41 protein-coding genes (2 of these 41 cut by a window edge) are annotated in these 57671 nt (G+C 70.8%); 24 read left to right on the top strand and 17 right to left on the bottom strand.

The features are described 5' to 3' along the window. The 3 genes in view from O7621_RS22620 to O7621_RS22610 are tightly spaced (at most 4 nt apart) and all read right to left on the bottom strand, a layout consistent with a single transcriptional unit that may run on beyond the window. Window positions 1–534: the 5' end (the start) of an FAD-dependent monooxygenase gene (locus O7621_RS22620; RefSeq protein ID WP_282231124.1), read on the bottom strand. Its footprint begins 834 nt before the window's first position; the window shows 534 of its 1368 coding nt (coding positions 1–534); it begins with the start codon at window positions 532–534; the stop codon falls past the left edge of the window. A 4-nt stretch (window positions 535–538) separates the two neighbouring features. Further along, window positions 539–2155 (bottom strand): FGGY-family carbohydrate kinase, encoded by a 1617-nt coding sequence (locus tag O7621_RS22615; protein WP_282231123.1) that lies wholly within the window; start codon window positions 2153–2155, stop codon window positions 539–541. A 4-nt stretch (window positions 2156–2159) separates the two neighbouring features. Beyond that, entirely contained in the window at window positions 2160–4424 is a 2265-nt protein-coding gene (locus tag O7621_RS22610) for an aminotransferase class III-fold pyridoxal phosphate-dependent enzyme (RefSeq protein WP_282231122.1), read from the bottom strand. 202 nt (window positions 4425–4626) lie between these two features. Between O7621_RS22610 and O7621_RS22605 the strand changes: the two genes are divergently transcribed. Next, the gene (locus O7621_RS22605; RefSeq protein ID WP_282231121.1) at window positions 4627–5826 is read left to right on the top strand and encodes a PucR family transcriptional regulator; all 1200 of its coding nucleotides are present in this window, start codon (window positions 4627–4629) and stop codon (window positions 5824–5826) included. A 19-nt stretch (window positions 5827–5845) separates the two neighbouring features. On the opposite strand, the gene O7621_RS22600 is transcribed toward O7621_RS22605, so the two are convergent. Next, window positions 5846–7150, bottom strand: a complete 1305-nt coding sequence (locus tag O7621_RS22600; RefSeq protein WP_282231120.1) for a low temperature requirement protein A — start codon at window positions 7148–7150, stop codon at window positions 5846–5848. Between the two features lie 453 nt (window positions 7151–7603). Between O7621_RS22600 and O7621_RS22595 the strand changes: the two genes are divergently transcribed. The 10 genes from O7621_RS22595 (at window position 7604) to O7621_RS22550 (ending at window position 16141) form a co-directional block, all read left to right on the top strand. Beyond that, on the top strand, window positions 7604–8404 hold the full coding sequence (locus O7621_RS22595) for an SAM-dependent methyltransferase (RefSeq protein WP_282231119.1): 801 nt from the start codon (window positions 7604–7606) through the stop codon (window positions 8402–8404). A gap of 67 nt (window positions 8405–8471) precedes the next feature. Next, complete coding sequence (locus O7621_RS22590; protein WP_282231118.1) at window positions 8472–8726, top strand: hypothetical protein; 255 nt, start codon at window positions 8472–8474, stop codon at window positions 8724–8726. 106 nt (window positions 8727–8832) lie between these two features. Next, window positions 8833–11004: an aminodeoxychorismate synthase component I gene (gene pabB / locus O7621_RS22585; RefSeq protein WP_282231117.1), complete on the top strand. Its 2172-nt coding sequence runs from the start codon at window positions 8833–8835 to the stop codon at window positions 11002–11004. Window positions 11005–11162: 158 nt separating this feature from the next. Continuing rightward, window positions 11163–11750 carry a dienelactone hydrolase family protein gene (locus O7621_RS22580; protein ID WP_282234688.1) on the top strand — a complete coding sequence of 196 codons (588 nt, stop codon included), beginning with the start codon at window positions 11163–11165 and terminating at the stop codon, window positions 11748–11750. Between the two features lie 111 nt (window positions 11751–11861). Next, a complete protein-coding gene (locus O7621_RS22575) occupies window positions 11862–12527 on the top strand; it encodes a DUF4178 domain-containing protein (RefSeq protein WP_282234687.1) in 666 nt (221 codons plus the stop codon). Between the two features lies 1 nt (window position 12528). After that, window positions 12529–13074 carry a DUF2617 family protein gene (locus O7621_RS22570; RefSeq protein WP_282231116.1) on the top strand — a complete coding sequence of 182 codons (546 nt, stop codon included), beginning with the start codon at window positions 12529–12531 and terminating at the stop codon, window positions 13072–13074. Further along, a complete protein-coding gene (locus O7621_RS22565; RefSeq protein ID WP_282231115.1) occupies window positions 13071–13496 on the top strand; it encodes a DUF4247 domain-containing protein in 426 nt (141 codons plus the stop codon). Before O7621_RS22570 ends, O7621_RS22565 begins: the two co-directional genes overlap by 4 nt. A gap of 30 nt (window positions 13497–13526) precedes the next feature. Then, window positions 13527–13952 carry a DUF350 domain-containing protein gene (locus tag O7621_RS22560; RefSeq protein ID WP_282231114.1) on the top strand — a complete coding sequence of 142 codons (426 nt, stop codon included), beginning with the start codon at window positions 13527–13529 and terminating at the stop codon, window positions 13950–13952. A gap of 16 nt (window positions 13953–13968) precedes the next feature. Further along, window positions 13969–15576 (top strand): polyamine aminopropyltransferase, encoded by a 1608-nt coding sequence (locus O7621_RS22555; RefSeq protein ID WP_282231113.1) that lies wholly within the window; start codon window positions 13969–13971, stop codon window positions 15574–15576. 178 nt (window positions 15577–15754) lie between these two features. After that, window positions 15755–16141, top strand: coding sequence for a hypothetical protein (locus O7621_RS22550; RefSeq protein WP_282231112.1), 387 nt, complete (start codon window positions 15755–15757; stop codon window positions 16139–16141). A gap of 64 nt (window positions 16142–16205) precedes the next feature. On the opposite strand, the gene O7621_RS22545 is transcribed toward O7621_RS22550, so the two are convergent. After that, window positions 16206–16823 (bottom strand): TetR/AcrR family transcriptional regulator, encoded by a 618-nt coding sequence (locus tag O7621_RS22545; RefSeq protein ID WP_282231111.1) that lies wholly within the window; start codon window positions 16821–16823, stop codon window positions 16206–16208. A gap of 506 nt (window positions 16824–17329) precedes the next feature. Here O7621_RS22545 and O7621_RS22540 point away from each other — a divergent pair. Next, window positions 17330–17950 carry an SDR family NAD(P)-dependent oxidoreductase gene (locus O7621_RS22540; RefSeq protein WP_282231110.1) on the top strand — a complete coding sequence of 207 codons (621 nt, stop codon included), beginning with the start codon at window positions 17330–17332 and terminating at the stop codon, window positions 17948–17950. A gap of 122 nt (window positions 17951–18072) precedes the next feature. Next, window positions 18073–20274 carry an EAL domain-containing protein gene (locus O7621_RS22535; protein ID WP_282231109.1) on the top strand — a complete coding sequence of 734 codons (2202 nt, stop codon included), beginning with the start codon at window positions 18073–18075 and terminating at the stop codon, window positions 20272–20274. Between the two features lie 274 nt (window positions 20275–20548). Here the strand turns inward: O7621_RS22535 and O7621_RS22530 are convergent, their stop codons facing one another. After that, on the bottom strand, window positions 20549–24358 hold the full coding sequence (locus tag O7621_RS22530; protein WP_282231108.1) for an endo-1,4-beta-xylanase: 3810 nt from the start codon (window positions 24356–24358) through the stop codon (window positions 20549–20551). Window positions 24359–24602: 244 nt separating this feature from the next. On the opposite strand from O7621_RS22530, the gene O7621_RS22525 reads away from it, so the two are divergent. Further along, window positions 24603–25859, top strand: a complete 1257-nt coding sequence (locus O7621_RS22525) for a cellulose-binding domain-containing protein (protein WP_282231107.1) — start codon at window positions 24603–24605, stop codon at window positions 25857–25859. Window positions 25860–25885: 26 nt separating this feature from the next. Here the strand turns inward: O7621_RS22525 and O7621_RS22520 are convergent, their stop codons facing one another. Further along, window positions 25886–26539 (bottom strand): M23 family metallopeptidase, encoded by a 654-nt coding sequence (locus O7621_RS22520; protein WP_282231106.1) that lies wholly within the window; start codon window positions 26537–26539, stop codon window positions 25886–25888. Window positions 26540–26670: 131 nt separating this feature from the next. Between O7621_RS22520 and O7621_RS22515 the strand changes: the two genes are divergently transcribed. After that, on the top strand, window positions 26671–26880 hold the full coding sequence (locus O7621_RS22515; protein WP_282231105.1) for a hypothetical protein: 210 nt from the start codon (window positions 26671–26673) through the stop codon (window positions 26878–26880). 19 nt (window positions 26881–26899) lie between these two features. Here the strand turns inward: O7621_RS22515 and O7621_RS22510 are convergent, their stop codons facing one another. Both O7621_RS22510 and O7621_RS22505 read right to left on the bottom strand, forming a co-directional pair. Further along, on the bottom strand, window positions 26900–29356 hold the full coding sequence (locus O7621_RS22510) for a M14 family metallopeptidase (protein ID WP_282231104.1): 2457 nt from the start codon (window positions 29354–29356) through the stop codon (window positions 26900–26902). Window positions 29357–29544: 188 nt separating this feature from the next. Then, window positions 29545–30681, bottom strand: a complete 1137-nt coding sequence (locus O7621_RS22505) for a hypothetical protein (RefSeq protein WP_282231103.1) — start codon at window positions 30679–30681, stop codon at window positions 29545–29547. Between the two features lie 100 nt (window positions 30682–30781). On the opposite strand from O7621_RS22505, the gene O7621_RS22500 reads away from it, so the two are divergent. From O7621_RS22500 to O7621_RS22485, 4 genes are all read left to right on the top strand, one after another. Continuing rightward, entirely contained in the window at window positions 30782–32008 is a 1227-nt protein-coding gene (locus tag O7621_RS22500; RefSeq protein WP_282231102.1) for a glycosyltransferase, read from the top strand. A gap of 51 nt (window positions 32009–32059) precedes the next feature. After that, window positions 32060–33508, top strand: coding sequence for an O-antigen ligase family protein (locus O7621_RS22495; RefSeq protein WP_282231101.1), 1449 nt, complete (start codon window positions 32060–32062; stop codon window positions 33506–33508). After that, window positions 33444–34484, top strand: coding sequence for a glycosyltransferase (locus O7621_RS22490; protein ID WP_282231100.1), 1041 nt, complete (start codon window positions 33444–33446; stop codon window positions 34482–34484). Before O7621_RS22495 ends, O7621_RS22490 begins: the two co-directional genes overlap by 65 nt. A gap of 87 nt (window positions 34485–34571) precedes the next feature. Then, the gene (locus O7621_RS22485; protein WP_282231099.1) at window positions 34572–36005 is read left to right on the top strand and encodes a lipid II flippase MurJ; all 1434 of its coding nucleotides are present in this window, start codon (window positions 34572–34574) and stop codon (window positions 36003–36005) included. Window positions 36006–36049: 44 nt separating this feature from the next. Here the strand turns inward: O7621_RS22485 and O7621_RS22480 are convergent, their stop codons facing one another. From O7621_RS22480 to O7621_RS22450, 7 genes are all read right to left on the bottom strand, one after another. Continuing rightward, window positions 36050–40030: a ThuA domain-containing protein gene (locus O7621_RS22480; protein WP_282231098.1), complete on the bottom strand. Its 3981-nt coding sequence runs from the start codon at window positions 40028–40030 to the stop codon at window positions 36050–36052. Between the two features lie 58 nt (window positions 40031–40088). Continuing rightward, complete coding sequence (locus tag O7621_RS22475) at window positions 40089–41318, bottom strand: multicopper oxidase domain-containing protein (protein ID WP_282231097.1); 1230 nt, start codon at window positions 41316–41318, stop codon at window positions 40089–40091. A 73-nt stretch (window positions 41319–41391) separates the two neighbouring features. Next, window positions 41392–43365 (bottom strand): family 16 glycoside hydrolase, encoded by a 1974-nt coding sequence (locus O7621_RS22470; RefSeq protein WP_282231096.1) that lies wholly within the window; start codon window positions 43363–43365, stop codon window positions 41392–41394. 599 nt (window positions 43366–43964) lie between these two features. Then, a complete protein-coding gene (locus O7621_RS22465) occupies window positions 43965–46073 on the bottom strand; it encodes an iron ABC transporter permease (protein WP_282231095.1) in 2109 nt (702 codons plus the stop codon). A 23-nt stretch (window positions 46074–46096) separates the two neighbouring features. Continuing rightward, a complete protein-coding gene (locus O7621_RS22460; protein WP_282231094.1) occupies window positions 46097–47125 on the bottom strand; it encodes an iron-siderophore ABC transporter substrate-binding protein in 1029 nt (342 codons plus the stop codon). Between the two features lie 31 nt (window positions 47126–47156). Beyond that, complete coding sequence (locus O7621_RS22455; protein ID WP_282231093.1) at window positions 47157–47972, bottom strand: ABC transporter ATP-binding protein; 816 nt, start codon at window positions 47970–47972, stop codon at window positions 47157–47159. Between the two features lie 137 nt (window positions 47973–48109). Then, window positions 48110–50077, bottom strand: coding sequence for a serine hydrolase (locus O7621_RS22450; protein WP_282231092.1), 1968 nt, complete (start codon window positions 50075–50077; stop codon window positions 48110–48112). 242 nt (window positions 50078–50319) lie between these two features. Here O7621_RS22450 and wecB point away from each other — a divergent pair, with 242 nt between their 5' ends. From wecB to O7621_RS22435, 3 genes are all read left to right on the top strand, one after another. Continuing rightward, complete coding sequence (gene wecB, locus O7621_RS22445; RefSeq protein WP_282231091.1) at window positions 50320–51444, top strand: UDP-N-acetylglucosamine 2-epimerase (non-hydrolyzing); 1125 nt, start codon at window positions 50320–50322, stop codon at window positions 51442–51444. A gap of 36 nt (window positions 51445–51480) precedes the next feature. After that, a complete protein-coding gene (locus tag O7621_RS22440) occupies window positions 51481–52704 on the top strand; it encodes a glycosyltransferase family 4 protein (RefSeq protein ID WP_282231090.1) in 1224 nt (407 codons plus the stop codon). Between the two features lie 73 nt (window positions 52705–52777). Further along, window positions 52778–53284, top strand: a complete 507-nt coding sequence (locus tag O7621_RS22435; protein ID WP_282231089.1) for an acyltransferase — start codon at window positions 52778–52780, stop codon at window positions 53282–53284. Here O7621_RS22435 and O7621_RS22430 read toward each other — a convergent pair whose 3' ends face one another. Then, window positions 53285–55312 carry a hypothetical protein gene (locus O7621_RS22430; RefSeq protein ID WP_282231088.1) on the bottom strand — a complete coding sequence of 676 codons (2028 nt, stop codon included), beginning with the start codon at window positions 55310–55312 and terminating at the stop codon, window positions 53285–53287. A 254-nt stretch (window positions 55313–55566) separates the two neighbouring features. Between O7621_RS22430 and O7621_RS22425 the strand changes: the two genes are divergently transcribed. Both O7621_RS22425 and O7621_RS22420 read left to right on the top strand, forming a co-directional pair. Continuing rightward, the gene (locus O7621_RS22425; RefSeq protein ID WP_282231087.1) at window positions 55567–56523 is read left to right on the top strand and encodes an NAD-dependent epimerase/dehydratase family protein; all 957 of its coding nucleotides are present in this window, start codon (window positions 55567–55569) and stop codon (window positions 56521–56523) included. Next, window positions 56478–57671, top strand: the 5' portion of a protein-coding gene (locus O7621_RS22420) for an oligosaccharide flippase family protein (RefSeq protein ID WP_348775256.1). 312 nt of this gene lie beyond the right edge of the window; the window shows 1194 of its 1506 coding nt (coding positions 1–1194); it begins with the start codon at window positions 56478–56480; its stop codon lies beyond the right edge, outside the window. Before O7621_RS22425 ends, O7621_RS22420 begins: the two co-directional genes overlap by 46 nt.

The raw sequence follows: 57671 nt of genomic DNA, 5'->3' as shown, positions 1-57671 counted from the left end.
GTCCACCACCAGGTCGGCCGGCAGGTTCCGCTCGGCCGCGCCCGCCGCGCGGGGACGCGTCCGAACGCCGGTGACCGCGTCGCGGCCGTCGGCGCCGAGCAGTCCGATCACGTCGTGGGACGGCTCGAACCGGATCCGTGGATCGGCGGCCAGCCGCTGGCGGACCGTCCAGTCGAGCAGCTCCCGGCTGGTCCCGACCAGCTGGTGGGTCGCCGGGAACCGTTCCCGCCACCCGGTCGGCGCCAGGTACAGGACGTCGGTCGGCGCGTCGACCCGAACCGCGCCGGCGGCGTGCAGTTCGGCGATCAGGCCGGGGAAGAGCTGATCGAGCGCACGCTGCCCGGCGGTGATCAGCACGTGCAGGTGGTGCGCCTGCGGGACGCCGGCGCGAACCTGCGGCGCGTCGGGGAACCGATCCCGGTCGACCACGGTCACCCGGTCGACGTGCTCGGCGAGTGCGCGGGCCGCGCACAGCCCGGCGAGACTGCCGCCGATGACGACTGCGTGCCGGGCGGCGGAACCGGATCGTTCCATGCCGTCATCTTCGCTGATCGGTCCGATGTGCACCACCGGGCATCCGCCGGTACACCGGGGCGAGTCGGCGGTGCAGCTCCCGGTAGACGTCGAAGAGTTCGTCGTAGCGGACGCGGTGCGCCGCCGTCGGGGCGAACACCTGGTCGGTCCGCAGCAACGCCGGGATCTGCCCGAACGTCAGCTGCCCGGTGCCGACCGCGCCGATCCAGCCGGCGCCACGGGCGTTGACCGCGACCGGGTCCGGGTCCCGACGCATCTCGACGCCGAGCACGTCGGCGAAGATCTGGCACCAGGCCGTCGACCGGGCACCGCCACCGGTGACCGTCAACGAGCTCACCGGGGTGCCGAGGAACCGGTCGACCGCCGCCGACAGCCACCGGGTGTTCAACGCGACGCCTTCGAAGACGGCCCGCAGCAGATCGGACCGGTTGGTGTCGAGCGAGATGTTGACGAACGCGGCACGCAGGTCCGGATCGTCGACCGGTGCGCGTTCGCCGTACAGCCACGGCAGGTAGAGCACCCCGTTGGCGCCGGCCGGCACCGTTGGCAGGATCGCGTCGAACGCGTCGAAGATCGACGTCTCGTCGGTGGTGAGGCGGCCGGCGCCGACCAGCGGGTCGTCGTACTCGACGATCTTGTCTTTCAGCCAGGTCAGGTTCGCCCCGGCGGTGGCCTGCAGCGCGGTCATCAGGTACCGGTCGCCGATCGCGCACGGCACGGCGGCGATCTGCGCGACCGGGTCGGTCTTCTTCCGGCGTACGTGCGCCGCGATCCACGATGAGGTGCCCAGGTACAGGTGCGGGTCGTCGTCGGCGGTGGTACCGGCGCCGATCGCCGCCGCCGTGGTGTCGATGGCCCCGGCCACCACCTTGACGGTCGGCGGCAGACCGAGGTGGGCGGCGGCGTCCGGGTGCAGTGTGCCGATCACGTCGGTGCAGGCCACGATCGGCGGCAGTTTGTCCGCGTCGATGCCGCAGTCGGCGACCAGGGCGGGAGAGTAGCGGACCCGGTCGGGTCGGCGGTTGTCCGTCACCCACGAGGTGAGGATCGAGTCGACCGTGGCCACCGTACGGCCGGTGAGCTTGAGGTTGATCCAGTCCAGCGCGTTGAGGAAGGTCGCGGTCCGCGCGTACACCTCGGGCATGGTGTCGCGGACCAGCAGCATGTGCGCGGCCGGGTCCTTGCCGGTGGTGGACGGCATCCCGCCGGTCAGCCGCAGCCAGCGCACGATCCGGCGGACCGACATCCCGCCGTACGCCGGAAAGCCGCCGAACTGCCGACGCAGGTGCGCCGCACCGCGCATGTCCAACCAGGTGATGCAGCGGGTGAGGGGTTCACCGGCGGCGTCCACCGCGATGGTCCCCTCACCCTGCGCGGACGAGCAGACGGTGGTGACCGCGCGCAGATGCTCCGGGTGAGCCCGGCCGAGGTCGGCGACCACCTCGGCGAGCGCCCGCCACCAGGCGTGCGGGTCCTGTTCGGCACCGCCGCCGGGCACCATCAGCAGCGGCACCGGGCGCTGCGCCCAGCCGGTCACCGTGCCGTCCACTGCGACCAGCGCCGCCTTCATCCCGGAGGTGCCCAGGTCGATCGCGAGAACCTGCGGGGGCGTGGCCGGCACCGGGTCAGACCCCTTCCACCTGCGCGAACACCCGGTCGAACCGGTCCAGCGCGGTGTCGATCACCTCGTCGGTGTCGGCCATCGAGGTGTACATCCGGGAGCCGGCCAGGGTGATGACGCCGTGCGCCGTGTACGCTGCACCCATCTGCTCCATCAGCCGCTTGCGGGACTTGTTCTCCCGGAGCAACTTGATCGGGTTGCGCATGTCGAGCAGCATGACGCCACTGCACTCCAGATGCACGATCGACCCCTGGTTGTAGGCCACGTACGGCAGACCGTACCGGTCGATCAGCCGCTGCAGGCCCCGGGTGAGCCGGTCCCCGGCCCGGCCGGCGATCACCGGGGCGTTGGTCCGGGCCATCTCGGCGATCGCGAAATAGCCGGCCGCGCAGGACAGCGGGTTCGCCGACAGGGTGCCGCCGACCTGGATGTGCGTCCCGCCGCGTCCGTCGAGCCCGGCACCGAAGACGGCCATCACGTCGGCCCGCCCGCCGACGCCGCCGGCCATCGGGTAGCCGCCGGAGACCGCCTTGCCGAACACGGTCAGGTCGGGGGTGACACCGAAGTAGCCGGCCGCCCCGCCGAGCCCGACCCGGAACCCGGTGACCACCTCGTCGAAGATCAGCAGCGCGCCGAACTCGTCGCACAACGCGCGGACCCTGGCGTTGAAGTCACGCGGCACCGGGCGGGTGCCGGACTCCGGGCCGAGTGGTTCGACGATCACCGCAGCGGTGCCGCCGCGGACCCGGTTCTCGATCAGTTTGCGGCGCAACGCCCCGAGGTCGTGCGGGAACGCCTCGCGGGTGTTGGCGGTGGCGCCGAACGGGATGCCCTTGGCGTTCATCCGGTACGTCCCCGGCACCCGCAGTCCGTACACCATCGTGTCGGACCAGCCGTGGTAGGCGCCGCCGACCTTGATCACCATGTGTTTGCCGGTGAATGCGCGGGCACCCCGGACCGCCGCCATCACCGCCTCGGTGCCGGAGCCGAGCGACCGGTACATCTCGATGTGCGGCAGGTACCGGTGGATGATCTCGGCGAGCTTCAGCTCGTACTCGTGGAACAGCCCGGTCACCGGCCCCGACTCCTTGACCACCGCGGCGACCTGCTCGTTGACCGGGCCGTAGTTGCTGCCCAGGATCGTCGGGCCACCGGCCTGCAGGAAGTCGACGTAGGTGTTGCCGTCGCGGTCGGTCAGGTAGGCGCCGTCAGCCGCGTCGATCGCCAACGGGAACGGGTAGTTGAAGGCCAGGTTGTGCTGTACCCCGCCCGGGATGCGCTTCTTCGCCCGGTCGGTGATCTCCTTGCTGGCCCGGCACCGGTCGTTGAAGTAGCCGAGCACGTCGAGCATCGCGTCGTGGCGCAACCCGCGTACCGGCTGGGCGACCAGGGCCTTGAGCCGGCGCATCGTGTCGTCGACGTCGAGGTACTCGGTGATCGCGTAGCCGAGTCGGGCGGACTCGCTGCCCGGGAGTAGCGCCGTGGTGGTGTCGGCGACCGGCGGCCCGGCGGCGGCGATCGCCGCCGCCACCGCGTCCGCACTGGGCAGTTGCTCATCGGCGGGCACCCGCACCGGCGGAACCGCCTCGGTGATCTGCGCGGCGATCCGCTTCTCGTCGGCGCGCAGCTTGGTGAACGCGACCTCCCGGATCGCGGTCGGGATGGTGTAGACCTTGCCGGCTTCGCTGGTCAACGCCAGGAGATAGGCGATCGACACCTTCTCCAGCAGCGCCATGTTGAACACCGCGCGGTCCGGGTCGGTCCCCAGCGCGACGACCCCGTGGTTGGCGATGATGAACGCGTTGTCGCCGCTGGCCACCTTCTTCTGCACGTTGCGGGCCAGCATCCCGGTGCCGGACGGGGCGTAGTCGACGATCGCCACCTGGCGGCCGAGGAAGCGCACCTGCTCGTCGGTGAGCGCCGGGATCGGACGGCGCAGGAACGCCAGGGCCGAGGCGTACGGCTGGTGGGTGTGCACGATCGCGTTGACGTCGGGCCGCTGCCGGTAGATGTTGGCGTGCATCCCGGCCTCGATCGACGGCGCGAGACCACTACCGGTGCCGTCGGGTACGTGCGTACCGTCGAAGTCGACCAGGCAGATGTCCTCGATCCGCATCCGGTCGTAGTCGTAGTTGCTCGGCGTGACGGCGTACAGCCGGTGCCCCGGAACCCGGACCGACACGTTGCCCTCGGTGGCCTTCAGATAGCCCCGGTCCAGCATGGTTCGACACATGTCGACGACGTGCCGGCGGGAAGTGTGGTGGTCCATGGCGGGTCCTCCGGTCCTCCGGGGGTGCGCGGCGAGAAACCTATCCTCGCCGCCGGCCGGCGCTGGGACACCGTCCCGCCGGCAGCGGAAAACGGCGACTAGATTGTCACCACGAGACAAACTCGGGCTGCGTGCGCCCTCGTCGACCCGTTTTCCTGGGTCGGATTCTCACTAGATTGTCATTACGTGACAGAGTGGCGGGGTGCGAGCCCGCCCAGTGACCGTCACCCCCTGGCAGCGGCTACCCGTCGAGCTGGCCCCGGCAATGCGGCCCCGGCTGGCGGCGGTGGTCGACACGGTGGCCGCCGCGGTGACCGAACTGACCCCTGAGTTCGTCGGGATCGACGACCCGAAACTCCGGGCCGACGTCCGGACCGCGGTCGACGTGGCCCTCCAGCGCTTTCTGGATCTGGTCGGCACCACCGAGCCGGCGTTGCCGCCCCGGGTGCGGGAGGTCTTCGTCGCGCTCGGCGCGGCCGAGGCCCGGGAGGACCGTGGCCCCCGGGCACTGCTCGCCGCCCTGCGGGTGGCCGGCCGGCTGCTGCTGCGTCAGGTCGGTCAGGCGCTCGCCACGGTGCGACCGGTCGACGCCGAGGCACTTGCCGACTGCGCCGACGCGGTCACCGGCTTCGTCGACGAGTTGGCTGCGGCCGGCACCGACGGGTTCGCCCGCCAGCTGCGCGAACAGTCCGGCGAGGGCGACCGGGCCCGCCGGCAGCTCGGCGAACTGCTGCTGGTCGGCGGAGCCGGCGCCGCCACCGTCGCGGCGGCCGCCGCCCGGGCCGGCTGGCGGGACCTGGTCACCGTGCTGCCGGTCGTGCTGCCGGCCCGGCAGGCCCGCGACGCACGGTTCCGGTTCGGTACCGACGGGATCGTGGTCGACCGGGGCCGCGACGCCGTACTGCTGCTGCGCGCCGGCCCCCGGACCACCCGACCGGCGCTGGCCGACGCACTGCGCGGCTGGCGGGCCACGGTGGGCCCGGCGTTGCCCTGGCCGCAGGTGCCCCAGGCGGTACGACTCGCCGAGCTCGCGGCGACCGTCGCCCGGACCGGCGGAGCCGACCACGGCGGTCCCGTCGACCGTACCGCCGTCTTCGCCGAGGACCACCTCACCCTGCTGGCGCTGCACGGCCAACCCGACGCGCTGGCGGTGCTGACCGGCCGCCGGCTGGCGCCCTTCGCCGCGCTGCCGCCCGCCCAGCGCGACGGACTGCTGCGTACGCTGCACAGCTGGCTGCGGCACTGGGGGTCCAGGTCGGCGGTCGCCGCCGACCTGTTCGTCCACCCGCAGACCGTCAGCTACCGGCTCAGGCGGCTGCGGACGCTGCTCGGCGGCGACCTGGACGACCCGGACCGACGGTTCGAGCTGCTGGTGGTGCTCGCCGCCGCTGACCCCCGCTGACCGGTCCTGCGCCGGTCGCTCAGTGGTAGCGGCGCTGCCGCCACGCTGACTCGCGGGCCTCGTGGCTCAGCCGCTCGTGCATCGACGCCTCCCGCAGCCGCTGGCGGGACTTCCGCAGCAGCACCAGCTCGGCCAGGACCAGGCCGACGCACACCACGGCCAGCAGCGCGGTGCCGGCCAGCGCCGGCGCCCGGGCGGCGACCGGAACGAGCCCGACCAGCACGACGACGACCGCGATCCGGGTGACGGTGACCGTGCCGAGCATCCGGGCCTGGAACCCCACCTGGGCGACGAAGAACAGCGCCGCCCCGCCGAAGGCCAACGGCATGGTCGCAGCCGCGGCCGGGGTCGACAGGTCGACCCCGGCGGTGCCGAGGTGATGCAACGCCTCCTCCATGCCGAGTGCGGTCAGGATCAGCCCGGCGATCATCGGCTGGTGCAGGTAGACGTACGCGTCGCGGGCCAGCGCCGCGCGCGACCGGCCGTCACTGGTGGCATGGAACGCCTGCAGCGCGGCCGGCGCGACCAGGTCGAAGTGCGACCACCACAGGGCGGCGGTGATCGCCACCGCGAAGGTCGCGCCGGCCACCGCCGGCCAGGTGACCGGCCGGGCGATCAGGTCGCTGCCGACGCCGACCGACACGATCAGTTCGCCCAGCGCGATCATCAGGATGAGCTCGAACCGCTCCACCCAGTGGTTGGCGGACCGCACCGCCCACCCCCAGGTGGCCAGCAGGTATCCGGCGGCGTACTCAACCGTCAGCGCGGCCAGCCAACAGCCGACCTGCAGCGCGAACACGACGTTCGGCGACAGGCCCAGGTACGGCGCCACGCCGGCGCTCACCAGCAGCGCGGTGGCGAGCAGCGGAGGGACCGCCAGCCGACCCAGCCGGGGACTACCGGCCCGGTCGTCGGCCGGGGCCAGCCCGTACAGCAGCAGGTGCAGGCCCCGGACGACCAGGTAGCAGCCGGCCATCAGCAGCGGACCGGGCAGGCCGCTCGGCTTGTCGGTGAACGCCTGCGGGATGGTCAGCGCGGCGGTGAAGACCGCTGCCATCGCCGCGAACATCACCAGCGGGGCGATGCCCTCGCCGAGCCGGATCCGGTTGGCGAGCATCAGGTGTGAACACCACGCCCACCACAGCAACGCCAGGATCAGCATTCCGGCGACGAGACCGCGGCCGGTGAGCTCGCCAGCGGTCACCCGGGCGATGTTGTAGAACGCGAAGACGAAGACCAGGTCGAAGAAGATCTCGAGCCGGTCGACTCGGGTGCCGGGACGGACCGGACGCAGCCCGCCGCGCGTCGGCCGGGTCTCGTCCATGCCTGCCTCCGCAGTGGCCTCGCCGTGCCTGCGTCCGGCCGGACCAACCCGGACCCGTCAGTGTGTGCCTGATCACCTGCGGTGATGATAGTTCGCCGGTGGGCCGTGGACCGGGAAATTGACATCGAGCGGCGGCCGATCCGCCGTCGCCCGGTGGTGCAGTGGTGAACAACCGCCCGGGTGGTCGATGACGGTGACCCTGGTGACTGCTGCCGGCATTGCCTCCGGTCTGGAGCCGGCGCTGCATCTGGTACGGCGCAGAGTCAGCGCTGATGTCGCGGTCCGTGCCGAAGAAGTGTCGGAGTATCAAACCCGTGGCACTGTCCGGACTCGATGATCGCCATTTATAGTTGCCGTGCCACCGTTCGTGTTCGCGGACGCGCCTGTCCGGTGTGTCCGTCATCTCGCTGAAGGGTCATGGATATGACGGCAACTATCGGACAATCGGGCGATGTGCGAGCCGATGTGGAGAACGCCAACATCGCACGGATCTACGACTATTACCTTGGTGGACTCTACAACTTCGCGATCGATCGCGAGCGGGCCGAACGTATCAAGATGATGTTGCCCAGCGTCGATCTGCTCGCCCGTGGCAACCGGGACTGGCTGCGCCGTTCGGTGCGCTACCTGGTCGGCCAGGGCGTGCGGCAGTTCATCGACATCGCCTCGGGGCTGCCGACGGTCGGCAACACGCACGAGGTGGCGCACGCCCTCGACGCCCAGGCCCGGGTGATCTATGTGGACAACGACCACTCGGCTGTCGTCCACGGTGAGGACATCCTCGCCACGGAGCCGCTGGTGGCGATGGCCGAGGTCGACGGTAGGTATCCTGACCAGGTGTGGTCGCATCCGGCGGTCCGCGAGCTGATCGACCTGTCGCAGCCGGTGGGCATCGTCCTCGGCGGGCTGCTCGTCTTCGTTCAGGACGACGAGGATCCGGCCGGGCTCGTCGCGGCCTACCGGGACGCGCTGGCACCGGGCAGTTACATCGCGATGTCGCACCTCAGCGCGGACACGGCCGACGAGCAGACCCGCGGGCAGGTGGACCGGATGGTCGCCGCCTACCAGGCCGGTGTCGGAGCGAACCTCTACGTCCGGGACAAGGCCACCATCACCTCCTGGTTCGACGGCATGGAGCTGGTCGAGCCCGGTGTGACCCTGATGGCGGACTGGCGGCCGGACCCGGGTCTCGACGTGGACGCACAGACCCCGTCCCGGCAGCTCGGCTACGGCGGGATGGCCCGCGTCGGGTAACCCAGCCGGTCAACCTCCCGGCCCGGTGCCGCGTCTTCGTGGTGTCCGCTCGACCAGGAGGTTTCCCGTGACCGTCAATCCCGATCCGGGCAGTTCCGAACCGCTGTGGTCGGTGGGCGGCATCACCGCCGCGGTCACCGCGCTGCTGGGCGTGGTGACGGCGTTCGGTCTGCCGCTTACCGAGGCACAACAGGCCGCAGTCCTCGGCCTCGCCGCGGTTCTCGCTCCGCTGATCGTCGCGCTGGTCGGCCGCGCCCGGGTGTACGCGCCAGCGACCGTCGAACGACTGGTCGGTGACACCACCCCGAAGGCCGACGGGTGAGTTATGCCGGTCCGGGCTAGGGCCGGCGGAGGTCGGCTACCGCGCCACACGGTCCCGGCCGATGGTGGACAATCGGCCGGTGCCGTGACGCGGTGGGAGGTAGCCGGTGCGGATCCTGCTGGTCGACAATTACGACTCCTACACGTACAACCTCTTCCAGCTGCTCGCGGCGGTCGCCGGCAGCGAACCGACCGTGCTGGCCAACGACGACCCCCGGCTTGCCGCCGTCGACCGGCTTGCCGCGCAGTGCGTGGTGATCTCGCCCGGCCCCGGTCGGCCGCACCGGGTGACCGACCTGGGCTGGGGGTGGGAACTACTCGACCGCCGTCGCGACCTGCCGGTGCTCGGGGTGTGCCTCGGCCACCAGGCGATCGCGTTGCACGCCGGCGCGCGGGTCGACCAGCGGCGGGCCCGGCACGGACTAATCGACCGGGTGCGGCACACCGGTGCCGGACTGTTCGCCGGCATACCTCAGGGTTTCGCGGCGGTCCGGTACCACTCGCTGCGGGTGGCTGAGCCGGTGCCGGCGGACCTCATGGTGAGCGCGTGGGCCGCCGACGGCACGGTGATGGCGTTGACGCACCGTCGGTTGCCCCGTTGGGGCGTGCAGTTCCACCCGGAGTCGATCGCCAGCGAACACGGCGCCCAGCTGGTCGGCAACTTCCTGGCCTTGGCCCGGGTCACCGGGCCTGCCACTGCCACCGCCGCCGCTCGTCCGGTGACGGTCGTGCCGCGCCGTGCCGCCATCGCAGCGGTGAGATCCCGGCAGGCGGCTCCTGACGTTGCGGCTCCCGATCCTGCGGCCCCTGAGGCTGCGGCCTCCGACCCCGGCTGGCGGCGCGACGTGACGGTCCTCGACGCGGAGATCGACACCGAGGCGGTCTTCCAGGATCTGTACGCCGACGCACGGTACGCGTACTGGCTCGACGGCGCCGACGTCGCGGCCGGGCGGTCCCGGTTCTCCTTCCTCGGTGACGCTGACGGGCCGCTGGCCGAGGTGCTCAGCTACCGGATCGGCAGCGGCCGGGTCGAGGTGCGCCGGCCGGACCATCCGATCGGGCAGGAGACCGGCGGCATACTCGACGTGCTGCGCCAGCGGTTGGCGCGGCGGCGGCTGCCCTCAGCCGGGCTGCCGTTCGACTTCGCTGGCGGCTACGTCGGCTATCTCGGCTACGAGATGAAGGCTGACGGTGCGCCCACCACCGCCCGCCGGGCCGACACCCCCGACGCGATCTGGATCTTCGCCGACCGGCTGGTCGCCGTCGACCACCTGCGCCGGCGCACCTACCTGGTGGCGCTGAGCACCGACGACGTCGGGCAGCACGCTGCCCGGGACTGGTTGGCGGCGACGGCGACCCGGCTGCGCGCGGTGCCGTCGTCGGTGCGGTCCGGACCGTCCGACAGGCCGTCGGCACCGGACGCCGGGACGGACCTGTGGCGCTGGGTGACGCCCGCCCGCGACCGCAGCCACTACCTCACCGACGTCGACGCGGCGCGCGCCCAGTTGCGACGCGGCGAGAGCTACGAGATCTGCCTGACCAACCAACTGCGGCTGCCGCCGGTCGCGGACCCGCTGGCCTACTACCGGACGCTGCGTCGGATCAACCCCGCGCCTTACGCCGCGTACCTGCGGCTGGACGACATCGCCGTGGCCAGCTCCTCACCGGAACGGTTCCTGCGCATCCGCCCGGACGGCCGGGTCGGCAGTAGCCCGGTGAAGGGCACCTCGGCCCGCGCGGACGCCGCCGACGAGGACGACCGTCTACGTCGTACGCTGGCCAGCTCACCCAAGACCCGGGCCGAGAACCTGATGATCGTCGACCTGCTCCGCAACGATCTCGGCCGGGTCTGCGAGGTCGGCTCGGTGCGCGTCCCCCGGTTCCTGGCCACCGAGACCTACCCCACCCTGCACCAGCTGGTGTCCACCGTAGAAGGGCGGCTGCGTCCGTCGATCGGCGCGGTCGACTGCGTACGGTCGTGTTTCCCCGGCGGGTCGATGACCGGTGCGCCGAAGCTGCGCACCATGGAGATCATCGACCGGTTGGAGCAGCGGGCCCGGGGGATCTACTCCGGTGCTCTCGGCTACTTCGGCCTCGGTGGCGGTGCCGACTTCAGTATCGTGATCCGTACTGCGGTGCTGACCGGCGACGGGGTCACCATCGGCACCGGCGGTGCCATCGTGCTGGACTCCGACCCGGCCGACGAGTACGACGAGACGATGCTCAAGGCGCGGGCGCTGCTCGTCGCGTACCGGTCGGCCACCAGGTCGGTCCGGTGACCGGGTGAGCCGGGCCCCGGCAGCCAGGGGCGATCCGGGCTCACGGTCGAGCGTCAGGTCGCAGGCATGACCGGTCGTCGGCCGGGTACCCGGCTCCAGTGGCTCAGGACACTGCGACCCGCGTCCCCGCCGTCGATGTCGAGCTCGACGCTGACGTGATGGTGCCCGCCCGTACCCGGGCGGTGGTGCTGTTCGCCCACGGCAGCGGCAGTTCCCGGCTCAGTCCACGCAACCGGACGGTGGCCGGCCGGCTGCACGCGACCGGCCTCGCGACCGTCCTGGCCGATCTGCTGACCAAGGAGGAGGAGCAGATCGACGCGACCACCGCCCGACTGCGCTTCGACATCGCCCTGCTCAGCCGGCGGTTGACTGCGGTAGTGGACTGGGCCGTCGAGCAGCCGGAACTCGACGGCCTGCCGGTGGGACTGTTCGGCGCCAGTACCGGCGCGGCGGCGGCGCTGAGTGCCGCCGCCTCCCGGCCGGAACGGGTCGGTGCCGTGGTGTCGCGGGGCGGCCGGCCCGACCTGGCCGGCAACGTCCTGGCCGAGGTACGGGCACCGACCCTGCTGCTGGTTGGGGAGCTTGATCCGCAGGTCGCTGAGCTCAACGCGGCGGCCGCGGCCGCCCTGCGGGCACCGCACGAACTGCGAGTGGTGCCGGGCGCCGGTCACCTGTTCGCCGAGCCGGGTGCGCTGGACCGGGTCGCCGCCGACGCCGCCGGCTGGTTCGACACACATCTGCGGTGAGGGTCGCTGCGTTCCGTCGCTGACCCGTCACTTAGTCGCGCTAGCTGCGAGTGACGTGCGCGCACTTGTTACGGTCGTCGACCGGTGCGACGTACGGAGGACGCGGCGATGATGAACGGGACCATTGCTTACCTGGTGACCGGGCTGGGATGCCTGATCGCGACGGCTGGTGTGGTGGTGGCGGCGATCGCCGTGTGGCAGACCCGGACCCGGGCCGGTGGCTCTCGGAAGAGGCCCGGTGGGGGACCGGTCGACCCGTTCCACACCGGTGACACCGACGCGTTGCGTGGCGATCCACGTCGCCTCGGCCCCGGTGACATCGTGGAGATCCGGGCACAGTCGTACGCGGTCCGCGGCAGCTTGCACTTCACCGAGGGCAGCTGGACCTGGAGCGAGCACTTCCTCGACGACGCGCGGGGCGACAGGCTGTGGCTGTCCGTCGAGTCCGATCCCGACCTGGAGCTGGTGCTGTGGCGGGCCGCCGGGCCTGACCTGCAACACCTGCAGCCCGGCCCGGCGGTGGTGGACGTTGCTGGGCGCCGTTACCGGCTCGACGAGTCCGGCCAGGCCCGCTTCACCAGCAGTGGGGCGACCGGGCTGACCCCCAGCGGCTTCGTGCGCTACTTCGACTACACCGCCCCGGACAACGCCCGGCTGTCCTTCGAAGGCTTCGGTGACTCGGGCCGCTGGGAGGTCGGCTTCGGCGAGGTGCTGCACCGCGCTGAGGTGATGATCTACCCGTCCGCTGGTCAGACACCTACCGTCGGGAAGGCCTGACATGCTGGTCGCCCTGGACGCACCGTACGTCGACACCAGCGCGGCGGAGCTCAGCTTCGCGCTCGGTCTGGCCGAGCGACCCGCCCTGCACGTGCTCGAGCTGCCTCTGCCGGGCGCCGGCGGTGGCGCCCGCTCCGGTTCGCAGCCGACCGGTCCGCAGCCGGCAGGGCTGCTGCGCCTGCGGTTGCTCGGGGCCTCGCACCAGGTCGTGCTGCGAACCGCCGGCCACGACCTGGTCGAGACGCTCGCCTGCCTGCCCGGTCACCCGCCCGACCTGCCGGCGGTGGTGGACGCCGATGACGGCTACCGGTTCGCCGCGCGGGCGCTTCGGCTGTCGGCCGGCGAGCTCGCCGGGCGGGCCGACCGCCTCCGTCGGCAGCTGACCGGTGACCCGCACGCCCTGGTCGGCGTCTTTCCGGGCAGCCCGGACGCCCTCACCGCGCTGCACGCCCGGATCGATGGCGTTCGGATCAGCTGGCGCACCTGGCATGCGTACCCGCAGACAGCGGAGTTGGTCGAGACCGAGACGGTGGTGACAGTACGGTGACTTCCCGCAAATGGATCGTCGGTGGCGTGGTCCTCGCTCTGGTGGGCGTGATCGTGTCGTGCTGCGGGCTGGCCGTCGGCACTTTCTCCGCCCGCACCTACGTCGAGCGCAGCTATGCCCGTTCGGTGATCGACGACATCGGCTCCGACGCCGAGGGGTACCGCTCCGATCTGCCACCGCGCCAGGTGGCGCAGCAGCTCACCCGGGCGTTCAGCCCGGCCGACGAGTACACCGTCGGTGACCGCTACTACCTGCGCTACGGCGACGACTCAGTGGTCATCCTGCCGATCGCCGCCGGCTCGCTGATCCTGCTGGAACGCATGACGACCGCGTACCCCCGGTACCGCTCCGTCGTCGGGAACTCGTGGAAGTGGCAGCGCGGCAGCACGATCCGGGGCGGCGGTCCCGGCACCGGCAAGTAACCACCCCATCCCACCACCTGGAGTTGGCACATGTTCCGCACTTTGTTCATCGATCTGCTGCTCACCCTGGCGTACGCCGGGGTGGGTCTGGTCCTGATGGCGCTCGGCTACCTGCTGGTCGACCTGGTCACCCCGGGCAAGCTGCACGAACTCATCTGGGCGCAGCGCAACCGCAACGCGACCGTGCTGCTCGCCTCGAACCTGTTCGCGGTGGGCACCATCGTCGTGGCGGCGATCGCCGCCGGGGAGAACAGCTTCGTCACCGGGCTGGTCGGCACCGCCGGGTACGGGCTGCTCGGCCTGCTGGTGATGGCGGTGTCGTTCGTACTGCTGGACGCGGTCACCCCGGGCCGCCTCGGGGACACCCTGGTGGATCGGGAGCCGCACCCGGCGGTCTGGGTCAGCGCGACCATCCACCTTGCCACCGGCGCCATCGTGGCGGCGGCGATCAGTTGATGTCGGCGGTCAGTTGATGTCGGCGGTCGTGGTGCCGGCACCGGGTGACGACGGTGCCGGCATCGGCCGCCGGTACGCCCGGTTGGCCCGGCCGGCGGTGCTGGCTGCGGTCTTCGTCTGTGCTGCCTGCGGCCTGGTGTACGAGTTGGCGCTGGTCGCCCTGGGCAGCTACCTGATCGGTGACACCGTCGGCCAGGCGTCGATCGTGCTGGGCGTGATGGTCTTCGCGATGGGCGTCGGCGCGTTGGCAGCCAAGCCGCTGCAGCACCGCGCGGTGGCGGCCTTCGCTGCGGTCGAGCTCACCCTGGCGCTGCTCGGCGGGCTGTCGGTGCTGGGCCTGTACGCTGCCTTCGCCTGGCTGGACCTCTACGCGCCCGCGCTGGTGGCGACCGCGTTCGTGCTGGGACTGCTGATCGGGGCGGAGATTCCGCTGCTGATGGTCCTGCTGCAGCGGATCCGGGCGCAGGCGGCCGGCAGCGCGGTCGCCGACCTGTTCGCGGCCGACTACGTCGGTGCCCTGCTCGGCGGCCTGGCCTTTCCGTTCCTGCTGATCCCGTTCTTCGGCCAACTGCGTGGGGCGTTGCTGGTCGGCGCGGTGAACGCGCTGGCCGGAATCCTGCTGGTCGGCACGGTATTCCGGGCCGATCTCGGCCGGCGGGGCCGGGCCGGGGTCGCGCTCGCCGCCACCGTGGTGATGGCGACGCTGGCCGGTGCCTACCTGGTGGCGGCGGACTTCGAGGTGACCGCGCGCCAGCAGCTCTACCGGGATCCGGTGGTGCACGCCGAACGCAGCCGCTACCAGGAGATCGTCCTGACCCGGGCGGTGTCGCCGGTCGCCGAGGGCTCCGACCTGCGGCTGTACCTCGACGGGGATCTGCAGTTCAGCTCGGTGGACGAGTACCGCTACCACGAGGCGTTGGTCCATCCGGCGCTGTCCGGGCGGCGGGACCGGGTGCTGCTGCTCGGCGGGGGGGACGGGCTTGCCCTGCGCGAGGTGCTGCGCTACTCCGATGTCGCCTCCGTGACGGTCGTCGAGCTGGATCCGGCGGTGGTCACGTTGGCCCGGACCGAGCCGGGCATCCGGGCGCTCAACGGCGCGGCCTTCGACGACCCACGGGTACGCCTGGTGCACGCCGACGCGTTCGCCTGGCTGCGCGGCGCACCAGGCGTGTTCGACGCGGTCGTCGTCGATCTGCCGGACCCGGACCAGACCGCTACGGCGAAGCTCTACTCGGTGGAGTTCTACTCGCTCCTCCGGCAGGCCCTCGGTCCGCAGGGCCGGATGGTGGTGCAGGCCGGGTCCCCGTACTTCGCGCCACGTGCCTTCTGGTGCATCGAGGCATCGGTGCGGCGGGCGGGCTGGACGACCCGGCCGTACCACGTCGATGTTCCGTCGTTCGGCGACTGGGGTTTCCTGCTCGCGGTCGCCGACGGCGAGGGAGCCGGCCCGGTGCCGACGCCGCAGGTGCCGGCGGAGGCGCCCGCGCTGCGCTTCCTGGCGCCCGAGGTGCTGCGGGCGGCGCAGGTCTTTCCACCGGACCGGGGCCCGGTGCCGGTCGAACCGTCGACGCTGCTGGACCCCCGAGTGCTCACCTACAGCCGGGCGGCGTGGCGCGGCTACTGATCCACCATTTCCGCTGGGTGTGGGGAATTACCGGTGACGGGTGAACGGGACCACCGACAACCAAGCAAGCGACCGGTATGGTCGGTGGCTGGTTGGTCAGCACGAGGGGGTGCCCGATTGCGGCGGTGTCGGACTGGATGACGCCCGGGGCGCACCCGGTCGCGGACGGGGTGTACCGGTGCCGGCGCACGGGCCGGTGGGCGACAGCGTCCATCGACGGGCGGACGAACTGCTGGCCCATCACCGGGACCGGTTGGCCGAGATGGCGGCCGCAGTCGGTGCCGGCGCGTGGACCGCGTACCTGGTGGCGCGGACCCTGCCCTGGACGCGACGCCGCCGCACGCTTGACGATCGGCCGCCGTACCACCGGATGCTGGCGGTCAACGATACGGCGTTGCATCTCGACCTGCTGGCCGAGCAGGGCCGGGTGGCGACGCACCGGATGGGCGGCGTGCGTCACGTCGACGGTGGGCTGATCGGCGGCTGTATGCCTGCGGGAACGTGGCGGCCAGCCCGTTCGGACCGGGCTATCCAGGTGCCGGTACGACGCTCGCCGCCGCAATGAGGTACGGATATCTGAGCGGGCGCTCGTTGGCCGCCGGGTGAGCAGCCGGCCGGTCGCCGGCCGGTCAGCCGGCCGGGGCCGGCGTGCCCGCATCGGTCGGGCGCGCGGCCAGGCCGTCGAGGAAGATCGCGGTGCACTGGTCGGCGAGCCGGCTGGTGGGATTGTCGGGGCTCGGATGGAACCACCGGACCGACAGCCAGACCGCGTCGCGGATGAAGCGGTAGAACACCCGGGTGTCGATGTCGGGGCGGAACGCTCCGCTGCTGACGCCCGCTTCGATCACCCCGAGCCAGGCGCTCTGCACCTCGCGGGCGACGTCCTTGAGGTAGTGGAACCGGGCCAGGCCACGCAGGTAGTTGACGTCGTTCTGGTAGATCTCGGTGGCGTGCGGGTGCGCCGCGGCGGTGTCAAGCGAGGCGCGGACCAGCTCGCGCAGCCGGGTCGCCGGGTCATTCTCTCCGGCCAGCACCTCGGCGTACCGGTGGCGCAGATCCTCCAGGTAGGGGCCGAGGATGGCCTCGATGATCGCTTCCTTCGAGTCGAAATGGTGGTACAGGCTGCCAGACAGGATGCCTACCTCGTCGGCGATCTGCCGGACCGTGGTGGCGGCCACGCCGCGACTGGCGAAGAAGGCCGCCGCGCAGGCGATGATTTGCTGTCGTCGATCCAGCGACTCTGCCACGGTGCCTCTTTCGGGTCTGCGGTCCAACGGGCGGGCGCCAGCATAGCAGGGCCGATCAAGCGCTTGGTGCGACGGTGCGGGGGTGTCGGTGTGGGGCTGACCGCCCCAGGTAGAGCTCGGGAAACAATCTCCAAGCGAGCGATTGATTGCTGGCCGGTACGCGGCTACTTACATGGCAAGCCGGCTGATCGGATCGCGACGAATTCGACGAACTGATCGCCGTGGTCCAACTGCCCGAGCGGACCCGGAGACGGTTGAGCAGCGCGTTGCCCTCGTCGAGGACCTCCGGTGATCCGGGTCGCTGATGACGGCCGGACCGCCTCGGCCGCCGTCGTGTACAGCCTCGTCGCGACCAGCGGCGACGGCCCGTAGGTTCGTCACGGCGAGCACGGAGGTGCCTACCTGTTCGCCATCCGACGTGAACCCGACGTCGGATGGTGCTTTCGTCGCCATGGTCGTGATCAGCAAAAACGCCTGCAAACCCCTGTTCCGGAAAGGCTGACGCGATGCCCGGGAAATTCACCGGAAAGGTTGCTCTGGTCACCGGCGCCGGCCGGGGGATCGGCCGGGCCACCTCGCTACGGTTCGCCGCCGAATCAGCGAGGGTTGTCGTCAACGAGATCAATCCCGACAGCATCGCCGAGACCCGGTCGGGCCGACGTCACCAGGTGGCCGACCTGGTCGCCGAGGTGGTCGACCGGTACGGCCCGGCCGACATCCTGGTCGACAACGCCGGTGGAGCACTGCCCGGAGCCGCCTGGGCGACGGTGGCCGACGCCAGCATCGAGGACTGGAGCGGATTCCTCGCGTTCAACCTCACCTCGGCGTTCCACCGCGCCCGGGCCGTACTGCCCGGCATGCTGGCCGCCGAGCGCGGGCACAACGCCGGCATCGGCTCGATCTCCGGCACCAACGGCCGGGTCAACGGTGCGGCCTACGCGGCCGCCAAGGCCGGAATGGGTACCCTGGTCGCCTCGATCGCCAAGGAGTACGGGTCTCGCGGGATCTCGTCGAACGGGATCGTCGTCGGCAATGCGCCGTTTCCCAACCGGACCCCGGACTCGTCGTACCTGTCCGGGGCGATGCTCCCGGTCGATGGCGGGTTCCACCGGTCCAACTTGTTGTGACGAACTGGTCGCTAACACCGGCAGCCCGGCCTGCGGTATCCACCGAAGGGTCCACCAGGGACACCGAACGCTGGAGTGTCGGCCCCCCCCAGGCCATGATCGCAGGACGTAGTCTGGCGGACATGGCCCCTGGACGCCGCCGGCAGTGGTCGACCGCGCTGCGCTCCTGGGTGAAGGTCGGGGCGAACCAGCCGTTACTACCGGTGGTGCGCCGGGCCTTCCTGGCCTTCCTGCTGGCCTGCCTGGCCACTGTGGTTCCACAGTGGCTGATCTCGCCGGTGGTCGAGCCGAACCGGTCCTGGCCCGTGCTACCCGCCGTCGCAGTCCTTGCGGTGCTCGCCGTGCGGCTGTACCGGCGGGAACGACCGACGATCGCCCACGATCTGGTGGCCGCCGCCGCTGTCGGTGTGGTGATCTGGGCGGTCGGGGCGCTGCCGGCCGGTGGGGTGCTGTTCGTCGGCACCGCGCTTCGCGCGCTCTACGGTGGGCTGCCCGCGGCGTTGCTCTCGGTCGGGTTCACCCTCGCTGCGATGACCACCGGCGTGCTCGCCGCTGGCGGCACCCTGGCTGAGGTGCAGCTCGGCCAGTACGGACCCGGCCTGCTGCTGTCGTCGTTGGCGCTGCGCCTGGTGCTGCTCGCGGTACGCCGGTTCGAGGCCGGTACGGCGGCCCGGTTCGAGGCGGTCGTCCGGTCGTCGCGCGACGTGATCGTGCTGGCCGACCGGGACACCACGGTGAGCTACCTGAGCCCGGCGGCGGCGGACGTGTTCCGGCTCGCCGACGGGCTGCCCGGTGACCGACTGCTGTCCTGGATCGTCCCGCCGGACCGGCCGGCGGCCGACGTCTGGCTCGCCCGGCTGCTCGGTGATTCCGGTGCGGCGGCGACCCTGCAGTGCCGGGTCGCGGCCCCGGACGCCAACCAGCCCGCCACGGTCGAGATCAGCGGGCAGAACCTGCTGCACGATCCGAACGTACGCGGGCTGTTGTTCGCCGTCCGTGACGTCACCGAGCGGGTACGGCTCACCGAGCGGCTGCGCCATCAGGCGTACCACGATCCGCTGACCGGCCTGGCCAACCGGGCTCTGCTGCGGGAACGGCTGGCCGTGGCGCTCGGCAGCACCACCGATGTCGCGTTGCTGCTGCTCGACATCGACTCGTTCAAGGTGGTCAACGACGCTCTGGGCCACCAGGCCGGTGACGAGCTGCTGGTCGCCGTCGCCGGCCTGCTGCGGCGCCGGTTGACGGCCACCGACCTGCTGGCCGCCCTCGGCGGTGACGAGTTCGCGGTGCTGCTGACCGCCGAGCGGGCCGCCGCCCGCGACACCGAGCGGATCGCCGACGACCTGTTGGCGGTCTTCGACCGGCCGATCGAGGCGGCCGGCCACCTGCGGCTGATCGCCGCCAGGGTCGGCATCGCGGTCAGCGACGGCGACGCCGACGCCGACCGGCTGATGCGCGAGGCCGACATCGCGTTGCAGATCGCCAAGGCCGCGCCCCGGGCCCGTCGGGTGCGGTACCGCGCCGAGCTGCACCAGGCTGCGGTCGACCGGGTACGCCTGCAGGTGGAGGCGCAGGACGCGCTGTCGCGGCGCGAGTTCGTCCTGCACTACCAGCCGATCCATGCGCTGTCCGACGGCGCGGTACGCGGAGTGGAGGCGCTGGTCCGGTGGCGTCACCCGCAGCGCGGCATGGTCCGGCCGGACCAGTTCATCCCGCTGGTCGAGGGCAGCGGCCTGATCGTGCCACTCGGCCGCTGGATTCTCGGCGAGGCCTGTGTCACCGGTGCCGGATGGCAGCGACTCAGTGGCCGACCGTTGCAGATCAACGTCAATGTCAGCGTGCGCCAGTTCATGCTGGGCGACGTGGTCGCGGACGTGCTGGCCGCGTTGGAACGCTCCGGTCTGCCGCCGGCCACGCTGACCTTGGAGATGACCGAGAGCGTCCTGGCCACCGAGCACGACGCGATCGAGTCGCAGCTGTCCGCGCTGCGTCGACTCGGCGTCCGGATCGCCCTGGACGACTTCGGCACCGGATTCAGCTCCCTCGGCCACCTGCACCGGTATCCGATCGACGAGTTGAAGATCGACAAGATGTTCGTGGGCCAGATCGGCGCCGAGGATCCGACCTGCCTGCCGGTGGTCCAGGCGATCCTGGCGATGAGCCGGGGGCTGCGGCTCAGCACGGTGGCCGAGGGGATCGAGAACGACGGCCAGCGGGCCGAGCTGACCGCGATGGGCTGCGAGTTCGGGCAGGGGTTCGGCCTGTCCCGGCCGGTGGAGGAGCCGGCCCTGCGGGCCCTGCTGCGCCGGTCCGCCGTGTCCTAGCCGGTCCGGACTGAGACCAGCGTATGTCGGGTGTCGGGTTCAGACCAGGGTGTCGGCGAGGGTCTCCGAGGCGAACAGCTCCGCCGGGTCCAGCCGTCGCCGGGCCAGGCCCTGCTCGTGCGAGTAGCGCAGAAACGTCTCGAAAAGCAAGTGCTTGGTTGACCCGGGGCATTGCCCGGTCCGGTCGACCGGGCAATGCCCCGGCCCGGCGATCCACCCGCCGACGGCGAGCCGGGGGTGCGTCGGTGACCGTCGGCGCACCCCCGGGCGGTGGTCACCAGGTGGCGCAGTAACCGACGCTGAACGTCCGGGCACCCGGCTTCAACGTCCGGTTCCAGTCCACGCCGGTGATCCGCCAGGTTCCGTCGCCGAACGACTCCCGTTCGAAGTTCCACGCGGTGTAGACGTCGCCGGGCAGTTCGACCGCCGCCCGCCAGTCGACCGGCTGATCGGTGGCGTTGCCGGCGACGATCTCCGTGCAGTACCCGCCGCCGCTGTCGGAGTCCCACTGCGTGATCGGCTCGAACGTCACATCGACGTTGGTGCCGTCGACCAGTCGGCCGACCCCCCACCGCGCGGTCGTCTGGTAGCCGACACCGTTCTGCTCGGCCCAGTTGCGGATCGCCGTACGGGCACCGTCGGCGGCGTCGTTGACCTGGAAGTCCAGCCCGTGAAAGGTGTCCAGACCGCCGTACTCGAGCAGGCTGATCGCCGCCTCGACGGTGTAGCCCGTGTCGGTACGCACCACCGCACTGGTCAACCGGCCGGCCTGAAACGCCTCGTCCCCGGTGCCGAACGAGACGACGTTGTCGGCGTTGATCCGGATCTGCGTGTCGTCGTAGCGGTAGGGGCCGTTCTTCGCGTTGCCGGCGTCGACGTAGATCTCCACCGAGTCCTGCGTCCACGGATCGGAGCCGGTGACGTCGACCACCGGGTCGGCCACCTCGGCCAGCACGTACAACGTCTGGTCCTGCCACAGGGTCCGGACGGTGGCCACCGCCCCGTCGGTGCCGGACACCTGCTTGGCGGTGGTGACCTGGTTCGCGTGCGACCAGCCCGGGTCGACCGTACCGTCGATGGCCGGAGCGCTCGGCGTCCGTACCACCTCCAGGTAGGACAGCTCCTCGACCAGGGTGAGGGTGCCGACGGTGCCGGCCGTGGCCCAGCCGGTGGTGGCGTCGTCGTCGGTGACCCGCACGTCGAAGGGGACGGTGCCGCCTTCGGCCGGGTCGGTCAGCGGCAGCTGCGCGACCACGGCGTAACCGCCGTCCCGCTCGGTCGCCACCGCCGGCACGTCGCCCGATCCGTCCCGGGCCACCGGATACGTCTCCCCGTCGAGTACGAACTCGACCCGGTCGTCCGACGACACGGCGGGGTCGGTGACCGAGACGTACGCGGTCAGCCGGTCGGCCGACCAGCGCAGCTGGAACCCCGCCGTCTCCTCCACCGGGTGCAGGGGCAGCTTGCGCCAGGCGAGGTCCGAGGTGGCCCCGGGGGACAACGCGACGTCGCCGGCGAAGACGTTCGCGATGCGCAGCCGGGCCGGCAGTTCGGCGTCGACCGCGCCGTAGTACGCCGGCTTGGCCTGGTACCCGTCGTCGAACAGCAGCGGGGCGCCGCTGTCGGATCGCCACGACCGGCCGTCGGTCAGCCCCCACACGGTCACCACGGCCAGCTCCTCGCTGTACGCCCGGAAGATCCGGAACGCGTCCCGCAGGAAGTAGCCCTGCTCGATCAGGTTGGCCTGGGTGACCGGGGTCCCGATGGTGACGTCGAGCTCGGTGACCGCCTGGACCACCGGCAGGCCGGCGAACCTCTCCAGCGTGGTTTCGAGGCTGCCGACCGGTGTCGACAGCGACACGTGGAACTGGTGTCCCACCCCGTCCACCGGTGCCCCGCGGTCGAGCAGCCGCTCGACGAGGGCGTGGTAGCGGGCCTGCTTACCGCTCTGCTCGGTGTTGTAGTCGTTGATGAACAAGGCGACCGGATCGGTGTCCGTCACCGCGTACACGTCGTTGAACGCCTCGTCGGCGTACTGGAACGACAGGTCGATGAACTCCTCGCCGAGGATCCGGTACCACTCGCTGCGGCGCAGGCCGTCGGCGTACTCGCCGCTGTCGCTGACCACCTCGTTGACCACGTCGAACGCGTTCAGCGGGTTGGTGTCGGAGCCGAACCGGCCGTACCGGTCGCTCAGCGACTCGGCCACCGCGAAGATGTGCCCGCGCAGCCGGTCGCGCAGCACCTGCTGGTCGGCGGCGGACGAGCTCAGCGGCTCGCCGTCGGCGTCCTGGAACATCCACTCGGGGGTCTGGCTGTGCCAGACCAGCACGTGCCCGTACACGCCGATCTCGTTGGTCTGCGCGAAGTCCATCATTGCGATCGCCTGCTCGTGCGGCCGGAAGTTGCGGTCCGCGTCGTACCACGCCTCCGGCTTCATGTGGTTCTCCGGCGTGATGTTGGTGAAGTGCCGGGTCAGCAGCTCGGCGGCGGACCCGACGGTCTCCCGGCTGTCGATCGCGACGCCGACCGGGAAGTCGGTGGTCTCGTGTATCCCGGTGAGGTCCTCGACGACCGGTGGCTCGGGCACCCGCACCACGACGTCGTCGAGCAGGAAGTCGCTAGTGTTGCCGGTGACGTCCGCTCCCTGCCAGCTGGTCTCGAAGTAGAGGAACGCGCTGGTGAAGGTCGGCGCGGTGAAGCTCGCGGTCACTTCGGTCCACCCGTCGTCGGTGACCGTGTCGAACTGGGCGAGGGTGCTGAACGACTGACTACCGTCGGCGGTGGTGGCGGCAATGCTCAACCAGATGTCATCGGTCGGCTGACCCTGCGCGAACCGCAGCCAGCCGGACAGTTCGTAGCCTACGCCCGGCTCGAACGCGGTGGTGACGTCGCGCCCGATCCCGGCGCCCTGGTTGACCCGGTCGGTGACGAGCGCGGCCGCCTCGCCGCCGTGCGCGACACCGGTCAACTCGACCGTCGGTGCTCCCGGGCCGCCGTCGCGCGGCACCCAACCGTCGAGGCCGTCCTCGAAGTCGCTGTCGATGACGACGGTGCCCGGCGGCGGCCCGCCCGGTCCGGTGTCCGGCGCGGTGATCAGGATGTCGTCGACCAGGTACGTGGCGGTGGCCTCGGCGGCTTCCAGGTAGACCTGGTATGTGGCCGGGTCGGCGTCGGCCGGCACGGTGAACTCGCCGGTCACCGTGGTCCAGTCGTCGGCGGTGACCGTGGTGTTGCCGATCCAGTCGTAGTCCGGCTTCATGACGAACCGGAATCCGGACGACGCCGGCCCGTCCGGGGCCAGCCGGACGCGCGCCGAGAACGTGTGGGTGACGCCGGCGGTGAAGATTCCGGCCGGGCTCTGCAGCCCGTCGAACCCTTCGACACGGTCGCTGACCCGCAGCGCCCGGCCGTTCTCGGTGTCCACGACGGTCAGGGTGGGTCCACCGCTGGCGGACCAGGTGCCGGTGGTGCCGTCCTCGAAGTCGACCGCGCTCACCGTGACTACGCCGGGTGTCTCGTCGGGGCTGGTGACGAGGACGTCGTCGAGCAGGAAGGGAGTGGTTCCGGCGGCTTCGACGTACAGCGTCGCCGAGGTCAGGCCCGTCGGCATGGTGTACTCGCCGCCGATCCGGACCCAGGTGTCGGCGGTGGTCTCGGCGGCGTCGCCGATCCAGGTGTAGGTGTCGTCGCCGCCGTCGGCCGGGGTGGCTGCGACGGTGAAGTGGACACCGGCCGCGCCCTCGGTGCCGGCCGGCAGCTTCACCCAGGCGGTGACCGAGTGGACGACGCCGGGCGAGAACAGGTCGGTCGCGCTGGTCGCGGGGCCCTGCCAGTCGGCGGTACGGCCGGTGACCGACAGGCTTGCCGCGCTGTCCCGGCCTTCCTCGGCGATCGCCAACGTCACGTCACCGCGGGGGCCCCACGGTGCGTACGAGCCGGATTCGAAGTCGTTGGCGAGCACCGTGGTGTCCGCCGTTGCGGGCGGGGCGGCCACGATCGTGGCGACCAGGGTGGCCGCGACGGCCGCAGCGAGGGCGGCCAGTCGCGCAGGTGGGCGGAGTGGGTGGTATCTGAGGCGCATGAAGGCTCCTGCACGGACGTACGTACGTGTGGTCGGTGCCTGGTGAATCGCGCCAGCAGATCCAGACGGCGAAATGTTAGCCGGGCGGAGCGGGTACGTCGAGATCTGGTCTGTTCCCGGACTGTTCCGACTGCCTCCCTCGCCCTCGCCCGACAATATTGATAGTCTTCGTTCTAAACTAAAACACACCTGCTCACCGGCCGAGTGGGTGCGAACTCAGTCCATCGTCGAAGGGGTCATCGAGATGAGATACACCATCGGATGGCGGGTGTCCGCCGCGGCGGCGGCCGCACTCGTCACCGTCAGCGGCGGCGTCCTCGCCCTGACCGCCTCCGCCGCCTCCGCCGCCACCGGATGCCGCGTCAACTACCAGATCGCCAGCCAGTGGACCGGCGGATTCGGTGCCAACATCGCCGTCACCAACCTGGGTGACCCCCTCACCGCCTGGCGACTCACCTGGTCGTTCACCGCCGGGCAGACGATCACCCAGGCATGGAACGCCGTGGTGTCCCAGTCGGGGGCACAGGTCACCGCCGACAACGCCAGCTACAACGGCAACCTCGCGACCGACGCCACCGTCACTTTCGGCTTCAACGGCGCCTGGAGCAACACCAGCAACCCACCACCGACCACCTTCGCCCTCAACGGCGTCGCCTGTACCGGCGCGACCACCCCGACCACGCCGCCGGCGACCACCGCACCGCCCACCACTGCGCCGCCCACCACTGCGCCGCCCACCACTGCGCCGCCCACCACCGGCTGGAACCCGCCCGCACACCTGGTGACCCCGCTCGATCAGGTCTGGCAGCACCAGGAGCAGACCTACAACAACGGCAACCTGTACGCCTTCCGCAACTACGGCTGGGACCAGGTGATGGCCAACCGTGGCTACATCAACTACTGCGTCCGCTGGGACTCCACCGCCAGCGTCACCGCCGCTCAGCGTGATCGGATCCACGCCACTCTCGCCCGGCAGCACAAGAAGTGGATGGACACCCTGGTCGGCCACAACGCCTGGCCGTACACCGACGTCCCGGTCCGCGTCGTCGGCTGGGCCGTACGCGACCGCAACCAACTGCAGTGGAGCGACAACTCCGTCGACATCTACGTCAACGACATCCGGGAGAACGCACCCCAGTGCTCCACCGGCTGTGGCCGGTTCTTCAACCAGAACGGTCAGTACCCCAACTGCCCCGGCGGTGCCGCACGGCACTACGACCAGTCACTGTGGCTCACCGACGGCTTCGGCGGCGGTGCCGGTGGTGACTGGGGGCAGCGGATGGGCCGCGAGTACTACATGAACAACCTCGACGCCGAGAACATGACGATCCTGCTGCACGAGATCGGCCATACCTGGGGGCTCGACGACTTCTACGACTGGACACCCACCGGCGTCAGCAACTTCATCATGCGCGCCGGCAGCAGCAGCTCGATCACCGAGTTCGACCAGTGGATGCTCCGCGACTGGTGGCGTCATCTGAAGTCGCGCTACGGCTACTGAGAAAACTCGCCCGCCGATGGGCCGGGTCAACAGTTGTTGCTGGTCAGCCGCACGGTGTACTCGTAGTCGTCGTGGGTGATGCCCGACGGCAGGCCGTCGAAGTAGGTCTCCACCTTCTGCCATCCGCGCCGTTGCTCGTAGTGCAGGTGTGGCGCGCCCGAGTTGCCGGTGCTGCCGAGCAGCCCGATCTGCTCGCCGCGCGCCACCCGCTGACCTTCCCGGACCATCGGCGGTTCGAGTAGATGCAGGTACTGCGTCTCCCAACGGCCGCCGTGGTCGATCTTGACCCAGTAGCCGCCACCGCGCCCCCGGGGCCCGTCCGGATCCTGCGGGTTACGACCGCCGACCGAGCCGTTGACGCCGGCCACGGTGACGACACCGTCGTAGGAGGCGAGCACCGGCCTACCCCACGGGTCGCCCTCGGTCGGGAACAGGTCGACGTCGTAGTCGTCGTGGCCGGGGTAGGTGCCCAGCTGCCAGGTCTCGCCGCAGGCGACCGGGAGCTGGAACAACGGCCGCGGCCCCGGCTCCCGCAGCCACGGCACCACGACCACACCCAGCGCGACGACGGCCGGTACCGTCGCGACGGCGACGAGGATCAGCAGGGTACGCAGGGCCCGGTGAGATCGCCGGGCAGGGCGGCGGCTGGTGGGGAACCCGGTGGTCACCCTTGCGAGCATGGCAGACGTCGGCACCGTGCCAGGAAGTGGGCCGTCGTACTGCCAGTTGACCGTCAGCTTCCGTCCAGCTGGAGCTGGACACCGCGAGCTACCGTGGCGGGCGTCGGGACCCAGGGCTGGAGGAGCCTACGATGAGCAGCTTCGTCAAACGTTTCCTGCTGTCGATGCTCGCGTCGAAGCTGAGCCGGCACGCTCGGCGGCGGGGGCACGGGTCGCCCGTTGATGGCCTGCTCCGTGAGGTCGACCGTCGGCTCAACCGCCGGCACCGGGGCGGCCACTACGGCCACTACGGCAGTGGCCACCACGGCTACCACGGGCACTACCGGCGCAAGCGCTGGTGACCGCCGCCGGCCGGGCAGGTCAACTGTCGGAGACGATGGCGAACCCACGCCGCCAGTTCTTGGCATCGGTGTCCGGCTGGTAGTTGTTCTCGATGTTGCCCGCCGCGTCCACCGAGAACCAGAAGACCTTTGTCCCGTACGGCACGGTCAGGGTCTCGCCGCCCTCCCGTACGCCGCCGGCGGTGTAGAGCGTCGACCCGAAGGTCGGCTGACTACCGTCCAACGTGTAGAAGATCGCCGCCGGTTCGCTGACCTCGAACCGGACGTCTACCAGGGTGTCGTCCGGACCGGGCGAGGTGACCAGGGAACTCGTCGGCCGTCTGCGGTCCTTGTCGTGGTCACGGGCCACCCGCATCAGCTCCACGAGGCCGTTGGCGTACTCCATGGTCTGCTGGTGTGCCTCGTCCCAGGCCGGCTGGAACGAGGTACCGACCTCGAAGTTCCACGCGTAGATACCGTACTTGTACCACAGCATGTCGCCGGAGTTGCCGGCAGCGGAGTAGAGCACGTCGGAGATGGGACCGGTCCTGGCCGGGGTCACCGCCAGGTTGCGGTGCCGCTTGATCGCGGTGAGGATTCGCGACGACGCGCCCCAGAAAAAGGACTCCTCCGCCAGGGTCGGCCGTGGTGCGGTGACCCGGCCCGGGGTGACGTATGCACCCGGCGACCACATGAAGTAGTTGCCCGACGAGTGCAGGTTCATCGAGAACTTGATGTTCGGCCGGCTGGCCAGCCAGTCCAGGTTCCGGTTCTCCGGCTCGGACAGCTCGCTCGGGCCGGCGTACACGTCGCTGGTGCAGCTGGTCGACGCGCCGGAGTACCCGTCGAAAAGGCTGTACTCGGTGTAGTTGCGGTTGTTGTCCACACCCCACGAGTTGCGGGCCAGCGCGTCGGTCGCGCCACCAACGGCGCAGTGGTTCGTCATGTTGCGGCGTTGGTACCCGTAATCGTAGAAGGAGTAGTGGCCGCCGTCGGGGTTGATCGACGGTGCGATCCAGATGTCCAGCGTACGGAGCAGCTGCTTGGTGTTCTCGTCGGCACGGTGGTTGCGCAGCAGGCGTTCGGCGGTCTCGATCGCGACCAGCGGGGGAACCCACTCGCGGGCGTGTTCCTGCGCGTAGGCGAGCACCCCGGTGCGTGAGCCGTCCCGGTACTTGCCGATCCGCAGCGCGTACACCGGGTGCGGGTCGCGGGAGACGGTGGCCGGCGCGGTCAGGTTGTCGCGCAACGGGGTCACCGGGGCCGGGGTGACCACGCCGTCGCCAGCGCCGCCCCGGTAGGTGTAGGCACTGACCAGGTCGCCCGCCGAGGCGTTGATCGCGGCGGCGACCTGCGCGGCGGTGCTGACCACCGTGCCGCCGCCGTCGGTGGCCAGCTCGACCTGGATGGCGCTGCCGTCGACGGTGACCGACAGGGGCCGGTCGCCGGCACCGGGGTCGACCAGTTCCACGGTGATGTCGTTGCCGCCCTGGTGACCCCATGCGTGCGAGTCGACGGCGACCCGGTTCGCCGTGGTGGCACCGAGCACCACCTGTGCCTTGCGTCGGTAGCCGTTGGTCCGGTACGGCAGTTCGACGACTTCGGCGAGGTGGGGGAACTCGTCGGCCAGTCGTTGGATCCGGTCGTACAGCTCGGTCGGGGTGAGGTAGCTGGTCACGAAGTCCTTCTGGTATCCGGGTCCCTCGGGGGAGTCGCCCGGGACCGGCAGCCACTGCTCGACCTTGGCCACCGCCACGTCGCCGGTCGGGCTGACGATCTGGATCCGGTCCGGCCGCACGCCGACCGTGCTCGCGCCCCGGTGGTAGAGGTAGACGCCGGCGTCGACGAACCGCGTGATGACCTGAGTGCCACCGGAACCCATGGCGGTGCCCGGGCCACTGTCCCGGGACACGGTCAATGTGCTCGGTGAGCTCTGTCCCTGGGCCCACTTGGCTTCTACCGACAGCACCTGGTCGGTGCCGGAGGTGTAGTAGTCGGCCCGGACGATCCTGACGTCGGCGACGGCGGCGTCCTGCCGCACCCGCGCGGTGAACGTCTGATTGTCGGCGCGGTGGTCGGCGATCGTCGCCTCCCGCTCGGCGACGCGTGCCCGGGTGTCGGCCGGTTCGTGCAGCAGCTGGCCGATCCGGAAGCCACCGGCCCGCAGACCGTCGACCTCGGTCGGGGTGACGACGGCGTGGACGACGATCCCGGCTGCGGTCTGCGACACGTGGTGATCCAGGTCGACTCCGGTGGCGACGAGATCGTCGAGCTCGTCGCGGTCGGTCACGACGACCTCCACGACGCTGGCCTGCTCGTCGGCCAGCCGTTCGAGCGGTGCCTGGATCCGCGGCCGCTCAGAAGCCTGCGGACGGTCGACGGACGGCGCGGTGGCCGGCACGGCGGTGGCCGGCCCGGCCAACAGGACGACGGCACCGGCGGCGGCCACGACCGCCGCGAGTTGCCGTCGCCACTGGGATGCAGGTGAGGGAACCATGTGGGACCTTTCACTCGCGGTGCCGCTGATCCATGGGTGGGAGCAGGGCGACGGCCGGAACGACCCGCGACGACGCACCGTACGGCACTGCCACGGGCAGGTGAGAAGGATCGACCAGTACGGATTCGATCATCCTGGCCGGCGGCGGTGTGCTCTGTCAACGACCTGCCGGTGCGGCGCGCCGACGGTCAGACCGGCGGGTCGCCACCGGCGATCGCCGACCGCAGCTGAGCACAGGCCTGGTCCGCCGTACGCGCGAGTCGCTCGCGCGCGTCGGGGCTCAACCCGCGCTCGGTGGCGGTCCAGCCGACCCAGGCCGCGGCGACGTCGGGCAGGACCGGTCCGGCCACCGGGTCGGCACCGGCTTCGGCGGCGAGCGCCGGCAGGCCGAGTACGGCGAGCACCCGGCGTGGACCCAGCTGCAGTGGATGGCAGGCGGCCTGCTCGACGAACTGCTCGACGAGCAGGTCGACCGCGCGGCTGGCGGTGCCGTCGGTCGGGAACCCGGCAGCCGCCTCGGAGGCCAGGAACGCCCGCTTCAGCAGCTCGATCTCCACGGTGGTCGGAAACGGCTCCGGCGGGGCCGCGACGTCACTGAGCGCGCGGGCCCGGGCCAGCGTCAACGCCCGCATCTTCCGGTACGCGTCGGGCATCGGCCGCAGCTTGTATTCCGGGTTCTCCATCAGCTCGTCCGACGTGGCGACGGCGTCCTCGAGCAGTCGTCGGGCCAGCGCCGGATCGAGCGGTTCGGTCACGAAACCGTCCTCGCCCCCGTGTGTCCGGTCGAGCAGCTGCCGTAGCGAGTCGATCCGGGTGCCGAGCAGGATCTCCCGGATGCGTCCACCGCCGATCGCCTGGTCGATCACGGTGAGGATGCCGTGTTCGTCGGCGCCGCCGTAGGAGAAGCCGCAGAGCAGTACCGCCGTCTCGCCGTACGGGTCGTGCGTCCACCGGCAGCAGTCGACGTCGACCCGGCCGATGGTGCCGGCCCAGGGCGGTTCCGGCAGCCCGTGCCCGACGAGCCGGTCGGCGTTGAGCCGGGCGAGTTCCCGTTGGGTGTCGATGGTGCTCATCGCCTGGAAACCGCGTAGCGCGGCGACCGCGGTCGGGGTCCGCCGCCGGCCAAGTTCGTGGATGACCGCGGCGTCGGCCGGTACGGCGTCGGCGAGTGGCAGGCCGATCCCTTCGGCGCTCTCGTGGGCGAGCAACTGGGTCATGCTCTGCTCCACCGACCACGGGGAACTCTCTCCTTCCAGCGAGAAGCTCCACTCCAGGAAGTCCGCGCTCGCCGAGGCGCGGTCGACGCTCTCATCGCTGTCACCCATGGCGCGATTGTCGCAGTCGGCGGGCCGTGGTGCGACGAAGGCCGACCGTGGGTCGGGCAACTGTCGATTCCTCTGCCCCGCGGACTCGTTGGGATGGACGATGCTGAGTACACCGGGCGGTGCGAGAGAATCTGCGGTCAGCGTGCTGATCCTGGGTACGGCCGAATGGGATTCGGCCGTCGCCACCAACCAGCACTACGTCACCCGGGAGTTGGCGGTCGGTGCGCGGGTCACCTTCGTGGAATCGCTCGGTCTACGTCGACCGACACTGCGCCCCGACGACATCGCCCGGATGGTCGGCCGCGCCCGACGGGCCTTCGGCGCGTCGGCCGGTCCGGTGCCTCGCCAGCCGGCCAGAGTGAGGCCGGCGAACACCACGATCGTCTCGCCGCTGGTGGTACCGGTGCACCGGGCACCGACGCGACGACTGAACCGGGCCGTCCTGCGCCGGGCGACGGCGGACTGGCTCACCGGTGACCGGCCCCGGGTGCTGTGGACGTTCGCCCCGGTGACCTACGGGCTTGAGGACGCGGCGGACGTGGTCGTCTACCACTGTGTCGACCTGCTGGCCAGGTTCCCCGGCGTCGACTCGGTGGCCGTGGCCAACGGCGAGCGCGACCTCGCCGCCCGGCCCGGCGTGGTGGCGATCGCGACCAGTGACGTGGTGCGCGAACACCTGGCGTCGTCCGGTTTCTCCCGGATCGAGGTGTTGGAGAACGTCGCGGACACCACGGTGTTCCAGCGGGGCAGCCGTCCGGCGGTCGAGCGTCGACCGGCGGTGATCTTTTCCGGCAACCTCACCACCGCCAAGCTCGACGTCGCGCTGCTGGAGCGGGTCGCCGCCGCCGTCGGAGAGTTGGGCGGTGAGCTGATCCTGGCCGGCCCACTCGCCGCTGGTGGCGGCAGCTTCACCGCCGAGCTGCGCCGGCTCGAACGGGTGGGTGCCCGCCACGTCGGTCTGCTCACCCCGTCGCAGCTCGCCGAGGTGGCCGGCAGCTGCGCGGTCGGCCTGGTCCCGTACGCGCTGAATGAGTACACCGTCGGCGTCAGCCCGTTGAAGTGCTTCGAGTACCTGTCGTCCGGCCTCGCGGTGCTCAGCACCGCGCTGCCATCGGTGCGCCGGGTGGCGGCGTCGAACCCGCACGTCGTCACCGCCGGGGACGACGAATTCACCGAACACCTGGGCCGGTTGCTGACCCCGGTCAGCGACGAGGTGATAGCCGAACGGATCGACAGCGCCGGGCGGCACGGCTGGGGCGAGCGTGGTCAGCTGCTGCGTCAGTTGCTGGCCGCGTTGCTCACCGCCCGGCGGACCGCCGCCGGATGACCGAATTCACCGGTTCCACCGACTCCACCGACCCCCGATCGAGGCCCGAAAATGCCCACCCGGATCATGGCCGCTGCGGTGCAGGTACCGCAACGGACCGGCGTCATGATCGTCTTCGCGCTCGCGGTACCGCAGCTGTATCTCCTGCCGGCCGGCACGATCGACATCCCGTTGTCGACGGTCGCCACCCTGGCGCTGGCGCCGGTCGTCGCTGCCCGGGCGTGCCGCACCCCCGGTAGCCGACTGTTGCGCACCGCCCTGGTGCACAGCGTGCTCGTGCTGCTGCTGGCCCGGTTGGCGGCGTTCGCCTGGTCGCCAGATCCGGGGGACGGGCGGCTGCCGACCACGCTGCTGGTGCAGTTCCTGATCACGCTGGTGCTGTTGGACAACGCGGCGCGGGAGGATCCATGGCTGCTCTACTGGGCCCACTACCTGCTGTGGCCGTTCGTCGTCGCGCAGTCCGGCCTGGTCGCGGTCTTCCAGCTCTTCCCCGATGTGGAGGACGCCTACCTCCGCCGGGTTGCGGGATACTTCGCCGGCCAGAACACCGTCGCCGCGCTGTTCGACGTGCACCGGAACAACGTTCTCGACCCGGATAAGGCCGGCGGCGTGTTCGTCAACGGCAATGTCGCCGGGCTGTTCCTCGGCGTCTGCGCGATGGCGGCGTTCGCCATCTGGTCGGTCACCCGGCAGCGGATCGTGCTGATCTGCGGGCTCGTCGGCTACCTGGGCGTCTGGTTTACCGGCTCCAAGGCGTGCCGGGTGCTCGCGGTGGTGCTGCCGCTGGCCGTGGTCGTCGCGTACCACTGGCAGACCCGGATGGCCACCCGGGCCCGCCGCCTTCTGCTGGTCGTGGTGGGTACCACGGCGGTGCCAGCGGTGCTGGTGGTGACCCTCGGTGACGGCTTCCTCGGCGCGGTCCGCACGGCGTTCGGCCAGCGGACCGAAATCTGGGGGTACGCAGTCGCGGCGTTCCGGGACGGTCCGGTGCTGGGGCTCGGCTGGGGTGGCTGGCTCGAAGGCTTCGCCGACTACGCGCGCCGCAACGACATCTACGACGACACCTTCCCACCGCACAACATCCTGCTGGCGGCGTGGGCGTCCACCGGCCTGCTGGGTCTTGCCGCGACGATCGGGTTCCTCGTCGCCGAGATCCGGCTCGTCGCCCGTGCGGCGGTCGGTAACTCTCCGCGCAACGCGATGTTCGTCGCCTGGACCGGTGCGGCCGTTGCCTGGGTCTGCATCCAGGCGATGGGGGAGAACACCGACATATTCGGCGACATTCATACGATCCCGGTGATCGCCCTGCTCCTGTGCTTCTTGGTCCATCCGCTTCCCGAGGAGGTCCGACGTGTCCGGCAGACCGAGCGTCGGGATAGTGCGCCACCAGCTGTTCCAGTCGTCCGAGACGTTCATCCAGGCGCAGGCGCTGGCGATGCGCACGTACCATCCGGTCTTCGTCGGTCGGGACCCGGCGCCGCGGGCGCCGGCCGGCGCTGACGTCGTCAGTCTCGCCACCCACGGCCGGCCGGCGACCATGTCGTACCTGCTGACCCGCAGGTCCGGTCATCTGGTGCGGACGCTGCGCGACCGTGAGGTGCGGCTCCTGCACGCGCACTTCGGCGTCGAGGGGGTGTTCGCCGTCCCTACCGCCCGGGCACTCGGTGTGCCGCTGGTGACCACCCTGCACGGCTTCGACGTGAGCGTCACCAGGAGACATCTGCTGGCCTCCCGCAAGCCGTCCTGGGCCAACTACGTCACCTGGCGACGGTCGCTGTTCGAGACCGGAGCGACGTTCGTCTGCGTCTCCGAGCACATCCAGCGCCGCGCGATCGAGTGGGGCTACCCGGCCGAGCGGACCCTGATGCTCCCGATCGGGGTGGACACCGAGGTCGTCAAACCGGTGCCGCTGCCGGAGACACCCCGGATCGTGCACGTCGCCCGGCTGGTCGAGAAGAAGGGCACCGCTGATCTGCTGCACGCCTTCGCCGTCGTGCATCGAGCCGTGCCGGCGGCAGAACTCGCCATCATTGGCGACGGCCCGCTGCACGGGCAGTTGAGTGCACTCGCCACCGAGCTGGGCGTAGCGGAGTCGGTGCGGTTCCTCGGGGTCCGTCCGCACGCCGAGGTACTGGCCACGGTTGCACAGTCTCGAGTGCTGTGCCTGCCGAGCGTGACGGCGGCCAACGGGGACCAGGAAGGGCTCGGCATGGCGCTGTTGGAGGCGGCCGCCACCGGTCGACCCGTCGTCGGCACCCGCCACGGCGGTATCCCTGAGGCCGTCATGGATGATGTCACCGGCTACCTGGTGCCGGAGCGCGATCCCGCCGCGCTCGCTGATCGTCTCGTCGCGCTGCTCGGTGATCCGGACCTGTGCCAGCGGCTCGGGACCGGCGGACGGAAACTGGTCGAGGACCGCTTCGACCTGAGCACACAGACCGCAAAGCTCGAGTCACTCTACGGGGAACTGGTGTGACCGGGCTGGCGAAGAGCAGTGGCTAGCACTTTTCTCCGTCTCGTACTTGGGGGTATCGCCGGGAAGCTCCTCGGCGTCGTCCGCGAGGTGTTACTGGCGGCCCTGTTCGGCGCCGGGCGGGCGGTGGGGGCGAACCGGGTCGCGCAGACCGCGACCATGGTCCCGGTCAACTTCTTCACCGCCGATGCCCTGTCGGCCGGATTCCTGCCGCTCTACGTGCGGTACCGGCAGGACAGCCCGGCGCTGGCGCTGGCGCTCTACCGTGCGGTCCGGACGATCCTCGGCGGGCTTTCGATGCTGCTGGTCGTCGCGTTGCTGCTGCTGCGGAAGTTGTGGATCGCACTGCTCGGACCCGGTCTCGACGCCGCAGCCGCCACGCTCGCCGTCGCGATGCTGACCATCGCGGCGTTCTCGGTGCCGTTCTACGTGCAGTACGGGCTGTACACGCTGGTTGCCCTGGCCCGCGACGACGTCAGCCTGGTCAACCTGCGCGCCTCCGTACAGAGCGTCGGCCTGATCGGCGCGACACTGCTCGCCTATCTCACCGGCGACGTGGTCCTGCTCGCCTGGGGTTTCACCGCGCCGTACGTGGTGCTCTTCCTCTGGGGGGCGTACTGGGTCCGGCGCAAGGGGTATCTGCGGGCCGACGGCGGTGACGGACCGCTGCCGCCCACGTCGCGGGCACAGTACGCGGTGGCATTGACCATGTTCTGGCGTCGGCTCCGCCCGTTACTGCTGCTCCCGGTGCTGCTGCAGGGGTCGATCGCCGTCGAGCGGGCGGTGGGTTCGCTGCTCGGCATCGAGGTGGTCGCCGCGACCGAGTACTCCCGGTTCGTCGTCGACTCGTTGATGGCGTTGATCGCCGCCCCGCTCGGCCTGGCCAGCCTCGCCGCCTTCGCCAGGATGCGCGGCGACGAGGTCGTCGCGGGGCTGGAGCGGCTGATCGCCCCGGTCCTGCTGGTGACGATCCCGCTGTCCGTCGCGTTGACGGTGAACGCCCGTGGCATCACCTCGCTGCTCTACGCCCGTGGTGCGTTCGACGACCGGGCGGTGGACGTGACGTCGGTCATGCTGCTCGGCTTCTCCCTCGGCATCTGGGCGCACGTGCTCGGATACACCTTCGTGAAGGTGCTCAACGCCCGGAGCCGAAACCGGCGGGTGGCGGTGGTCAACGGGCTGGCTTTCGGTGCTGCCACCGTGGTCAACCTCGTCATGTGGCGCTACTGGGGTCCGGTCACCATCGGTGTCGCCGCGACGGTCGCCAGCCTCGTGATGCTGGTCGGCTCGGCGTGGTCGCTGCAGCTGCTCCGCCAACTGGTCCGGCTGCTGTCGCTGCTGGCCCCGGCGGTGGTGGTGGCGGCCGTCGTCGGTCGGGCGCTGGCCGGTGACGGACTGCTCCACACAGCCGCCTCGTGCGCCGCGATCGGCCTGGTCTGGTCGGGCTACACGGTGCTGGTGCCGTCGTTGCGGCGGGTCGTCGTCACCGAACTCTGGACGAAGTTCGTCGGCCGGACGACCTGACGTGCCGGGCCCGGACGATGCGTCCGGACCCGGCACGTCACCGGTCAGAGAGTCCGCAGTCGTACGTCGCGGAACTCCATCACGTCGCTGTTACCGTGGTTCTGCAGACCGATGAAGCCGCTGACGAACTGGCGCAGATCGGTGGGCGGGTCACCGGCCCGGGACGACTGCTTGCCCGGCACGTTGTCGAACTCGCTGATCGTCACCCCGTTACGGATGATCGTGTAGTGCTGCCCGACCACCCGGATCTCGTAATCGTTCCACTCGCCCTTCGGCGCGGGCAGTGCCTGGTCCAGGTCGTTGGGCTGGAAGTTGTAGATCGATCCGGTCTTCTGCGGTTCCCCGCTTGCCCCGTCGTAGAGCTGGATCTCGTGGCCGCAGAAGATCGCCACCCACGCCTGGGAACTGCGGGCGGAGCCGACCGTGCCGCAGCTGCCCTCCGGACGATCGTCCACCGGCACCCGCGGGTCCGGGAACCGGACGAACACCCCGCTGTTGGCCCGGGTGTCACCCGGCGAGACGTCCTTGAACCGCAGCCGCAGCGAGTAGTCGGCGAACTCCTCCTCGCCGTACCAGAGCATGCCCAGCCCGCCGGAGCTGCTGATCGACCCGTCCGGTAGCAGCCGGAACGTGCCTCCGGGGGCCTGCCGCCACCCGGACAGCGAATGGCTGGTGCCGTCGAACAACGTCCGGTAGCCGGCGGTCCGACCGACGGGGGAGTCGGCACCGGCGGCCCGCAGCGTCGCCGCCTCCTGCTCGTCGAGCACCTCGCCGTCGGTGAGCTGCGCCAGCACCTCGTCGAGGTGGCTGGTGAACGAGCCCTGGTTCGGCCACTGCCGCTCGTCGTCAATCAGATCGTTGACCGTGCAGCCGGCACCGGCGCCGTGGTTCGGCACCCCGGTGTCGGTGTCCAGCAGCCAGACCGTCTCCCGGGCATCCGGTGCGTCGCAGCCGGTGTCGACCACGATGGAGTGCTCGGCCACCTCGCCGTCGGCGTAGGTCACCTTCACCGTCGCCTGGAACCGCCCGTGCTTGCGGTAGGTGTGGGTCGGGTGCGGCAGGTGCGACACCCGGTTGCCCTCACCGAAGGTCCATTCCCAGGCCACCCCGCCCACCCGGTGGCTGGAGAAGGTCACCGTACGAGGGTCGCTCGGGTCCGGGACCCGGGCCGAGGCGTACTCCGGTCCCGGGGTCGGCGCGCCGCCGTCGTAGACGATCCGGATCAGCTTCTGGTTGCCGTGCAGGGTGAAGAAGCCGCCGCCGTAGTCCAGCAGGTAGAGCGCGCCGTCCGGGCCGAACTTGGCGTCCATCCAGTGCTGCAACTGGGTGCCGCCGTTGCCACCGGGAATGATCGCCCGAAGGTCCTCCGCGTAGGCAGGGGCGCCCTGGTCGGGCACCACCGCCGGGTCGACGGTGACCGCCACCCGGTTGTCCGCGTTGGACTGGTCACCGATGAACCACTTACCGTCCCAGTACGCCGGCCACGCCACACCGCTGTCGGTGTCGACCTGTGAGCGGTGGTACGTCGGGCCGTTCATCACGGCCTGGCCGCCACCGCGCAGGTAGGGCCGGGTGAAGGTCTCTTCGCCCGGCTCGTACGTGGGCAACCCGCTGCCATCGGCACGGGTCGGGAAGACCGGGCCGCCGCCCTGCGGCGAGTACCAGATCATGTTGTCGCGCACCGGCGGCAGATCCACCAGCCCGGTGTTCCGCGGCGAGGTGTTCCGTGGATTGTCGCAGTCGTACCAGCCGGTCAGTACCGACGCGTCGGTGTTGCTGCGGTCCCGGTACGGCTGCCGGTTGCCCATGCAGTACGGCCAGCCCTGGTTACCGGCGGAGGTGATGATCGTGGCGTGTTCGTACTTCGCCGGACCGAGTTCCGGGTCCGGGTTGGTGGCGTCCGGGCCGACCCAGGCAGCGGTCAGCCAGTCGTTGACCGGGTCCCAGGCGATGCGCGACGGGTTGCGTACCCCCATCACGTAGATCTCCGGCCGGGTCTTGCCGCCGCCTTCCTCTTCGCCGGTGAACAGGTTGCCGTCCGGGATGCTGTACGTGCCGTCCGGTTCCGGTGTGATCCGCAGGATCTTGCCGTTGAGGTTGTTGGTGTTGCCGGCGGTACGGCGGGCGTCCTGGAACGAGACGCCGGCGTACTCCTGGGTCCAGTTGTTGCCGGAGTAGCCGCTGGAGCCACCGGACGAGTTGGCGTCACCGGTGCTGACGTACAGGTTGCCCGCGTCGTCGAAGGCCATCCCACCCCCGGCGTGGCAGCAGCTGTGGATCTGGGTGTCCCAGCTGAGCAGGTCTCTCCGGGTGGCCTGGTCGATGCTGGCGTTGTCGTGGTCGTAGGTGAACCGGGACACGGTCCGCTGGCCGATCCGGTTCTCCCGGTCGATCGACTCGTGGGGCATCCAGTACACGTAGAACCAGCCGTTGTCGGTGAACGCCGGGTCCAGGGTCATGCCCAGCAGACCCTCCTCGCTCTTGACCAGCTCGCTGCCGCTGCCCCGGTTGCCCATCACCTCCAGAGTGGTGAGCAGCTTCACCTGCCGGGTCCGCGGTTCCCACTGGTGGATGGTGCCGCAGCCCTTGCCGATGTCCGGGTTCGACCAGTCGGGGATCGCCCCGGAGGGGCAGGCGGCGCGGCCGATGTAGAAGACCGTGCCGTCCGGCGCGATGGTCAGGCCGTGCGGTTCACCGACCTGATCCAGTTCGCCCTGCTGGTTGGTGCCGGTGAGCCGCTCGATCCGGTAGTTGGCGGCTATCGTCGCCTGGCAGTCACCGCGTACCGTGCCGGCGGTCCACTGGATCGCGCCGAGGATGTGGTCGCGGAACTGGAGGTCCTTGGCCCAGCTTGCCTCGGTGCGGCCCATTCCGGTGTAGAACGACCGGCCACCGTCGTAGTCGTGGCACCAGGCCACCGGGTGGAACGGTCCGTTGCCGCTGAGCCCTGCGTCGTAGCTGGTCTCGTCGACCTGGGCGACGACGTGCACCCGACCAACCGGGTTCGGGTCCCAGCTGATCCACTGGTCGTCGCGGGTCCAGTTCATCGGCAGGTCGCGGGTCGCCGGGTGGATGCGGTCGGTGACGTCGACCTCTGCCTGCTGGACCTGGGTCTCCGGTGCCGCACCGGCGTCGGCACCGATCAGCCAGAGCTCGGCGAGCTGGGTCAGCGGCTCGCCGCTGTTCGCGGTGATGTCCAGCCGGTAGTGCCGGTAGGCCTCGGTGTTGTCGAACGCGAACTGCCGGGTGAGGAACCGCTGTGGGAAGCTCTGCCCGGTCCGGCGGTCCAGATCGGTCCAGTTCTCGCCGTCGTTGGACCCCTGCAGCGTCCAGTCCCGCGGGTCGCGGCCGGGGAAGTCGTTGGCCGAGGTGAGCGCGTACCGGTTGACCACGGTCGGCTCGGCCAGCTCACCGGCCAGCCAGCCGGTCCGGGATCGGGTCAGCCACTTGGTGCCGGTGGCGCGGTCGAACGCGTGGCTGGCGGTCTCGTTCGGCGGGTTGTTGCCGCTGGCGCTCGCCTCGACCACCGTCTCCGCCGGCGGCAGGGTGGGTGCCGGCCGGGTGCCGAGCAGACCGGTGAACCATTCCGATCCTGGCTGGGTGTACGCCGCGTCGTGCACGCCGACGAAGCCGCCGCCGCCTTTGACGTACGCCTGGAACGCCGCCTCCTGCGCGTCGTCGAGGGTGACGCCGGCGGTGGAGAGGAAGACCACGCTGCGGTAGCGGGCCAGGTTGTCGGGGTTGAACACGCTCGGATCGTCGGACGAGTGCACATAGAAGCCGTGCTCGTTGCCGAGCCGCCGGATGACGTTGGTGGCCCGGCGGACCGGGTCGCTCTGTTCGGCCTCGGGGCCGTGGAAGACCAGCACGTTGACGACCCGGTTGCCCCAGGTGGGTGGCGTGGGGTCGGCCTGGGCGGGGGAGACCGGCGCGGTCAGCAGACCGCCCAGCAGGGTGACGGCCGCGGCTGCGGCGGCTGATCGGTGGCGCAGTCGGGGGAATCTGAAATGGCGTCTGTCGGCCATTCCTGCTCCTTACAGCGGCCGGCGCGGGATGCGCCGGGGGTGGGGTGGCTGGGACGGTTCAGTTCTGGTGGCCGTCGTGTCCGGCACCGGCCTGGATGTCGGCGGCCGGCTCGCCGCCGACGTCGACACCCGACTGGGCGAGCACCGCACGGTGCTGGTGACCGCCGGGCGGCATCTGTCCGTTCTCGTCGAGGACGTGCAGGGTGGTGGCCATGCCCAGGTCGGAGTGGAACTGCATGTGGCAGTGCAGCATCCAGTGGCCCGGTCCGACCGAGTCGCCGGCGACGATGGTCACGCCGAACGAGTCACCGGGACCGAGGGTCTTGTTGTCGATCACCGGGATGGAGTCGACGATCGCCTTGTTGTCGCCGGCGACCACGCCGGTGCGGGTGTCCGCCCAGGAGTGGCCGTGGACGTGCCAGGTGTGCATGTCGTCGCCGGTGCCGACCACGATGAACTCGACCCGCTCGCCGACCTTCGCGACGAAGCAGGCCGGACCGGGCACCGGGTTGTCCAGGTCGCAGTCGTCGGTCGCGGCCCCGCGACGCAGGTTGATCGACTGGCGGTCGCCGAAGACCGTGACATAGGTCCGGTCCGGCCGGGGGTCGCCCTGCCGGCGTACCACCAGGCCGCCGAACAGGCCCGAGCCGATGCCCTGGGTGCCGTGCGGGCCGCCGACCACGTGGTCGTGGTACCACCAGTAGCCGGCGGTGCCCGGCGAGCCGGTCCGGGAACTGCGCGGCTTCGCGTACCAGGTGTAGGTCCGGGACTCACCCGGCCCGACGAAGGAGCCACTGTGTACGGTTCCGTCGGAGTCCTGGGTGTACTTCACCCCGTGTGCGTGCAACGAGACGCCGAGCGGGTGCTCCGGATCGGTCCGCAGTTGACCCAGCGTCTCGGCGGTCACCTGGTTGTGCAGGGTGATCGCCAGGCACTCGCCTTCGATCATCTCCATCGTCGGGCCCGGGTAGGAGGCGGTCTGCGGGGTCAGGCCGTAGCCCAGCCGGATCTGGTTGGTCACCGGGTCGCGGGGCAGCTCCACGGCGTACAGCTGCAGCTCCCGGTCCGGAGCAACGCAGCCCCCGGGCACCACGCCGTCGGCCGGGGCGGCTGCGGCCACCGGGTCGGTGGCGCGGTGGTTGACCGCGTACGCGGCACCCGCGCTGGCGAAGGTGACCGCCAGGACCGCCAGGACCACCAGGGCCCGGCCCACGCCGTTGCCACCCGGGCCACCCGGTCTGGCTGGTTCGTCGATCGGGTCGGTGCTCAACTCTGTCGTCTCGTTCAACGTCCGTTCCTGTTCGTCGCGCCGGTCATCGCCGGTCGGGGGTGGTGGTCTGTCCGTCGGGGTCCCGGGCCGATCACGGCGTCAGCGAGGCGATCCGGACGTTGCGGAAGCTGACGATGTCGTCCGCGCCGTGCACCTGCAGGCCGAGGTAACCTTCGGTCCGCTGCCGACCGGCACCGCCCGGGTCGTCGGCCCGAGGCGGGTCGAACACCAGGTCAGGGGTGTTGACGAACTCGTTGACCAGCTCCCCGTTGCGGAAGATCGAGTAGTGCTGCCCGACCACCCGGATCTCGTAGTCGTTCCAGGTGCCCTTCGGGGTGACCCCGGCGGCGTCGACGTCGACGCCGCCGAACCCGTACACCGAACCGGTCTTGTAGCGGTCGCCGACCGGGCCGTCGAAGATCTGCACCTCGTGGCCGTACTTGATGGCCACCCATTCCGGCCGGGGCTCCTGCGGATGCTGGTGCACGGCGGGAAACCGGACGAAGACGCCGCTGTTGGCCCGGGCGTCACCCGGGGCGTCGTCGCGCCACTGCAGCTTCACCGAGAAGTCGCCGTAGCTGCGGATCGGGAACCAGAGCAGGCCGAGTCCGGCGACCGGCCGGCTGGTGACCGAGCCGTCGGCGTTGCGGGTGAAGCCGCCTGCACCGACCTGCTCCCATTGATCGAACGACGCGCCCGACCGGTTGAGGATCGACTGGTAGCCGGTGTGGGCGTCCGACTTGCCGACTGCGGACAGCTTGGCCGTGTCGATCAGGGTGACCCGTTCGGCCTGGCTGATGACGCCCTGTTCGCGGAGGTTCTTGACCACCGCACGGACATGCTGCATGAACTCGTTGTGGTTGCGCCAGATTCGTTCGCTGGCGATCAGGTTGTTGATGGTGCAGCCGGGGCCCACCTGGCGGTTGGGCACCGCGCTGTTTCGGGTGCCCAACCAGACGGTCGGGCGGGTGTCCAGCACCGGGCACTGCGGATCGCCGCCGCCGGCCACCACGGTGAACGTGACCGACCCGGGGTCGGAGGTGTTGCCGGCTTCGTCGGTGGCGCGGTAGCTGACCGTGTGCGTACCCGGGCTGTTCACCGTCACCGGGGCGGTGTAGTCGGTGTAGGCACCGCTGTCGAGGGAGTACTCAACCCTGGCAACCCCGGAGTCGTCGTCGGTGGCGGTGACGGTGACCGTTGCGGTGTCGAGGTAGGAGCCGTCCGCACTCTGGGCGCCGGACACGGACGCGGTCACCGTGGGTGCGGTGGTGTCCGGGTCCGGTGGCGGGGCGACGGTGAAGGTGACCGACTTCGGGTCCGAGGTGTTGCCGGCGATGTCGGTCGCTTGGTAGGCGACCGTGTGCTGGCCCGGCTCGTTGACCGTGACCGGTGCGGTGTACTCGCGGAACCCGCCACCGTCGAGTGAGTGTTCGATGGTAGCGACGCCGGACATGTCGTCGGTGGCGGTGAGGGTGACGGTGGCGGCACCGAGGTAGGCCCCGTCGTCGTCGCGCGGTCCGGACAGCGCTGCGGTCACCTGGGGTGCGGTGGTGTCCTCGGTGCTGTCGTCGCTGACCACCAGCAGCCCGTTCATCAGGCCGTGGCCGGGGATGGCGCAGAAGTACCGGTACGTCCCCGGGGTGAGTACCACGTCGACCGTCCACAGGCCGCCGTTGGCGTCGTACGGGTCGGCCAGGATGTTGACGTTCACGTCCTGGTTGTAGGTCGGGTCCCCGGTCTCGAAGGTGAGCGTGTGCTGCATGCCGCTGGTGTTGCCGGTCGCGGCGCTGTTCTCGAAGACCAGCGTCGCCGGTCCGGGCTCGGCGATGGTCGGTGCCGAGGTGTACGCGGTGACGTCGTTGCCGGCGGTCCAGGTCAGCACCTGGGCGGCCCGGTACTCCGGTGGACCGCCGTGGGTCGGGCGGGCGTTGACCGGAGCTGCGGCCAAGGTACTGGTGAGGACCATGGCGAGCACGGCCGCCAGCGCGGTCAGCGATCGTCTCGGCCTGGTCGACGGTCTGCTCGGGCGGACGGGCCCGCCGCGATCGTCAGGGTTGACTGCCATGTCCGGCTACCTTTCATCACATACCGGTCTGTTTCGGACAGAGTTGACGCATGGTCGGTCAGAGGTTGGGGTGATCCGGGCGCGTGGTAGCTGCACCAGTGGGAACGGGTGCGGCGGTCACGGTTCACCGGCAACCGAGCTCGGCGGCCGACGCCGGGCGGGTGCGTGGTGATACCGGGCGGGTGCGGGGTGATACCGGGTGTGCGGGTGGTGGGTGACGGGAAACGTCCGGGCGGGTCCGACAGGTGACGACTGCCCTGGCGGGCCAGGGGTGAGTAGGGCGACGGAGGTGGAGGCGCGCGCCGCCGCGCCGATCGGATGCGTCCAGTGTTTCCGGGGGGTGCCACGGCCCCGGCGAGGTTGTCGCCGTCGGGCGGGTGCCGTGCCCGCCCGACGGCGTCCGGTCGAGGCAGCCAAACTGTTTGGTTACCTAACCGAATGCCTCGGTGATCTGGAGGCTAGCGGACTTGGGATCGAGGTGTCTACATCTTTCGGTGGTTCATCCCAGACTTTTGCCAGTGTCGACAGAAGGTGTGGAACGCCGTGGGTGACCAGCCGTGACCACAGTGGTGAACGAACCTGTTCCCGGGCCGCCGGGATCAGGCCCGGGAACGGGCCAGTAGGTAGACGAAGTACGGGGCACCGATCAACGCCACCGCCAGGCCGGCCGGCAGCTGGGCCGGCGAGACGACGGTACGGCCCACGGTGTCGGCCAGTCCGAGCAGGACCGCACCGAGCAGCACCGCGACCGGGATGATCCGGGCGTGCCGGCCGCCGACGAGCGCCCGGGCGGCGTGCGGCGCGACCAGTCCGACGAAACCGACGACACCGATCGCGGTCACGCTCAACGCGGCCAGCACGGCCGCGACCGCCAGCACCAGGAGACGGATCCGTTCCAGACCGACACCGACGATCCGGGGCGTGTCTTCGTCGATCGCGATCAGGTCCAGCTCGCGGCGGGCGGCCAGGGCGACCGGCAGCGCCACCAGCAGGGCGACTACCACCGGGACCACCTGGGTCCAACTGCGGCCGTACGTCGTGCCGGACAGCCACGTGTAGATCTTCGGCGTGTCCCACGGATTCGACCGCACCAGCAGATAGGTCGTCAGGGCGGTCGCCGCGTACCAGACCCCGACCCCGATCAGGACCAGCCGGTCGGTGTGCAGCCCGCCTCGCCAGGCCACGGAGTAGACCAGACCGAAGGCGGCCAGCGCGCCGCCGGTGGCGGCGGCGATCATCGTCGCGTTGCCGCCGACACCGCCGGTCACCACGATCACCGCGGCCAGCCCGGCACCACCGGTGATGCCGAGGATCCCCGGCTCGGCGAGCGGATTGCGGCAAGTCGCCTGGACCAGGGAGCCGGACAACGCGAGGGCACCCCCGGCGGCCAGCGCCGCCGCCACCCGTGGTGCCCGTTCGTCCAGCGCGAAGCGGATGACGGGCGGTCCCTCACCGGACAGCCAGAGCGCGATGTCGCCGGTGAGCAGCCAGGTGTTACCGGCGAGCAGGCCGAGCAGCCCGGCGCCGGCGGCGGTCACGCCGACGACCGCCAGGACCGCCCAGTACCGGCGGCGACTCCGGGGCCCCATCCGGCTGCCCGGCGGTTGCCGGCTCGGGCCGGAGTCGCGTACCCGGCGGGCCAGCACGATGAGCAGGACGGCACCGACCAGGGTGGTGGCCACCCCGGTCGGCACCTGACCGGCCCGGTCCGCGCCGAGCAGGGCGCGGATCACCCCGTCGGCCAGGACGACCGTCAGCGCGCCGACCAGACCCGCCGCCGGCACCAGTACGGCGTGCCGGTGCAGCGCCGGTACGAACCGTGCCGACATTCGGGTCACCGCCGGCGCGCAGAGACCGACGAACCCGATCGGGCCGGCCAGGGTCACCGCCGCCGCGGTGAGCAGCACCGCGAGCACCGTCCCGACCGCCCGGGTCGCCCGCACCGGTACGCCCAGCGCTCCGGCCGTGTCGTCGCCGAGACCCAGCAGGTCGAGTCGGCGGGCCAGCAGCCCGGCCACCGCGGTGGCGCCGACCACGATCGGCGCGGCCTGCCCGAAGGCGGTCAGCCCGAGCTGGCTCAGCGATCCGCTGCCCCAGGCGAACAGCCCGGTCGTCTCCTGCTGGAAGCCGATCAGCACCGCGGCCGTGGCCGACTGCAACGCCATCGCGACGACGGAGCCGGCCAGGACGAGACGAGTCGTCGAGCTGCCCGCGCCGCCGGCGAGACCCAGAACGAGACCGGCGGCCAGCAGCCCGCCGACGAAGGCGACGACGCCCGACGCCCAGAGCGGCACACCGAGGCCGAACGCCGCGACCGCACTGACGGCGAAGTACGCCCCCGCAGTCACCGCGAGGGTGTCCGGTGAGGCGAGTGTGTTGCGGGCCAGCGACTGGAACAGCGCGCCGGCGACGCCGAGGGCGAAGCCGACCGCGATCCCGGCCGCCAGCCGTGGCAGCCGGGAGCCGAGCAGGATCTCCCGGACCGCCCCGCCGGCACCGGTCTCCCCGCCGACCGCCGCCGAGAGCAGGTCGGCGAGCCCCACCCCCGAGGTGCCCTGGGTCAGGTGCCAGCCGGCGGCGACCACCAGGGCCACCCCGAGCGACAGCAGGGTGCCCGACCCGCCGACCACGGCCCGGCGGTCCACACCGGACGCCGCCACCGGTCGGGTGGCGACGACGCCCGGCGTCGGACGGATCCCCGTGGGCACCCGTGGACCGTCGTTCACGATGGTCAGCTGGCCAGGACGTCGACGTAGGCGTCGAGCACCTGCTGCGACGAGCGAGGGCCGCCGAAGGTCCAGATGCCGGCCGGGAAGGCGTACGCCCGCCCCTGCTCGACCGCCGGCAGCGACGCCCAGATCTCGTTCTTCTCCAGCTCGGTCAGGACGCTGCCGGCGGGGTCGGTGGTGCCGGTGTAGAACAGCGTGGCGTCGCCGACGGTGGTCATCCCCTCGATGTCGGTCTGGCCCAGGCCGTACGCCGGGTCGACCTCGCCGGTCCAGGCGTTCGTCAGGCCGATCGCCTCGCCGAGTTCACCGACCAGCGATCCCTGGCCGAACGGCCGGATGGCGACGTTGCCGCCCTGGACCCAGCCGTCGAAGTAGACGAACTCGGTGCTCGTGAGATCAGCACCGGTGATCTGCTGCTTCGCCTCGTCGAGGCTGGCCTGGAACTCGTCGGCGACGAGGTCGGCCCGCTCGGAGCGGCCGAGGGTCTCGGCGATCATCGCGAAGGTGTCCAGCATGTTCTGGACCGGGTCGGCGGCATCCGCCCCCCGGGTGGCCAGCACCGGGACGTCGTACTCGGCGAGCTGCGCGATGACCGGGTCGTCCTCGGCGGTGGCCTCGACGATCACCAGGTCCGGATTGGCGGCGAACAGCGCGTCGAGGTTGGGCTCGCCGCGCAGGCCGACGTCGGCGACTCCGTCCGGCAGCTCCTCGGCGGTGTCCCAGGTGCGGTAGCCGTCCGGGTCGGCCACCGCCACCGGGGTGAGGCACAGGGTGAGGACGTCCTCGATCTGCTGCCACTCCAGCACGGCCACCCGCTGCGCCGGCTCGTCCAACGTCACGGTGCGCCCGAGCGCGTCGGTGACCTCCACCGGTCCGGTAGAGGTCACGGTGGTGTCGTCGGTGCATTCACCGGAGGCGTTGGCCGTGGGCGTGGCGTCTGCGGTCTGCGGATCGCTGGTGCCGCAGGCGGCCAGCGCCGACGGGATCAACAGGACGGCGGCCAGGGCAGCCGTCATCGATCGGGTTCTCATCAGTTTCCTCACTCGTTGGTTGACCGGGCGCTCAGTGGCGCCGGTGGTGTCGCCCTCGGGGCTCGACCCGCACCAGACCGGTGGTCGGGTCCACGGTGGTGTCGATCGGCAACCCGTAGACCTCGGAGAGGTGTTCCGTGGTCAGTACCTCGGCCGCCGGGCCGGCGGCCCGCACCCGGCCCTGGCTCAGCAGCACGATCTGGTCGGCCACGCCGGCGGCCTGGTTCAGGTCGTGCAGGACGACGCCGAGCGCCGTCTGGTGCCGGTCCGCGAGGTCACGGACCAGGTCGAGGATCTCGACCTGGTAGCGCAGGTCGAGATGGTTGGTCGGCTCGTCGAGCAGCAGCACGCCGGTGTCCTGGGCGAGGCAGGCGGCCAGCCACACCCGTTGCAGCTCACCGCCGGAGAGCTGGTCGACCGCGCGATGGGCCATCGGCGTGGTCCCGGTCAGCTCCATGGCGTGGTCGACCATCGCCTGGTCGGTGTCGGTGAGCGGGCTGAACCGGCGCCGGTGCGGGTGGCGCCCGAAGGCGACGACGTCGCGGACCCGCAGGCCAGACGGGTGCGGTCGGGACTGGGACAGCAGGGTCACCCGGCGGGCGAAGTCGCGGGCGGACAGCGGTGCCGCGTCCTCCAGGTCGCCGTTTTCGCGGCCGAGCAGGATCCGGCCGGACGATGCCCGGTGCAGTCGGGCGAGCGAGCGCAGCACGGTGGACTTGCCACTGCCGTTGGGGCCGATCAGGGCGGTCACCACGCCGGGGTGGATGGCGACGGACACGCCGTGGACGACCGTGGTGTGCTGGTATCCGAGCACCAGGTCGTCGCCGTGCAGCGCCGTCGCGATCATGTTAGGTGAGGCTACCCTAAACGTTGATCGAGGGAAAGTCGCCGGTCACCGGCCGCTCGGCGTACCGGCGGCGACGCCGGATCCCCGGCCCGCCGGACGCCGCTCGGGCATCTCGCGGACCGGGGATCCGGCACCGGTCAGGGCAGCGTGTTCAGCACCAGCGTGCCAATCTCGGAACCCAGCTCCTCGGCCCGGTTCTCGCCGGCGACCCCGTCGGCCCGGTTCATCAGCACCGCCACGACGATCCCGTCGTCCGGGTACATCTGCAGGTACGCGGTGGACCCGTCGGCGCCGCCGTTCTTGCCGATCCGTCGGTGTCCGTCCTCGGTGCTGATCGACCACCCGTACGCGTAGCTCCACCCGGTGTCGACCCACATGGCGTCGAGCGAGTCCGGGCCGACGATCTCGCCGTCGATCAGCTTGTCGCCGAACCGGGCCAGGTCGGCGATCGAAGACTCCATCCCGCCGCCGAGGACCTTCCAGCTCACCTCGTCGCCGCCGTACTCGTCGTTGGCGCCGTCGTAGAAGGTGCTGCGCCGCACCGAGGTGTCCGACAGGTCCTCGGGCCGCAGGGTGCCCAGGCCGAACGCGGCGGTCAACTCCGACTCGGTCAGCTCCGCCACCGGGGTGCCGGTCGCGCCCTCCAACGCCGCGCCCAGGATGGTGTAGCCGTGGGTGCTGTAGTGCCCGTCACCGATCGAGCAGACCAGGTCGGAGTCCCAGAACTCGGCCGCGGCCGCGGTGGCGTTGGCGTACCAGGTGGTGCTGAGATCGGTGTCCTCGGCCTGCCACTGCGCGACGTCGGCCGGGTCGGCGCCGTCGGCGGCCTCCGTGCCCGCGTAGTGCCGCACACAGGCCCGGTTGCTGGCCACCTGCTCGACCGTGTACACGTGGTGGGCGGGCAGCCCGGCGACGTGGTCTCGGACGTCGTCGGCCGGGTCGATCTGCCCGTCCTCGACCGCCCGCATGGTGAGCACCCCGCCGATCCCCTTGGACACCGACGCGATCCGTAGCACGTGCCCGGAGTCCAGCCACACGTCGTCGTCGACGTTGGCGTGCCCGAACCCGCGCAGGTAGCGGAACTCACCGTCCTGCATCACCGCCACGGCGATGCCCGGCATGTTGAGACTGTTCGCCTCGCCCTGGACCAGGTTGTCCACCGACCGGCGCAGCTTCCAGCCCGGCCGGTCGGAGTTCTGCCGCCAGACGCCGACGTACCGGGTGCCCTTGGCGGTCTCGTACCGCTCGAAGTTGATCACCCGGTATCCCTCGTCGGCGTACCGGTGCCACCAGTTGACGTACTCCTGCCGGGTCAGATCGCTGCGTACCCACCAACCACGGTGGTTGGCGTTCTCCACCCAGATGCCGGCGTACCGCTGCCCGACGGTGGTGAGCGCCGAGTCGACCACCAGCGACCGGTAGACGACCTGGTAGGCGTCGACTGCGTCCTGGTACTCGGTGCGGGTGATGCCGCCGAGCAGCCGCCAGTCCAGATTCTCGGCGTTGTCCACCCAGACGAGCGCGTACCTGGTGCCGGCACCGGTCGGGTAGATGTCGACGTCGACCGGCATCCGGGTGCGTCGCTGCTCCTTGTAGTAGGCGGTGAACTCGGCTGCGGTCAGGTTGTACTTCATCGACCAGCCGTAGCCCTCCACGTTGCGCACCCAGGCGGCGGCGTAGTAGCGGTCACCGCCCTCGACGTAGGTCTCGAAGTCGACCAGCCGCATCCCGTCGTCCGCCGCCTTGACGAACTCGGTGTCGAACTCGGCCTTGGTCAGCCTGGTGCGTACCAGCCAGCCCCGCCCGTCGAGGTTGCGCTGGAAGGCGGCGCCGATGCGTCGTCCGTCGTCCGCCACGTCCACGTCCAGGTCGACTACCAGGTAGCCGGCGGCGGCGTACTCGTCGAACCGCACCTGGAAGTCGGCCGGGGTCATGTCCCGTACCGACGCCCAGCCCACCTCGTCGGGGTCGAAGACGGCCGAGGGCGGGCCCGGGTGGGCCGCCGCCGGGGTCGTCGCCCCACCGGCGAGCGAGGCCGCCGTCGCCACGACCGCCAGAGCGGCGAGTACGCGGCTTCGCGCGCCGCGTACGGATTCGGATCTCATTGTCCGCTGCTCCTCTCGATGTGCCCGACGGTTGTCGGACAACAACTGGGAGAGCGGCGGTCCGCTCCGACCAACAGGTTCCGCTGTCAGGTGGACGACAAAACGGACGGGCCAGGGTGCCACGGTTCGGATTCGGCCGGGCCGTCACCGTTGCCCCGATGGTCCGCTATGGTATGCGGAGATTGCCCGTTTCTGTGATGATCGTAAGTGCCCGCCCGAGTCGGCAATGGATGGAGTCGGTCATGACCCGCGTGATGACGGTCGTCGGCACCCGGCCGGAGATCATCCGGCTGTCCCGGGTGATGGACCGACTGGACCACATCGTCGACCATGTCCTGGTACACACCGGGCAGAACTGGGATCCGTTCCTCTCCGAGGTCTTCTTCACTGAGCTGCGGCTGCGCCCGCCGGACCGGTCGCTGGGGGTGGACACCACCTCGCTCGGTCGGGTGCTCGGCGGCGTCCTGGTCGGCATCGAGGCCACCCTCGACGACTGTCGGCCGGACGCCCTGCTGGTGCTCGGGGACACCAACAGCGCCATCGCCGCCCTGATGGCCCGCCGGATGCGGGTGCCGGTCTACCACATGGAGGCCGGCAACCGGTGCTTCGACCTGAACGTGCCCGAGGAGACCAACCGCCGCCTGATCGACCACGTCTCCGACTTCAATCTCGTCTACAGCGAGCACGCCCGACGAAACCTGATCGCCGAAGGCCTCCATCCGCGTCGCATCCTGCACACCGGCTCACCGATGCGGGAGGTGCTGGAGCACTATCGGGCGGACATCGCCCGGTCCACCGTGCTCGACCAGCTGGGGCTGACCGCCGGCGGGTACTTCATGGTCAGCGCCCACCGTGAGGAGAACGTCGACCGGCCGGACCGGCTGCGCCAGCTGCTCGACTGTCTGCGGGCGGTACGCGACGAGTGGGCGCTACCGGTGCTGGTCTCCACCCATCCGCGTACCCGCAAACGGCTGGAGGCCCTGGCCACCGACCCGACCAGCCTCGACCGGATCACCTTCCACGAGCCGTTCGGGCTGTTCGACTACGTACGCCTGCAGGGCGCCGCCCGCTGTACGTTGTCCGACAGCGGCACGATCAGCGAGGAAGCGGCGATCCTGGGCTTTCCCGCAGTGACGTTGCGGGAGTCGATCGAACGGCCGGAGGCGTTGGACGCCGGCGGCATCATCATGACCGGGCTGGACCCGGCCGGCGTGGTGGAAGCCGTCCGGGCGACCGTCGAGCAGGTCGCCTCGGCCGGGGTGCCCTGCCCGGCGGACTACCAGGTGCCCGACACCTCACGGCGGGTCGTTGACTTCATCCTGTCCACCGTGCGGCGCCACCACGAGTGGGCCGGGCTGCGTCGCTGAGCGCGGCAGCCGTACGAATCGAAGGCTGAGCCGACAGTGCGTGAAACAAGGACCCGGGTCCGACCCGCCGCTGGCGGGGTGGCGCCCCGGCAGACCGCCGCCGACGCGGCGACCAGGACTTTCCGCATCCTCGCCACCGCTGCGGTGTTTGAGCCGGGATTCCGTGGCGGCGGCCCGATCCGGTCGCTGCGCTTCATCCTGGACACCCTGCCTGACGACCTCGACGTCACCCTGGTCACCCGGGACCGGGACCTGCACGCGAGCGACCGGTACCCGGGGCTGTCCGGCGAACTGGTCCACCGCGACTCCCGCTCCGCGGTGTTCTATCTCGACCCGGTGCGTCCCTGGCAATGGCTACGGCTGCTGCGGCAGATCCGGTCCCGGCCGGTCGATCTGCTGTACGTCAACAGCCTGTGGTCGATGTTCTCGGTGGTTCCGATTCTGGCGGTGGCCCTGCGACTGCTACGGGTACCGGCGATCATGGTGGCTCCGCGCGGCGAACTGGCCCCGGCCGCGCTGGCCATCAAGGGCGGCAAGAAGCGGCTCTTCCTGGCGGTGTGGGCACCGGTGCTGCGTCGCCTCGGCGTGCGGTGGCAGGCGTGCAGCCAGCTGGAGGCGGATCAGATCGCTGCGGTGCTGCCCTGGGCCCGGGTGATGGTCAACGGCAACGAGTGCCCGATCCCGGACCGTGCGCCACCACCGGTCGTGGCGCACGACGGTCCGTCGCGGCTGGTCTTCATCGGCCGGATATCACCGATGAAGAACCTGGTCACGGCGCTGGCAGCGGTGGCCCAGGCGACCCGGCCGGTCGATTTCGACATCTTCGGGCCGGAGGAGGACGAGCCGTACTGGGCGCGCTGCGGCCAGCTCATCGCAACGATGCCCGACCATGTCCGGGTGCGGTACCACGGCGAGCTGCCGGCCGACGAGGTGCTGTCAACCTTCGCCCGGTACGACGCATTCCTGTTCCCGACGCTGGGCGAGAACTTCGGACACGTCATCCTGGAGAGCCTGGCGGCCGGCTGCCCGGTCGTCTGTTCCGACCGGACCCCGTTCAGCGAGTTGATCTCCAGCGCCGGCGGGGCGGTGGTCCGGCCGATGACGGTGTCGGCACTTGCCGAGGTGGTGAACGAGCTGGCTGGCCGGCCGGCGGGTGAGCGGGCCGCGGCGAAGGAGACGGCGGGGCGGCGGTACCGGCTATGGCGGCGGCAGGTGCGCGAACTCAACGTCCTCGACCACGCCCGCCACTTCTGCCGGTGACCCGACGTCACCGGCGCCGGCCCGGATCGTTGCACCGAGTGTGACCAGTCGTCTTCGTACCATCGTCCGGCGGGTGCGGGACCATCTGGCGGCCAGCCGGGACCCTGAGGCATTTGTCAGATCTCTGGGGGTCAACCTCACCGGCCGGGTGCGGTTCTACGGCGTGAACCGGGCGATGTTCGGCTCGGAACCGTGGCTGATCACGATCGGCGACAACGTCTACATCACATCCGGGGTGCAGTTCGTCACCCACGACGGGGGAACCCTGATCCTCCGCAAGGAGCATCCCGACCTGGACTGGACGGCTCCGATCGTCATCGGTGACGACGTCTACATCGGGATGCGGGCGATGATCCTGGCCGGGGTGACCATCGGCAACCGGTGCGTCATCGGCGCGGGTTCGGTCGTCACCCGCGACATACCGGACAACATGGTGGCTGCGGGGGTGCCGGCCCGACCGCTGCGCACGACCGACGACTATCTGCGCCGGCTGCAGGCCAAGTCGCTGGGCATCGGCCACCTTCCGGTGGCCGCCAAGCATGCGGAGATGAAGCGGATCTACGGCGTACCGGCGCGGTGATCAGGCCCGGCGGTAGGCGATCCGCGGTGGCGGAAACTGGTGCACACCGGCGACCGTGACCGGCCCGAGCGGGCCGGCCACGCCGGACATCTGGTAGCCGAACCGGTCACCGGTCATCGCCGCCGGGCCGGAGCCGATGTTCAACGTCGTGGCACCGCCGACCTGACTGGTCCGCAGGGTGGGCGGGGTGGTGGCGGAGCCCTGCCACACGACGGCGTACCAGTGCCAGCCGGTGGGCAGCGTCACCGGCGTGGTCAGCACGTACTCCCGGATACCGGCGGTGGCCGCGCTGAGCGCGCCGAAGTCGGCGATCGGTCCCTGCGACGCCGGTCGACCGGTCGTCGGGTCGTGGGCGTACACGCCATGGCGCAACCAGCCGCTACCGGTCGCCGTGACCTCCACACACACCCGGTCGACCCGGGTGGCCTCGGCCAGGTACATCGGGTGCAGCAGCAGCCGCTGGAACGTGTCGGTGCAGGTGGTGGTCCCGGTTGAACCGGCCAACGGCAGGAAGTAGCTGCCGACCCCAGAGGTGGCTCCGGCCAGCGGCTGCGGGCTGGCCTGGTCGGGATCCGCCCGCCACATGCCGTACCCGGGGGAGACCGGCACCTGGTAGGCGATGCCGTCGGCAGTGACCCGCTCCGCGACGGCGAGGTTCGTCGGTCCGACCGGGACCAGCCGGCGGTGGAACAGTTCCGGCGCGGGTATCCGGGCGGCGGTGACCGTACCCACCCGCTCGATGATCACGAAGTCGCTGCTGCCGTCCGAGACGACCAGCTCGGTCGCGGCCGCCGGCGGTGCCAGATAGCGGCGGTACGCGGTACCGGTGACCGTCTGTCCCGGCCAGAGCTCGCGACCCCACACCAGCTGCGGGTAGTTCTTCTTCAGGCTGGACGAGACGAACCAGTTTTTCGCTGTGGTGTGCCGCACCCTGGTCGCCGGCTCTCCGTCGTCGACCGGCAGCAGACCGGCGGCGATCCCCCACAGCTGGACCCCGCCGCCGCTGACCGCCCACTGGGTCATGCCGGCCGCCGGCATCGCCGGATCCCGCAGACTCGCCGGGGTGATGTCGGTGATCGCGGTGATCGTGTCGATCCGCGCCCAGGTCGACCAGTTGAGCGTCCCGGCCGCCTCGACGTTCGGCATGAACTGCAGGCGGCTGCCGCCCGCCGGTACGGTCAGCGCCGAGCACTGGGTGACCCCGGTGCTCAGGGTGAACCGGTCCATGGCGGTCACCCGCTGGGTGACCAGCAGGCCTCCCGGCGACCAGCGGTAGTCGTTGTCGATGCGACACATCGGCGGGATCCGGGTCATGATGGTGGCGAGCGGTGTGCCGATGTTGGCTTGGGCGGTGTCGATCATCCCCCGGTACGAGGGGATCACGTAGGACTCCCGGATCCGTAGCTGTTCACCGGTGGATCGGCCGTCGGGCACCGGCCGGCCGTCGAGGTCGACGACCACGGTGTGCGAGTGGGTGGCCGGGCGGATCTGGACGTCCGGGGTCAACCAGGTGATCGGTACCGAGGTCCGGTTCGTCGCCCCGGCGACGTGGGTGAGTGCCGCCGCCGGCCGCACCCGCACGCCCTGGGCGACCCCGTTGACGATCGTGTACGGGTTGCCGAACAGCAGGCTGTTGCCGTTCGGCACGGCGAGCAGGGTGAAGGTCCGGATTCCGTCGGTCCACCGGGAGCCCACATCGGCGGTGGTCTTGCCGTGGTCGGTGAGCGCGACCTGGGTGCCGACGTTGTAGCCGTGGTTGCCGCCGATGTACGACCAGCCGGTGTGGATCGGGCAGTTGTCGTCCGAGGTGTCGTGGATCCGAGTGCCCACCGCCGACATCACCGGCCAGACCTGGGCGTCGGTGGCGGTCGACGGCACGAGGGTGACCTGGGGCAGGCCCGCGTGCCACATGCCGACCATGGACTCGGCGTAGGCCAGGTTGACCGGCATCACCAGGTCCCGGGTGCCGTCGAACCTCGACCTGATCGACATCAGGGCGTTCGACCGGTGGACCGTCAGTCCAGGCATTTCGGCACCTCCATGGCGAGCCGCGCGACCTGCTGCCACTGTGCGCCTTTTCGCTGGCCAGGGCGGTTCTCCGGTCGGTGACGTGACAGCGCTGTCGGCCGTTTGGCGGGTGCCTGCCGCACGATCGGCGGCACTCACGGACGATACGGCTGACCGGAAATGATATTTCCGAATAAAAGACGTTATAGACCCGTTACTCAGCCCTGAGTCGGCGCGATGTACAAGTGACCGGGCGGCACTGCGAGGAGTTGTCCATGCGCATTCTGATCACTGGCGGTGCCGGCTTCATCGGCTCCAACCTGGCCCGCGCCGCACTGGTCGAGCCGGCGGTCAAGGAGGTCACCGTCCTGGACGACCTGTCGGTCGGGCTGCGCGACAACCTCACCGGGCTGGACGTCGAGGTCGTCGAGGGGTCGATCCTGGATCCGGCCGCACTGGACGCCGCGATGGCCGGCCGGGAGGCCGTGGTCCACCTGGCCGCCCTGCCCAGCGTGCCCCGGTCGCTACGCGACCCGGTGGCCTCCCACCACGCGAACGCGACCGGGACCCTGCTGGTGCTGGAGGCGGCCCGCCGGCACGACGTGGCCCACCTGCTGGTCGCCTCCTCCTCGTCGGTGTACGGCATCAACCCGGCGCTGCCGAAGACCGAGCTGACCTGGACCCGGCCGATGAGCCCGTACGCGGCGAGCAAGCTCGCAACCGAGGCGTACGCCCTGGCCCACCAGGCGTCGTTCGGGCTGCCCACGCTGGCGCTGCGGTTCTTCAACGTCTACGGCCCCGGGCAACGGCACGACCACGCCTACGCGGCGGTCATCCCCCGGTTCGTCCACGCCGCGCTGCGGGGCGAGCCGGCCCTGGTGCACGGCGACGGCACCCAGTCCCGGGACTTCACCTACGTCGGCACGGTGTGCGCGGTCATCCTGGACGCACTGCGGCGCCGGGTGTGCCACCCGCACCCGGTCAACCTTGCCTTCGGCGCGCGGGCCAGCCTGCTGGAGGTCCTCGACGACCTCGCCGGACTGCTCGGCCGGCGCATCGACCGCGAGCACGCGCCGCCGCGCCCCGGCGACGTCGCGCACTCCCTCGCCGACACCGCCACGTTGCGGGCGCTCTTCCCCGGCGTCAGCCCGGTCGACCGTCGGGACGGTCTGCGGGCGACCGTCGAGTGGATGGCCCGTCGGCTGGCCGTCGAGCCCGTCGCGAGCCGGTGACCGGGGCCGCCGACCGGACCGGACCGGACGGCCGTGACCGGGATCGTGACCGTGCCGTGCGGTCCGGCATCGCCGCGGCAATGGCGGCGAAGGCGACCGGCATGGCGGCCCCGATGGTCATCACCCCGGCCTGCTTCCAGTACCTCGGCGACCAGCGGTACGGGCTGTGGATGGCGGTCACCGCGCTCACCGGGATGGCCTGGTTCGCTGACCTGGGCCTGGGCAACGGGCTGCTCACCCGGCTCAGCCGGCTGGGTACCGACGTAGGGCAGCAAGCCAGGGAGATTTCCAGCGCGTTCGCCACTGTCGGCACGGTCGCCATCGCCCTGCTCGGCGGCTTGTTCGTGGTCAATCCGCTGGTGCCCTGGGACCGGCTCCTCGGGGTGACCGATCCGGGCATCGCCGCCGAGACGTCGACGGTGGTCCTGCTGTCGTTCGGGGCGTTCGCCGGCAACATCCCGCTGTCGCTGATCCAACGGATCCAGTATGCCGACGGTCAGGTCGTGCAGAGCAGCGTCTGGCAGTCGGCGGGCTCGCTGGCCGCCATGGTGGCTGTGCTGTGCGCCATCGGCGGTGGATGGGATCCGCTGGCGGTGATCGCCTGCGCGGTGCTGGCGGTGCCCGCCGTCAACCTGGTCAACACCGTGGTCTACTTCGGCGTCCAACAGCCGGCCAAGCGCCCCGGCCCCAGGCTGGTCGACCGGGCGACCGCAGCCGGCCTGCTCCGGCTCGGTCTGCGGTTCTTCGCGCTCACCACGATCTCGTCGATCGCGATCAACATCGACAGCCCGCTGGTGGCGAACATCCTCGGACTCCCCGTGGCCGCGCACTACGCCGTCGCGGTGAAGCTCTTCGGCGTGCTCTCGATCTTCGTCGGCCTGGTCGGCATGACCGTCTGGCCGGTGAACGGTGCGGCGTTGGCCCGTGGTGAGGTGGCCTGGGTACGCCGGCACACCCGACGGATGGTGTTGCTCTACGCAGCGGTGGTCGGGACGGCGGGTGCGGCCCTGGTCGGCTGGGGGCACCCGTTGATCGAGTTGTGGGTAGGCGGCATCGACCGGGCCGCGGTTCCGGTTCCGGTCCTCGCCGGACTTGCCTGCTGGTCCTTCCTTGTCGCGGTCAGCTCGCCGCTGATCCTGGTGCAGAAC

It is taken from the genome of Solwaraspora sp. WMMD937 (assembly GCF_029581175.1).
GTDB lineage: Bacteria > Actinomycetota > Actinomycetes > Mycobacteriales > Micromonosporaceae > Micromonospora_E.
The sequence above is the reverse complement of the archived record's forward strand: the minus strand, read 5'-3'. Positions and strand labels throughout refer to the sequence as shown.

What these genes read in the sequence shown, in the direction of transcription:
- O7621_RS22495 (WP_282231101.1), top strand. Translation starts at nt 32,060, where the DNA reads ATGCCCACCCGGATCATGGCCGCTGCGGTGCAGGTACCGCAACGGACC.
- O7621_RS22430 (WP_282231088.1), bottom strand. Translation starts at nt 55,312, where the DNA reads ATGCCTGGACTGACGGTCCACCGGTCGAACGCCCTGATGTCGATCAGG.
- O7621_RS22540 (WP_282231110.1), top strand. Translation starts at nt 17,330, where the DNA reads ATGCCCGGGAAATTCACCGGAAAGGTTGCTCTGGTCACCGGCGCCGGC.
- O7621_RS22450 (WP_282231092.1), bottom strand. Translation starts at nt 50,077, where the DNA reads ATGAGATCCGAATCCGTACGCGGCGCGCGAAGCCGCGTACTCGCCGCT.
- O7621_RS22510 (WP_282231104.1), bottom strand. Translation starts at nt 29,356, where the DNA reads ATGGTTCCCTCACCTGCATCCCAGTGGCGACGGCAACTCGCGGCGGTC.
- O7621_RS22525 (WP_282231107.1), top strand. Translation starts at nt 24,603, where the DNA reads ATGAGATACACCATCGGATGGCGGGTGTCCGCCGCGGCGGCGGCCGCA.
- O7621_RS22575 (WP_282234687.1), top strand. Translation starts at nt 11,862, where the DNA reads ATGAACGGGACCATTGCTTACCTGGTGACCGGGCTGGGATGCCTGATC.
- O7621_RS22425 (WP_282231087.1), top strand. Translation starts at nt 55,567, where the DNA reads ATGCGCATTCTGATCACTGGCGGTGCCGGCTTCATCGGCTCCAACCTG.
- O7621_RS22535 (WP_282231109.1), top strand. Translation starts at nt 18,073, where the DNA reads ATGGCCCCTGGACGCCGCCGGCAGTGGTCGACCGCGCTGCGCTCCTGG.
- O7621_RS22470 (WP_282231096.1), bottom strand. Translation starts at nt 43,365, where the DNA reads ATGGCAGTCAACCCTGACGATCGCGGCGGGCCCGTCCGCCCGAGCAGA.
- O7621_RS22515 (WP_282231105.1), top strand. Translation starts at nt 26,671, where the DNA reads ATGAGCAGCTTCGTCAAACGTTTCCTGCTGTCGATGCTCGCGTCGAAG.
- O7621_RS22520 (WP_282231106.1), bottom strand. Translation starts at nt 26,539, where the DNA reads ATGCTCGCAAGGGTGACCACCGGGTTCCCCACCAGCCGCCGCCCTGCC.
- O7621_RS22455 (WP_282231093.1), bottom strand. Translation starts at nt 47,972, where the DNA reads ATGATCGCGACGGCGCTGCACGGCGACGACCTGGTGCTCGGATACCAG.
- O7621_RS22480 (WP_282231098.1), bottom strand. Translation starts at nt 40,030, where the DNA reads ATGGCCGACAGACGCCATTTCAGATTCCCCCGACTGCGCCACCGATCA.
- O7621_RS22570 (WP_282231116.1), top strand. Translation starts at nt 12,529, where the DNA reads ATGCTGGTCGCCCTGGACGCACCGTACGTCGACACCAGCGCGGCGGAG.
- O7621_RS22500 (WP_282231102.1), top strand. Translation starts at nt 30,782, where the DNA reads ATGCTGAGTACACCGGGCGGTGCGAGAGAATCTGCGGTCAGCGTGCTG.
- O7621_RS22610 (WP_282231122.1), bottom strand. Translation starts at nt 4,424, where the DNA reads ATGGACCACCACACTTCCCGCCGGCACGTCGTCGACATGTGTCGAACC.
- wecB (WP_282231091.1), top strand. Translation starts at nt 50,320, where the DNA reads ATGACCCGCGTGATGACGGTCGTCGGCACCCGGCCGGAGATCATCCGG.
- O7621_RS22460 (WP_282231094.1), bottom strand. Translation starts at nt 47,125, where the DNA reads ATGAGAACCCGATCGATGACGGCTGCCCTGGCCGCCGTCCTGTTGATC.
- O7621_RS22560 (WP_282231114.1), top strand. Translation starts at nt 13,527, where the DNA reads ATGTTCCGCACTTTGTTCATCGATCTGCTGCTCACCCTGGCGTACGCC.
- O7621_RS22530 (WP_282231108.1), bottom strand. Translation starts at nt 24,358, where the DNA reads ATGCGCCTCAGATACCACCCACTCCGCCCACCTGCGCGACTGGCCGCC.
- O7621_RS22600 (WP_282231120.1), bottom strand. Translation starts at nt 7,150, where the DNA reads ATGGACGAGACCCGGCCGACGCGCGGCGGGCTGCGTCCGGTCCGTCCC.
- O7621_RS22490 (WP_282231100.1), top strand. Translation starts at nt 33,444, where the DNA reads ATGCGCACGTACCATCCGGTCTTCGTCGGTCGGGACCCGGCGCCGCGG.
- O7621_RS22555 (WP_282231113.1), top strand. Translation starts at nt 13,969, where the DNA reads ATGTCGGCGGTCGTGGTGCCGGCACCGGGTGACGACGGTGCCGGCATC.
- O7621_RS22505 (WP_282231103.1), bottom strand. Translation starts at nt 30,681, where the DNA reads ATGGGTGACAGCGATGAGAGCGTCGACCGCGCCTCGGCGAGCGCGGAC.
- O7621_RS22580 (WP_282234688.1), top strand. Translation starts at nt 11,163, where the DNA reads ATGGTGCCCGCCCGTACCCGGGCGGTGGTGCTGTTCGCCCACGGCAGC.